The organism is Klebsiella sp. 141240, assembly GCF_050600805.1.
Lineage (GTDB): Bacteria > Pseudomonadota > Gammaproteobacteria > Enterobacterales > Enterobacteriaceae > Klebsiella > Klebsiella aerogenes.
This window is the reverse complement of sequence record NZ_JAQIRK010000007.1, coordinates 114940-172610: the sequence shown is the minus strand read 5'-3', so window position 1 is coordinate 172610 and position 57671 is coordinate 114940. Positions and strand designations below refer to the sequence as shown.

The window sequence follows — 57671 nt, the reverse complement described above, 5'->3', positions numbered from 1 at the left end:
AAGGCATAAGCCGCTTTGTTCACCGGCCCGCCCATATCGGTACACATCATGCCGCCGAGGATCGCGCCGAGCAGTACTGCGTTCGCCGTCCCCATAGTTTGCAGCCAGTGGGTAAGCCCGGCCAGGATACCCGCCACCGGTTTGCCGATCAGGTAGATCATCGCCAGACCAACAATCAGGCTGGAAATCAACGGAATGATCAGAATCGGCTTCAATGCTTCCATACTCTGCGGCAGTTTCAGCTTAGTGCTGATTAACTTAGCCACGTAACCGGCAAGAAAACCGGCGATGATACCGCCGATAAAACCGGAGCCGCCGCTGACGGCCAGCATACCGCCGATAAGACCAGGCGTCAGACCCGGACGGTCAGCGATGGAGAAAGCGATAAAGCCCGCCAGTACCGGCACCATCAGCGCAAAGGCTGAACCGCCACCGATTTGCATCAACGCCGCCGCCATGGTGTCTTTCACTTCAAACGCTTTAATACCGAACGCGAACGACAGCGCGATACACAGGCCGCCCGCTACCACCATCGGCAGCATGTAGGAGACGCCGGTCAGCAGGTGACGATAGGCGCCAGCCGACTCTTTTTTACCTTCACCGGACGCCTGCGGTTTGCCGGATGGCTGGTACGGTTTTGCTTCCGCAACGGCTTTATCCAGTTCCTGCGCGGTTTTCTTCAGCGCCAGTCCGGTAGTGGTGCGATACATCGGTTTACCAGCGAACTTCGCCAGATCGACTTCGATATCGGCGGCGACGATCACCAGATCCGCCTGCTCCACCTCTTCCGGAGTAATGGTATTACCGGCCCCCACTGAGCCACGGGTTTCCACTTTCACCCACCAGCCGCGTTTTTTGGCCTCGGTTTCAATGGCTTCGGCCGCCATAAAGGTATGGGCAACGCCGGTCGGACAAGCGGTGACGGCGACAATACGTTTCTGCCCCTGAGCCGCGGCCGGAACGGCTACCGCCGCTGGCGCAACGTACGGCTTAGCGTGGTCTTTCGCTTCGCCGAGGAACAATTCCGGATGAGCGACTGCACGGTTAATATCGCCCAGATAGACGTTTTTACCGTTCAGCGCGCTATCTGCCGGCAGCGCGGTCCCCAGCACGATGGCCAGTTCGGCATCGTTCGGGTTATCAATCAGCTCAAGGTGCGCTTTCTGCGCCGCGGCGCTGAGCAGGGTCTTCGCCATGTAGGCGCGAGCCTGTCCAAGCCCGGCATCAATAATCAGCAGCGTTTTCATTATGCCTCTCCTGCTGTCAATTAAAGGGTTGTAAGTCGACGCGCGCCATCATTGCGGCCAACTGGGTACGATCGGTAATGCCAACGTTGCTCTGGCTAACGGCCAGGGCGGCGACGGCGGTAGCCAGGCGCAGGGTATGCTCGCTGGATTCACGCATCAGCAGGCCGTAAATCAGGCCGCCGACCATCGAATCACCGGCGCCTACGGTGCTGACAACCTCGACTGAAGGCGGTTTGGCAATCCATTCGCCGGAGGCGTTAACCCACAGCGCGCCCTCTTCGCCCAGCGAAATCACCACGTGGGCAATACCTTGCTCGCGCAGCGCATGGGCGGCGTCGATGACATCTTTCATCTCCGGCAGCTTGCGGCCAGCCCAGATTTCCAGCTCGCGGCGGTTTGGTTTTACCAGCCACGGCGCGGCTTTCAGTCCGGCGACCAGCGCTTCTCGGCTACTATCGAAAATAATGCACGGGCACTGGCTGCGCAGGCGCGTCATCCAATCGGTAAAAGCTTCCGGACTCACGCCGGACGGCAGGCTGCCGCTGACGCAAACCATATCGAACTGCCCCAGCCAGCTCAGAGAATCATTAACGAAACGCTCCCAATCCGCCGGAGTCACTTCAAAACCGGAGAAGTTGAAATCGGTCACTTCGCCGTCTTTTTCCGTCAGCTTGACGTTGATACGGGTACGCCCCTGCACCACCTGGAAGCGGTTGGCGATGCCCAGCTCGCTGAACAGCTGCTGGAAGCCATCCTGGTTATCTTTACCGAGGAAGCCGCCGACGGTGACGTCGATGCCGAGATCTTTCAGCACCTTCGCCACGTTGATACCTTTACCTGCCGCATGCAGGCCGGTGGTACGTACCAGGTTCACTTCGCCACGTTCGATTTCCGGGGTGAAGCCCACCAGGTCGTACGCCGGATTTAAAGTAATTGTTGCTACACGTCTGCTCATTTATGCGCCCTCCCCAAGGCCTGCGGCGATCGCTTCGCCAATCGCATCCAGCGCTTGTTGCGCATCTTCACCCTGCGCGGTAAAACGCAGACGGTGACCTTTTTTCACGCCCAGCGCCACGACCTTCATCAGGCTGCGGCCATTGGCCGGCTTGCCGGAACCGTCGAGGTTGGTGACGGTAATGTCGCTGGAGAATTGTTTAATCGTATTAACCAGCATCGTGCCCGGACGCGCGTGCAGCCCGTGCTCGTTGCGTACTACAAATTCAGCATTCAGCACGTCTTCAGCAATGGCGTCGTCGCTGGTCAGCAGCGCCAGCAGCGTGGCGGCGTCGGCTTTCAGCAGATGCTCCGCTTTTTTATCAATGAGCAGATTGCTCAGGCGATTAAGCACCGCGGTCGGCTGCTCATCGGCCATCGCGACGGTGATCAGCAGCGCTACCGGCTGCCCATCAGCGGTAAAGGCATTGGCAGCGCGACTCACGGCAACGGCGCTGCGCAGGTTGCCTTGCGCACAATCGTTCAACCAGATCCCCTGGCCCAGATTGAGCGGCGCATCGTTAATGGTACGGCTGACGAAGTCGGCGTTTACCGCCCCCGCCTCTTTCAGCCGAGCGGCGTTCAGCGCCTGCAGCGTCAGCAGATCGTTGGCGACCACGTCCAGGCTCAACGTTTCGTTGTCGAGCTTCAGCGCTTCGCTTTGCTTTTCACCCATCAGCAGAGCCCGCAGATCTTCTGCGGTGGTGACGGTTCTCAGCTGTTCAGCCACCGAGTCGTCGCTCAGGACGTGCGTCAACTGACGCAGCAGACCGAGATGCTCGTCGGAGCTGGCGGCAATACCGATCGCCACATAAGCGGTTTGTCCTTCTCCCCAGGTCACGCCCTGCGGGAACTGATACACCTGGACACCGGTTTTCAGAACCTGGTCGCGGGTATCGGTGGTGCCGTGCGGGATGGCGATGCCGTTGCCGAGGAAAGTGGAGGTCTGCTGCTCGCGGGCAAGCATACCGTTAACGTAGCCGTCAGCCACATTACCCGCGCTAACCAGCGCGCCAGCAATCTGACGTATTGCCTCTTCTTTATTCGCGGCCTGCTGGCCGGGATGGATATCCTGTACAGATAACTGGAACATAGTTCTCCTCTCCGCTGAATTGAATCGTTTCAGCTAACATGAGAAAAAATACGCCACCCGATGACTGGATAATACTCTGATGACGCTGAAACGTTTCAATGAGTCTGTACCTTTCTTGCACACTGCGCAAGTAAACTCCGAAGACTGATAACAGAATTTAGAGATACCGCACATTTTTGCTGAAGTTAATGGTGAAGTACTCCGCGAGCTTCAGCTTTTTGCTGAACGACATAATTTGAAACGCCTTTTTAATTTTTCGTGCCATACCACTATTTATTTTATGGGTGTCGGCGTAAACTTCGCCTCTCCTGAAACCAACGATATTCCAGCATGCAAAACAGTAGCGCCGCCCTTCCCCGCCGCGGGTTTGACCTGACATCCTCAGCCTTTTTAATTGTCGCCTTCCTGACCGGGATCGCTGGCGCTTTACAAACCCCGACCCTGAGCCTGTTTCTGACCAACGAGGTGCACGTGCGCCCGGCAATGGTCGGCTTCTTTTTTACCGGCAGCGCGGTCATCGGCATTCTGGTAAGCCAGTTTCTTGCCGGGCGTTCGGATCGTAAAGGCGATCGCAAGCAGCTGATTGTCGCCTGCTGCCTGCTGGGGGTGCTGGCCTGCGTGCTGTTCGCCTGGAACCGCAACTACTTTATTCTGCTGTTCGTCGGCGTCTTTCTCAGTAGTTTTGGCTCTACCGCCAACCCGCAAATGTTCGCCCTCGCCCGCGAACACGCGGACAAAACCGGGCGCGAGGCGGTGATGTTCAGCTCCATTCTGCGCGCGCAGGTATCGCTGGCGTGGGTGATCGGCCCGCCGCTGGCCTACGCGCTGGCAATGGGTTTTGGTTTTACCGTGATGTATCTCAGCGCCGCCGTGGCGTTCATCGTCTGTGCGCTGATGGTCTGGTTCTTCCTGCCCAGCATGCGTAAAGAGAGCAAAACCGCCGGTGCTCATCTTGAAGCGCCGCGCACCAACCGCCGCGACGCGCTGCTGCTGTTCAGCATCTGTACGTTAATGTGGGGCACCAACAGCCTCTATATCATTAATATGCCGCTGTTTATCATTAATGAATTGCATCTGCCGGAGAAACTGGCCGGGCTGATGATGGGGACCGCCGCCGGGCTGGAAATCCCCACCATGCTGATTGCCGGTTATTACGCGAAACGCTTTGGTAAGCGCTTGCTGATGCGCATTGCCGCGCTTGCCGGGCTGTTGTTTTATGTCGGTATGCTGACTGTCCATACTCCAGCCCTGCTGCTGGGGATGCAGGCGCTGAACGCGATTTACATCGGGATCCTGGCCGGCATCGGTATGCTCTATTTTCAGGATCTGATGCCGGGTCAGGCGGGCGCGGCGACCACGCTGTATACCAATACCACGCGCGTCGGCTGGATCATCGCCGGCTCGCTGGCGGGCGTCGTCGCGGAAATCTGGAGCTATCACGCGGTGTTCTGGATTGCGCTAATGATGGGAATTATCGCCCAGGTCTGCCTGTGGCGTATTAAAGACGTTTAGGGCGCGGTCAGCGCTTCGAGATGAATGAGATAAGCCATCGCCTGCTGACGCGTGCTGCCGCACATTTCCGCGGCCGGCTGTAAACCTGCACAGACTTTAGGGCGCAGCGGCGAGGCAAAAATCTTGCAGCGCAGATGTTCATCCAGCTGCACGCATGGGGTGTTGGCCGGCTTGCCGTCAGGCATTCCGGGAATGGGGCTTGAGATGGACGGCGCGGTGCAACAGGCTCCGCAGTCCGGGCGACATTCCATACCTGACTCCTTAATGAGTGGGAGGCGGACAGTAGCAAAATATCGGCTATCAGGAAAGCTGAAGCTGGCGATACGGCTTTTTCAGCAGCGCCGCTCGAAGATTTGCCGAGAGATAGCAAAAGTCGCGAATTCCGCTTGCCTGAAAGGCCCGGCGCGAGTAGTTTTACGCGATATTTTTGACCCTTTAAGTGACAGGATTACTGCAATGCCAAGAGCGAATGAAATTAAAAAAGGTATGGTGCTGAATTACAACGGCAAACTGCTGATTGTTAAAAATATTGATATTCAGTCGCCAAGCGCCCGTGGCGCAGCAACGCTGTACAAAATGCGTTTTTCCGACGTGCGTACCGGCCTGAAAGTAGAAGAGCGTTTTAAGGGCGACGACATCGTCGATACCGTGACCCTGACCCGTCGTTTCGTTGACTTCTCCTACGTCGATGGCAACGAATACGTGTTCATGGATAAAGAAGACTATACCCCGTATACCTTCACCAAAGAGCAGATCGAAGAAGAGCTGCAGTTTATCCCTGAAGGCGGCATGCCGGATATGCAGGTTCTGACCTGGGATGGCCAGCTGTTGGCGCTGGAACTGCCGCAGACCGTTGACCTGGAAATCGTAGAAACCGCGCCGGGCATTAAAGGCGCCTCCGCCAGCTCGCGCACCAAACCGGCCACCATGAGCACCGGGCTGGTGATTCAGGTTCCGGAATACCTGACCAGCGGCGAGAAAATCCGCATTCATATCGAAGAGTGCCGCTATATGGGCCGCGCGGACTAACCTACCGCCTCTGACGGTTGCCCGGCCCAGCGTCGCGCAGGCCGGACTCTTCCCGGATAGCGGCGCTGCGCGCCTTACCCGGGCTACCCGCTGCCAATATCTGGCACAAAAAAGGACAACCACCGGTTGTCCTTTTTCTTTACCCTACACCCCGATTACAGCAGCTCAGGGTATTTGGTCATCTTCAGCGCCAGCTCAACGCCTCGCACTTCCGCCATGCCTTTCAGGCGGCCAATCGCCGAATAACCGGGATTAGTTTTCTTACGCAGATCGTCAAGCATCTGATGGCCGTGATCCGGACGGAACGGAATCGGGCGCAGATCGCCGGCTTTCTTACGACGCAGCTCTTCGCTGAGGATCGCATTGACCACCGCCACCATATTGACGTCGCCATTCAGATGCGCCGCCTCGTGGAAGGTTTTAGGATTCTCTTCACGGCAGGTAGAACGCAAATGGGTAAAGTGGATACGATCGCCGAAGGTTTCCACCATCTTCACCAGATCGTTATCGGCGCGCACGCCGTAGGATCCGGTACACATGGTAAAGCCGTTATAAATGCTGTCTACCGTCTCTTTCAACCACTGCATATCTTCGATAGTCGACACGATACGCGGCAGGCCGAGGATCGGACGCGGCGGATCGTCCGGGTGAACCGCCAGACGCACGCCGACTTCTTCGCACACCGGCACAATCGCCCGCAGGAAGTAAGCCATGTTCTCACGCAGCTGCGCTTTATCGATGTGGTCATACTCCGCCAGACGAGCGCGGAACTGATCGAGGGTATAGCCCTCTTCCGCTCCCGGCAGGCCGGCGATGATATTGCGGGTCAGCTTGTCGATATCCGCCTCGCTCATCGCCTTAAAGTAAACTTCAGCCTGCTGCTGTTCTTCAGCGCTGTAGTCAGCTTCGGCGCCCGGACGTTTAAGGATGTGCAGTTCAAAAGCGGCGAAAGCAATCTGGTCAAAACGCAGCGCTTTGGAGCCATCGGCCAGCTGATATTCCAGATCGGTACGCGTCCAGTCCAGAATCGGCATGAAGTTATAGCACACGGTATCAATACCGCAGGCCGCCAGATTGCGGATGCTCTGCTGGTAGTTGGCAATCCACGTCTCATATTGCCCGCTGTGGGTTTTGATATCTTCATGAACCGGGATACTTTCAACCACCGACCAGCTCAGGCCTTTTTCCGCCAGCAGCGCTAAACGCTGCTGAATCTCTTCAACCGGCCAGACCTGACCATTAGGAATGTGATGCAACGCGGTCACGACGCCCGTGGCGCCCGCCTGGCGCACATCATCAAGCGATACCGGATCGTTCGGTCCATACCAACGCCAGGTTTGCTCCATCGCAATGCCCTCTTTAAGTTGTTATACCAATAATGTGAAACCTTATGGCGACTACCATACATGCTTCTGCTGAATGGTCAATTTCGCCCGTATCATTGATTGATCCAGCTCACACTAAGCGGATAAATTCGGCTTACCAATTTAAATTGCTGTCATATAACTTTACACTACCTCATGTTAATCATTGGTTAATCAGGTGTATAAAAATGACAACTATCGCTACCGCCGCGCTACCCGCAAGCGTACAACTTCCGCAGTACGATCGCCGCCAATTGCGCTCGCGTATCGTACATTTGGGTTTTGGCGCGTTTCACCGCGCGCATCAGGCGCTGCTGACCGACCGGGTACTTAACGCCAGCGGCGGCGACTGGGGAATTTGTGAAATCAGCCTGTTCAGCGGCGATAAGCTGATGAGCCAACTGCGTGCGCAAGACCACCTGTTTACGGTGCTGGAAAAAGGCGCTGAGGGGAACCAGCCGATCGTGGTTGGCGCAGTACATGAATGCCTGAATGCCAAACTTGATTCTCTGGCAGCGATTATCGAAAAATTTTGCGAACCGCAGGTGGCTATCGTTTCGCTGACGATCACCGAGAAAGGTTATTGCATCGATCCGGCGACCGGTAAACTGGATCCAACCCAGCCGCGCATCGTTAACGATCTGGAAAACCCGACGCTGCCGCAGTCGGCTCCCGGTATTTTAGTTGAAGCGCTCAATCGCCGCCGCGAACGCGGACTCGCCCCTTTTACCGTTCTCTCCTGCGACAATATTCCCGACAATGGTCACGTCGTGAAAAACGCCGTCCTCGGTATGGCGGAGAAACGAAGCCAGGAGTTGGCAAACTGGATTGCTGAACATGTCAGCTTCCCCGGCACCATGGTTGACCGCATCGTCCCGGCCGCCACCGAAGAATCTTTGGCGGAGATTGCCTCCGTGCTGGGCGTTGAAGATCCCTGCGCCATCAGCTGCGAACCGTTTATTCAATGGGTTGTGGAAGACAATTTTGTCGCTGGACGCCCGGCCTGGGAAACGGCGGGGGTACAGATGACCCACGACGTCCTGCCGTGGGAACAAATGAAACTACGGATGCTCAACGGTAGCCACTCCTTCCTCGCCTGGCTGGGCTACCTGGCGGGGCACGCGCACGTTAGCGACTGCATGCAGGATGATGTTTTCCGCCATGCCGCCCGCCGCTTGATGCTGGATGAACAAGCGCCAACGCTATCGATTACCGGCGTGGATTTAGTCGCCTATGCCGACAGCCTGATAACGCGCTTCGCCAATCCGGCGTTAAAGCATCGTACCTGGCAAATCGCCATGGACGGCAGCCAAAAGCTGCCGCAGAGGATGCTCGATAGTATTCGCGTTCATCTGGCAAACGGCAGCCGCTGGCCGCTGCTGGCGCTGGGCGTGGCTGGCTGGATGCGTTATGTAAGCGGCGTCGACGACGCCGGGCAGGCCATTGACGTGCGCGACCCGCTGGTCGACAAAATCAAACAGTTGGTCGCTACCAGCCAGCCGGACGAGCGCGTCAGCGCCCTGCTTAACCTGCAGGAGATATTTGGTCAGGACCTGCCGGGCAACCCACTGTTTGTCGAGGAAATCACTTCAGCCTGGTATCAACTGGCTAAATCGGGTGCCCGCGAAGCCGTGGCTACCGCGCTGCGTAATTAACAATTTCTGCTGTTTAGCGGACAGAATGCTTTTCTGTCCGCAGTAACCCTTCTCTTTTCCCCTTTTTTTCGTCAGGATAGTCGCAACTGTTACAACATTACATTTCTATGCTGGAGAAATTGTGACCAAAACTAACCTGATCACGGGCTTTCTCGGCAGCGGCAAAACGACCTCGATTCTTCATTTACTGGCCCACAAGCCTGCAAATGAAAAATGGGCCGTGCTGGTCAACGAGTTCGGCGAAGTCGGCATCGACGGCGCCCTGCTGGCGGAAAGCGGCGCGTTGCTAAAAGAGATCCCCGGCGGCTGCATGTGCTGTGTCAACGGTCTGCCGATGCAGGTTGGGCTCAATACGCTGCTGCGTCAGGGAAAGCCGGATCGTCTGCTGATTGAGCCAACCGGACTGGGCCATCCGAAGCAAATTCTCGATATCCTCACCGCTGCCGTCTATGAACCCTGGATCGATCTGCGCGCGACGCTGTGCATCCTGGATCCGCGCCAGCTGCTGGAAGAGAAGATCGTCGCTAATGAAAATTTCCGCGATCAACTGGCCGCCGCCGATGTGATCGTGGCTAATAAAAGCGACCGTGCGACGCCGGAAAGCGATGCCGCTTTTGCCAACTGGTGGCAACAGTACGCCGGCGAGCGCCTGCAGGTGACCGCCACCCAGGGCAATATCGATCGCGCGCTGCTGGATCTGCCGCGCCGCAACACCGCGCCGCTGCCGGCAAGCCCGGACCACGTGCACAGTCACGGACAAAAGCAGGGTTTGGCGGCGTTAAATCTACCGGCGCATCAACGCTGGCGTCGCAGTGTTAACAGCGGCCAGGGATACCATGCCTGCGGCTGGATTTTTGATGCTGATACCCAATTTGACACCGTTGGGTTGCTGGAATGGGCGCGCCTGGCGCCGGTTGGCCGGGTGAAAGGCGTGATGCGTATCGCTGAAGGATTGGTGCGAATCAACCTCCAGGGACTCGATCTGCACATCGAAACCCAAAACGCGCCGCCGCCGGATAGCCGCATCGAACTGATTTCCGAGTCAGAAGTTGACTGGAATGCCCTGCAGTCCTCGCTGTTGAAGCTTCGTTTAAGTTAATGCGGCTATTTTTGGCCGCTGTTTAAAAAAATCGCATTCGTTATGACTAAAAACCGTATACCCCTAATCTTGCTGCTGAACGCCGCGGGCGTGGCCTTATTTTGTTCCTGGTATCTACCGGCAAACCACGGTTTCTGGTTCCCGCTTGACTCGGCTATTTTTCACTTCTTTAACCAGGGCGTGAGCACCAACCACGCGTATGCCTGGCTGTTAGCCATCATCAACAATCGCGCTTTCGACGCCTGCTCGCTGCTGGCGATGGGCTGTCTGATGCTCAATTTTTGGATCAAAGCGCAGAGCGCTGAACGCCGCCGCATTATCCTTATGGGGCTGGTGATGTTGCTCGCGGCGGTGATTATCAATCAACTTGCCCAGCATTTGATGCCGGTACAGCGCGCCAGCCCTTCGTTGTTCTTTACGGATATTACGAAAGTCAGCGACGTGGTCTCACTGCCAACCAAAGACGCTTCAAAAGATAGCTTTCCGGGCGACCACGGCATGATGTTGCTCATTTTCGCCTCGTTTATGTGGCGATATTTCGGCCGCCGGGCATTTATCATTGCACTGGTTATTTTTGTGGTTTTTGCTTTCCCGCGAGTGATGATCGGCGCCCATTGGTTCACCGATATTGCCGTAGGTTCGCTCAGCGCGGTGCTGATAGGCGCGCCGTGGGTATTAATGACCTCGCTTTCCGATAAGTTGATCGCCTGGTTTGACCGTTCGCTTCCGGGTGGAATAGCAAAAAAATAAGATCATTTTTACATTTTATTAATATTATCCATAAGGGGTCGTTCTGACCCCTTTTTTTATATTTGCTGATGATTTATTCGCGACATCATCTTCCTGTCACATTAATCATCATTGAAATGAAGATATTGCATATTTTTCAGCCAAAAAAGGCGCTATTTTCCCCTTTGCCGATGATTCACTTTTTGTCGCAAAAATACTTATAAGAAATCGCGCAAAACCGCTCGCCATCCCACGTTTGATAGGGTAATCTCTTTCTCGTTTTGCCTTCCCAAGCAACACAATTCATCATCTGAATAAAAATGTGCGGTACTCCACATTTTTAGGCTTAAGGAATTGTCTCATTGCTTTCTGGAATCTAGGCTCTACCACGTTTGGCATTTTTTATAACGACATTGTCGTTAAGGACAACAAGGGAAAATAAACATAATGGTCAAATCTCAGCCGATTTTGAGATATATCTTGCGGGTCGTCCCCGCGATTGCAGTTGCGGTTCTGCTTTCCGCGTGTAGTTCAACAAGTACCGCCAAGAATATGCATTCTGAGACGCATGCTGTGGGTAGTGGAGATTTATCATCACTGCAAGCCTCTCAGGATGAATTTGAAAAAATGGTCAGCAACCTGGACGTGAAGTCCCGCTTGATGGACCAGTATGCTAGCTGGAAAGGCGTGCGTTACCGCCTTGGCGGCAGCACCCGGAAAGGGATCGATTGCTCGGCGTTCGTGCAGCGTACTTTCCGTGAACAATTTGGTCTGGAACTGCCACGCTCAACTTCCGAGCAGCAGGATTCCGGCAAATCGATTTCGCGCACTCAACTGCGTACCGGTGATTTAGTGCTGTTCCGTGCTGGCTCTACGGGCCGTCATGTTGGTATCTACATCGGCAACAACCAGTTTGTACATGCCTCTACCAGCAGCGGCGTCACCATCTCAAGCCTGGATGAGCCATACTGGAAAAAGCGCTATAACGAAGCGCGTCGCGTTCTGAGTCGTTCCTGATCCTTCTTCTTACCGTCGGTTATCCCTTGGCTGACGGTGAGAAATGAAAAAACACTGCCCCGGCAGTGTTTTTTTTGCTTTTCCGCCGATGAACTCCGCAAAATAAGCTATGTCTTTACAAGCTATGCCTTTTAAAGGAAATGGAACCATACTCTTCTGGCACCCCATTGGCATGATTCAATAATACGGACAGATTCTGGCCTATGCTAACCCGCTACTTTTCACCCCGACGTAAAATCTGGCTTACCAGTATTTGCATTGGCGTTGCCGTCGCGCTACTGGCCGGCAGCATCCAGTTTATGGTTATCTACCACAACCGCTCTGAACGTTTCGATCAGATAATCAATAACGTCAGTCACTACCTTAATAGTTATTTCGCCGATTTAAGCGAAACCATCGATGGCCTGCAGCCTCTGCTCGATCAGCCCTGCGAGCATGTTGACTCCGGACTGGCCGCCAGCGCCGCCTTTAGTCCGAACGTACGCGCCTTCCTGCTGGTGAAAAACGGTAAAGCGTTCTGTTCATCCGCCACCGGCGCAATGAACACACCGTTTAAACAATTGATACCGCAGCTTGATACAAATAAAGCCCTGGATATGGCCATCCTCCAGGGCACACCGATGATGCCGGACACCGCCGCGTTGGCAATGTGGGTGCAACGTCCCGGCGATCGAGACAGCGGCATTTTTGTATCCATCAATGCTAATCTGACGCCTTATATCCTCTATACCGCACGGCAGAATGACTTCAACGGTATTGCACTGGCCATCGGCCATACTGCAATTTCTACCTTCAGCAGCAAAATTATCGACCCGCTATCATTGCCCAATGAGCCGATACGCCAGATTCAGGTTCCGGGGCTACCGCTAAAAGTGTATCTCTTTTCCAACAGCTGGCTTGGCGAGAATACCCAGTTCGCCCTGCTGCTTGGCGTGGTATGCGGTATGCTCGCAGGCTTACTCAGCTACTACATTTTGACGATCAAATCCGATCCGCGGAAATCAATCCAGCTGGGGATCAAAAACAACCAGTTCTACGTGGTCTACCAGCCGGTGGTAAAAGCCGACACCCTGCAAATTAGCGGCGTTGAAGTGCTGATGCGTTGGCGGCATCCGGTGGTTGGCGAGATCCCGCCAGACGTCTTTATTAATCTGGCGGAAACGCAGCAAATGATCGTGCCGCTTACTCATCACCTGTTAATGTTGATCGCCCGCGACGCGCCGACTCTGCAGAGTATTTTGCCGCGCGGTACCAAGCTTGGCCTGAATATCTCGCCCACCCACCTGCATGCCGCCGATTTTCAGCAAGATATGCAACGTTTTGCCGCCGCGTTACCCGCAAACTACTTCGACGTCGTGCTGGAAATAACCGAACGCTCGATGATCGATAAAAACCAGTCGATGGCCATTTTTGAGTGGCTGCATCAGCAGGGCTTCGAAATTGCTATTGATGATTTTGGTACCGGCCACAGCGCGCTGATTTATCTGGAGCGCTATAACTTTGATTATCTGAAGATCGATCGTGGTTTTGTACAGGCGATCGGTACCGAAACCGTCACCTCTCCCGTCCTGGATGCGGTCTTAACGCTAAGCCGCCGCCTGCAGCTGAAAACCGTGGCTGAAGGCGTAGAAACGCCGGAGCAGGCGGAATGGCTGCGCGCTCACGGCGTGAAATATCTACAAGGTTACTGCTTCAGCCGCCCGCTGCCGCTGGAGAAACTGGTTGCCGCCCATGATGAGCCGGCAAATTATTTCACAAGCCGCTGAGGGTCGCTTATGATGCGAAACTACCGGGGTTAATGGTCAGAGGATGATATTCCAACTATGTTTGCGCGCATCGGCCTGCTGCTGCTGGCTTTATTTAGCCTTAGTAGCCAGGCGCAAACCATTAAAGAGAGCGAGGCGTTCGCTATTATCGGCGAGCCAAAGTATGCCGTTGACTTTCATCACTTCGATTACGTCAACCCGGACGCGCCCAAAGGCGGCAGTATCACGCTTGCCGCCATTGGCACCTTTGACAATTTCAACCGCTACGCCCTGCGCGGTAATCCCGGCGTACGTACCGATGCGCTGTATGACACTCTGTTTACCACCTCAGACGATGAACCGGGCAGCTACTACCCGCTGATTGCCGATCGCGCGCGCTTTACTGATGATTTCTCGTGGATGGAAATTACCCTCAACCCGCGAGCCCGCTTTCATGACGGTAGCCCGATTACCGCCAGCGACGTTGCTTTCACCTTCCACAAATTTATGACCGAAGGGGTGCCGCAGTTTCGTCTTATCTATAAAGGAACGACCGTCAAAGCCATCGCCCCACTGACGGTGCGCATTGAACTGGCCAAGCCGGGCAAAGAAAATATGCTCAGCCTGCTGTCGCTGCCGGTAATGCCCGCGTCATTCTGGCGCCATCATAAACTGAGCGATCCCCTTTCAACACCGCCGCTCGCCAGTGGCCCCTATCGCATCAGCAGTTGGCGGATGGGGCAATATATTGTCTATTCGCGAGTCGAGAACTACTGGGCCGCCGACCTGCCGGTGAACCGCGGACGCTGGAACTTCGACACGATTCGCTATGACTACTATCTCGACGATAACGTCGCTTTCGAAGCCTTCAAAGCCGGAGCGGTAGATATGCGCGAGGAGAGTTCGACAAAAAACTGGGCGACGCGCTATATCGGGCGCAACTTTAGCAACGGTTATATAGTGAAAGACGATCGCACGACTACCTCGGCAAAGGATACCCGCTGGCTGGCTTTTAATACTCAGCGCCCGGTCTTTGCCGACCGCCAGGTGCGTGAAGCCATCACCCTTGCATTTGATTTCGAATGGATGAATAAGGCGCTGTTTTACGGCGCCTACAGTCGGCCAAACAGTTACTTTCAGAATACAGAATATGCCGCTCGTGATTACCCGAAGGCCGATGAACTCACTTTGCTGGCGCCGTTGAAAAAAGATTTGCCGCCAGAGGTCTTTACCCGGATTTATCAGCCGCCCGTTTCCAACGGCGATGGTTTCGATCGCGCCAATTTACTTAAAGCAGATGCCCTGTTGAACCAGGCGGGATGGGTGCTAAAAAATCGTCAGCGCGTTAATGCCAAAACCGGCAAACCGCTGCGTTTTGAGCTGCTGCTCGCCTCCGGCGGCAACGTCAGTTGGGTATTACCGTTCCAGCATAATTTGCAGCGTTTAGGCGTGACGATGGATATCCGTCAGGTGGATAACTCCCAGGCCAACAGCCGACTGCGGAGCCGCGATTACGACATGATGCCCTCACTGTGGCGCGCCACCGCCTGGCCAGATACGGGTTTACAGGTTTCGTGGGCCTCGGACTATATTAACTCCAGCTATAACGCGCCGGGAGTGCAGAACCCGGCGGTCGACGCGTTGATTGCGCAGATCGTGCGCTGGCAGGGCAACAAACAGAAGCTTCTGCCGCTGGGCCGCGCGCTCGACCGGGTGCTGACCTGGAACTATTACATGCTGCCGATGTGGTATATGGCGCAGGACAGGACGGCCTACTGGAATAAGTTCTCCTTCCCGCAAACTCGCCCAACCTACTCCTCCGGTTTTGATGGCTGGTGGTACGATGTTAACAAAGCCGCCAGGCTTCCCGCGGACCGACGTTAAGGATTTAAGATGGGCGCCTACCTGCTCCGCCGACTATTACTGGTGATCCCGACGCTCTGGGCCATCATCACCATCAATTTTTTTATCGTGCAGATTGCGCCAGGCGGTCCGGTCGATCAGGCGATCGCCGCCGTGGAGTTCGGCGACCGCAGCGGGTTGCCCGGCGCAGGAGATAGCGGTATGGGCGCCAGCCATGCGCGTACCGGCGTCGGCAATATCAGTGAAGGCCATTATCGCGGCGGACGTGGGCTCGATCCGGAAGTGATTGCCGAAATCACCCACCGCTACGGCTTCGATAAACCGATTCACGAACGCTACTTTAAGATGCTCGGCGACTATCTGCGTTTTGATTTTGGCGATAGCCTGTTTCGCAGCGCCTCGGTGCTGCAGTTAATTAAAGACAGCCTGCCGGTATCTATTACCCTCGGCCTGTGGAGCACGCTGATTATCTACCTGGTGTCGATACCGCTGGGGATCCGTAAAGCCGTCAGTAACGGCAGCCATTTCGACGTCTGGAGCAGCACATTTATCATCATCGGTTACGCCATCCCGGCATTTCTGTTCGCGATATTACTGATCGTGATCTTCGCCGGCGGCAGCTATTTCGATCTTTTTCCGCTGCGCGGCCTGGTCTCCGCTAATTTTGATAGCCTGCCGTGGTATCAGAAGATCGCCGACTATCTCTGGCATATCACCTTACCGGTGCTGGCGACGGTGATCGGCGGTTTCGCCGCCCTGACGATGCTGACTAAAAACAGTTTCCTTGATGAGATCCGCAAGCAGTATGTGGTGACGGCCCGCGCTAAAGGCGTCGGGGAAAAACAGATCCTGTGGAAACACGTTTTCCGCAACGCCATGCTGCTGGTGATTGCCGGTTTTCCCGCCACTTTTATCAGCATGTTCTTTACCGGTTCGCTGCTGATTGAGGTGATGTTCTCGCTCAATGGTCTTGGGCTGCTCGGCTACGAAGCCACCGTGTCGCGTGATTACCCGGTGATGTTCGGCACTCTGTATATCTTCACGTTAATCGGCCTGTTATTAAACATTGTCAGCGACATCAGCTATACGCTGGTCGATCCGCGTATCGATTTCGAGGGCCGCTAATGTCATTTCTCTCCCCCGTTAATCAGGCTCGCTGGGCGCGTTTTCGCCACAATCGCCGCGGCTACTGGTCGCTATGGATCTTCCTGGCGCTGTTTATTTGTAGCCTGTGCGCCGAGCTTATCGCCAACGATAAGCCACTGCTGGTGCAGTATCGCGGCAGTTTGTACGTACCGGCGCTGAAAACCTATAGCGAAACAACCTTCGGCGGTGATTTTGCCACCGCCGCCGACTATCAGGATCCCTGGCTGCAAAAACGGCTGGCGGAAAACGGCTGGGTGCTGTGGGCTCCGGTACGTTTCGGCGCCACCAGCATCAATTTCGCCACCGACAGCCCCTTCCCTTCGCCGCCGTCCCGGCACAACTGGCTGGGTACCGACGCTAACGGCGGCGATGTATTCGCGCGGATCCTCTATGGCGCGCGGATCTCATTATTATTCGGCCTGCTGCTGACGCTCTTTTCCAGCGTGCTTGGCGTACTTGCCGGGGCGCTACAGGGCTATTACGGCGGGAAGCTCGACCTGTGGGGGCAGCGTTTTATCGAAGTATGGTCCGGAATGCCGACGCTATTTTTAATTATTCTGCTCTCAAGCGTGGTGCAACCTGATTTCTGGTGGCTGCTGGCGATCACCGTTTTATTTGGCTGGATGACGCTGGTCGGGGTGGTTCGCGCCGAATTCCTGCGCACTCGTAACTACGATTATATTCGCGCCGCACAGGCGCTGGGGGTCAGCGATCGCCATATTATCCTGCGCCATATGCTGCCGAATGCGATGGTCGCCACCCTCACCTTCCTGCCGTTTATTTTGTGCAGTTCGATAACCACTCTGACCTCGCTCGATTTTCTCGGCTTTGGCCTGCCGCTAGGTTCGCCGTCGCTGGGCGAACTGCTACTGCAGGGGAAAAATAACCTGCAGGCACCGTGGCTGGGGATGGCGGCATTTTTGTCGGTGGCGGTGCTGCTGACGCTGCTGATTTTCATTGGCGAAGCGGTCCGCGACGCCTTCGATCCGAGTAAGGCGGTATAACATGAGCCAGCCGTTATTAGACATTGACGACCTCTCTATCGCCTTCCGCCAGCAGGGAGCAAGCCAGACGGTCGTCAGCAACCTGACGCTGCGGATTGCAGCAGGTGAAACGCTGGCGTTGGTCGGCGAATCAGGCTCCGGCAAGAGCGTCTCCGCGCTGTCGGTGCTGCGCCTCCTGCCCTCGCCGCCGGTCAGCTATCCCAGCGGCGATATTCGCTTTCACGGTCAATCATTGCTGCACGCCGATGAACGAACCCTGCGCGGGATCCGCGGCAACCGCATCGCGATGATTTTCCAGGAGCCGATGGTGTCGCTCAATCCGCTGCATAATCTGGAGAAACAGCTGTACGAGGTGCTCTCGCTGCACCGCGGCATGCGCAAAGAGGCGGCGCGCGGCGAAATCCTCGACTGTCTGGATCGGGTTGGCATCCGTAACGCTTCACGGCGGCTTGCCGACTATCCGCACCAGCTTTCCGGCGGCGAACGCCAACGGGTAATGATCGCCATGGCGCTGCTGACGCGCCCGGAGCTGCTCATTGCCGATGAACCGACCACCGCGCTGGACGTCTCGGTACAGGCGCAGATTCTGCAACTGCTGCGCGAACTGAAGCATGAGCTCAACATGGGGATGTTGTTCATCACCCACAATCTGAGTATTGTCCGCCAGCTTGCCGACCGGGTGGCGGTGATGCAAAACGGCCGCTGCGTCGAACAAAACGGCTGCCGGGAGCTGTTTCAGGCGCCCGCGCATCCGTATACCCGCCGCCTGTTGGATAGCGAACCGACCGGCAAACCGGTGCCGCTGCCCGCCGACGCGCCCATCCTACTACAGGCCCGCGATCTCAATGTCGCCTTCCCTATCCGCAAAGGGATCCTGCGCCGGGTGGTCGATCACAATCGGGTGGTCAACCACCTGACTTTTACCTTGCGGGCCGGAGAAACGCTGGGGCTGGTGGGAGAGTCGGGTTCCGGAAAAAGCACCACCGGCCTGGCGCTGCTGCGGCTGATTAACTCCAGCGGAGAAATGCAGTTTGCCGGCGAGTCGATCCAGGGGCGAAATCGCCGCCAAATGCTGCCGCTGCGCCGACGCATTCAGGTCGTCTTTCAGGATCCGAATTCCTCGCTCAACCCGCGCCTGAGCGCCCTGCAGATTATCGAGGAAGGATTACGCGTTCACCAGCCGACGCTGACGCCCGCGGAACGTGAACACGCGGTAATTCAGGTGATGCAAGAAGTGGGACTCGACCCCGCGACGCGACAGCGCTATCCGGCGGAATTCTCTGGCGGCCAGCGCCAGCGTATTGCCATTGCCCGGGCGCTGATCGTCAAACCGCAGCTGATTGTGTTAGATGAACCGACTTCATCGCTGGATAAAACCGTGCAGGCGCAGATCCTGGCGCTGCTGAAGACGCTACAGCAAAAGCATCAGCTGGCCTATCTGTTTATCAGCCATGATTTACGTGTTGTGCGGACGCTCTGTCATCAGGTGATAGTGCTGCGGCAGGGAGAAGTCGTCGAGCAGGGTGAATGCGAGCGCGTATTTACGGCACCGCGTCAGGAGTACACCCGCCAGCTGCTGGCGTTAAGCTGACGGTCAGAAGGGGTTGTTGCCAGAAAAAGGTTCGGCAATGGCCACGCCGAAATTTTTCAGACGACAGGTAGCGGCAAACTCATCCTGCATATTAACGAACAGGCACGGCTCGCCTTCACACTCGAGAATGGAACAATCCACTTCGATGTCGCTCAGCGCCTGGCTCAGCGTGCGCATCACCGGCCACGCTTTCTCGCCGTCCGGGCTGAGCAATTTTAATGCCACCAGGCTATTTTCGCCCTCAGCGCCGTTTTGCGGAATCGGTTCAACTCTTGAACCCGCAAAACCGGCCAGCCAGCGATAGCTCTGCGGCAGTCGGTGTACGATAGAGAGTTGCTGTGTATTCACTTGGTTTCCCCGGAAGCAAAAGGCTTCACAATAAATTTACATCAATATTAACACATTGTTGACAAATAGTCCTGCAACAGCTTAGAAAACGCTTACACCCGCATCGGGCCAGGGCTAACAGCTTATTATCCAGAACTTTATAGTTGCCTTGCGGAAACAGTTCGCGGCTATATGTACCCGTTTCTGTGATCCAAAACAACTTTTTTATCGCAACATTGCGACTTTTTACACTAATTGATTTTACATAAAAGAAACAAATAGCTAAACAGGGAAGCCGATTTCGGTTGATATGTATCAAAAAAGGGGCGGAAATCGCCCCTGAAAATGTGACTTAATGTGCGACTTTTCGTCGCCGGCTGGCGTACAGATAGAAGAGAATGGAGCTCGCGGCGCAAAAAGCGATAGAAATCAGCATCGGCCAGGCGGTGGTAAAGGTGGCCATCGACAGCAACGCGCCGATAATCGCGCCAATCCCAAAACGAAATGTTCCGGCCAACGACGATGCGGTTCCCGCCATATGCGGAAACTCGTCGAGGATCACCGCCATGGCGTTAGAGGAGACCATTGATACGCAGCCGACGAACGCCGCCACGCCCACCACCAGCGACCAGAAACCAACATCAAGTAGCGCGCACACCACCATCCACACCGCCATCGCCAGCTGGATCCACAGCCCGGCGCGGAACATGTTCAATGCGCCGACCCGGCGAACAAAGCGGCTGTTAATGATGGTCATGATGAACAGGAACACGATATTCAGCGCAAAATAGTAGCCAAAGTGCTGCGGCGACACGTGATTAATGTTGATGTAGACGAATGGACCCGCGCTGAGGAATGAAAACATGCCGGCGAAACTAAAGCCGCTGGCCAGCATATAGCTGAGCACCCGCTTGTGGCGGAATAAGGTGGCGAAGTTGCCAAGCGTGGTGCGAATATGAAATTTCTGCCGCCTTTCTACCGGCAGCGTCTCGCTAATAAAGAAAGCGATCATCGCCGATGCCAGCAGCGCAGCCAGCGCCAGGATCCAGAAAATCGCGTGCCAGCTGAACCACACCAGTACCGCGCCGCCGACCATCGGCGCCACCAGCGGCGCAATGGTGGTGACCAGCATGACAAACGACATCATGCGCGAGAACTCTTCTTTCGGGTAGATATCGCGCATCAGGGCGTTGATCACCACGCTGGCCGCCGCGGCCGCCAGGCCGTGGAAGAAACGCATAGTAATCAGCATCTCGATGGTCTGCGACAACGCGCAGGCCACCGCCGCCGCGGCGAATATCAGCGTCCCGCCGAGGATCACCGGTTTACGGCCAACGCTGTCGGCCATCGGCCCGTATAGCAACTGCCCCAGCGCAAAGCCCAGAATATAGGTACTGAGCGTCATTTGCGCGCTGCCGTCCGGCACGTTGAACTGCGACGAGATGACCGGCAGCGCCGGCAGATACATATCAATCGACAGCGGCATTAACATGGCCAACAGACCAAGAATAAACACAATCCCCAATGAAGAATTCTGCTTTGTCGTCACGTTTTACTCCGTGCTTGTGGGGCGCCAACGCTGGCGATTTCGTCCGCCGTCAGCGGACGGTATTCACCGGGCTCCAGCGACGCATCGAGGGTAATGTCGCCGATACGCTCGCGATGTAATCCCACGACGTGGTTACCCACCGCCGCGAACATGCGTTTTACCTGGTGGTAGCGGCCTTCGCTGATGGTCAGGCGCACTTCTGTCGGAGTGATGACTTCGAGGACAGCAGGTTTGGTGAGATCTTTTTCATTATGCAGCTGCACGCCTTTGGCAAACTGCTCGGCGACGCCCTCTTCCAGCGGGTTTTCCAGCTCCACCAGATAGGTTTTTTCGCAGTGATGGCGCGGCGAAGTAATGCGATGTGACCACTGCCCATCATCGGTCATCAGTACCAGACCGGTGGTGTCGATATCCAGACGCCCGGCGGCGTGCAGCTTATGGGCAACCGGCTCATCGAGGAAATAGAGGACCGTTGGATGATCGGGATCGTCTGTTGAACAGACATAACCCTGCGGCTTGTTGAGCATAAAGTAACGGGGGCCGTGCTGCTGGGTCAGCGTATTGCCGTCATATTCCACCTCGTGCTCCGGCTGGAGCTTAAAAGAGGCATCTTTCACAATGTCGCCGTCCACGGTAACGCGGCTACCGCGGATTTCACGCCCGGCAATAGCACGGCTGACGCCAAGCTGCTGAGCGATAAACTTATCAAGTCGCATGAGATTTTTTTAGCCTGTAATAATGCTGGAGCGGGCAATTCGCCCGAAAAAGAAGAATTCCATTGGTTAGTATAACGGGCTCTTAACACCACTCAAGGGAAAAGATTCATGGCATACTATTTGCGAGTTAATTAACCCCCGAGAATTGATGACTTTTACACTACGCCCCTATCAAAAAGAGGCGGTCGATGCCACGCTTGCCTGGTTCCGCCGCCATCACGAACCTGCCGCCATCGTGCTGCCGACCGGTGCCGGTAAAAGTCTGGTGATCGCCGAACTGGCGCGGCTGGCGCGCGGACGCGTATTGGTTCTGGCCCATGTTAAAGAACTGGTGGCGCAGAATCACAGTAAATACTGTGCGCTTGGGCTGGAAGCGGATATTTTCGCCGCCGGTCTGCAGCGTAAAGAGAGCCAGGGAAAGGTGGTCTTCGGCAGCGTGCAGTCGGTGGCGCGTAATCTTGAGCAGTTTCAAAGCGAATTCTCCTTACTGATCGTCGATGAATGCCACCGTATCAGCGACGATGACGACAGCCAGTATCAGCAAATCATCAGCCACCTACGACAGGTGAACCCACAGCTCAGGCTGCTCGGCCTGACCGCGACCCCCTTTCGCCTGGGTAAGGGTTGGATCTATCAGTTCCACTATCACGGTATGGTACGCGGCGACCAGAAAGCGCTGTTCCGCGATTGCATCTACGAGCTGCCGCTGCGTTATATGATTAAGCACGGCTACCTGACGCCGCCTGAACGCCTCGATATGCCGGTGGTACAGTACGATTTCAGCCGCCTGCAGGCGCAGAGCAATGGCCTGTTCAGCGAAGCTGACCTTAACCACGAGCTGAAAAAACAGCAGCGCATCACGCCACATATCGTTAGCCAAATCGTTGAGTTTGCCGAAAGCCGTAAAGGCGTGATGATCTTCGCCGCGACCGTCGAGCATGCGCGGGAAATTACCGGCCTGCTGCCGCCCACGCAGGCGGCGCTGATTACCGGCGAAACGCCGGGGCCGGAGCGCGATCGCATCATCGAAGCTTTTAAAGCGCAGCAGTATCGCTATCTGGTGAATGTCGCGGTACTGACCACCGGCTTTGACGCGCCGCACGTCGATCTTATCGCGATTCTTCGGCCAACCGAGTCGGTAAGCCTTTACCAACAAATTGTTGGCCGCGGCCTACGTCTGGCGCCGGGCAAAACCGACTGTCTGATCCTCGACTATGCCGGTAATCCTCACGACCTGTACGCGCCGGAAGTCGGCACGCCAAAAGGCAAAAGCGATAATGTCCCGGTGCAGGTCTTCTGCCCGGCCTGCGGTTTCGCCAATACTTTTTGGGGGAAAACCACCGCCGACGGCACGTTGATTGAGCATTTTGGCCGCCGCTGCCAGGGCTGGTTCGAAGACGATGACGGCCACCGCGAACAGTGCGACTTCCGCTTTCGTTTTAAAAACTGCCCGCAGTGCAACGCCGAGAATGACATTGCCGCCCGCCGCTGTCGCGAGTGCGATACTGTACTGGTCGACCCGGACGACATGCTGAAGGCGGCGCTGAAGCTTAAAGACGCGCTGGTGTTGCGCTGCAGCGGCATGGCGCTTCAACATGGCAGCGACGAAAAAGGCCCGTGGCTAAAAATCACCTATTACGATGAGGACGGCGCCGATGTCAGTGAGCGCTTCCGTTTACAAACGCCCGCGCAGCGTACCGCTTTTGAGCAGTTGTTTATCCGCCCGCATACCCGTACGCCGGGCGTGCCGCTGCGCTGGATAACCCCGGCGGATATCATTGCCCAGCAGGCGCTACTGCGAAATCCAGACTTTGTCGTCGCCCGTATGAAGGGGCAATACTGGCAGGTGCGGGAAAAAGTGTTCGATTATCAGGGCCGTTTCCGTCGCGCCAATGAGCTACGTTAATCCGCCAAAAACTGAGGTTTTGATTGCCGCTGTGTCGATAGGCGGCTATAATGCCGCCCGCTTTTGCATTCGCAAAGCAGATAATCTGCCTGCTGCTGGGTCGCCTGTTGCAGGCTTTATATATAGAGAGACATCAATGTTTACTATCAACGCAGAAGTACGTAAAGAGCAGGGTAAGGGTGCGAGCCGCCGCCTGCGCGCAGCTAACAAGTTCCCGGCAATCATCTACGGTGGCGAAGCTGCTCCGGTTGCTATCGAACTGGACCACGACAAACTGTGGAACATGCAGGACAAAGCTGAGTTCTACGGCGAAGTTCTGACCCTGGTTGTCGATGGCAAAGAAGAAAAAGTTAAAGTTCAGGCTGTTCAGCGTCACGCGTTCAAGCCGAAACTGACCCACATCGACTTCGTTCGCGCTTAATCGCCGATAGCAAGTTGTATGGCAAACGCCCTGGTGTCTTCTGACCCGGGGCGTTTTGTTATCTGCGCCGCCATAGCCCTGGCGCGTCATCAACTATCTCTCCCAGCGCGCGGTGTTTATTCATTCCCGGCAACCACAGCATCACCATGGTAACGTTAAGCCCCTGATTACCAACCTCGGTGGCAATTTCAGCAACCCCCTGCCACTCGTCGGGCTGTAAATGATCGGGTAAAAACCCCCAGCCCTGCCCCTGCTCCATTGCGTGGCGCAACATGGTGATTTCATTCATATACAGCGTATGGCCGGATATCTGCAGCCGGCGGGCGATTTGATCGTCGCTGCGCCGGTGCATCACTAACTGCGGGGTGAGCGATAAATTCAGCAACGTCAGCGGCCTTGCGGCCTCAGCGAACAATCGCTGCGCGGCGTAAAAGCGTAAATCAACGGTACCCAGCGCCCGCCACTCCATTTCGCTACCCAGCGTACGATTATTCGCTTGGCAAATGGCCATATCCGCGACGCCATCGCCCAACGCCTGTTCGGCTTCGCGACGCGAGGCGCTCCAGCAGCTTAAACGGATCTGCCGCCGGGCAAGCGTATCGGCCAGCAAACAGAGGAATTCACGCGGCACGAAGGGATCGTACACCAGGCGTAACTCCTGCCAGGCCGTTTGCGGCAGCGTTTGCGCAAAAGACTCGAAAGCCTGCGCCTGACGCAACAACAAATGCGCCTGGCGAAAAAGCTGCTCGCCCTCGGCGGTTAAAGTCAGGCTACGCCCTTCACGGCTGAATAGCCGGTAGCCCAAGGCATCTTCCAGGTAATCCAGCAGATCGCGAAGCGTCGTACGGTCTTTCCCTAAACGGATCGCCGCCCGCGACAGGCTGCCGGTCTCAGCAATTGTCGCGAAGGCTTCAATCTGTGCAAAAGAATACTGCAGGGTTTTCATCCTTCTCTCCCTTTCGGGGGAAAATCCCCCACATGGTGATTTTAGCCACCGCGCGCCGATTTATATACTGCGATGCGAATCTATGGCAAACGAGGAAATGAAAATGATAAGAAAACCACTGGTCCTGGCGTTAATTTTGGCGGCGCTGCCGGCGGCGGCAATGGCGCAAAACTGCGGTGGCCTGATGCTGGATGTCTGCCCCACGCCTTACGATCAAACGCTACCCGCGGCCAAAGACATGCTCACCTGGGATCAGGCGTCACGCGTCGTTGGCTTTCGTAATGACTATCGCAACTATGCTGGCGACGTTTTCCGTCACGGCGCATCGGTCCCGCTGGAGCGCGCTAAAAAGCAGCTGACCGATGCCCGCTACACGCTCAACGGCCATACCTGGAATTTGCAGGATTACCTGAAGCGCGAAAACGTCAGCGGTATGCTGGTGCTGAAAGAGGGTAAAGTCGCCTGGAAATATCTCGCCGAAAGTAATACCGACACCACGCTGTGGACCTCGCGCTCGGTGGGCAAATCGGTCGTCTCGACGCTGGTCGGTATCGCCATCCAACAGGGTAAAATCCACTCCCTCGATGACCTGATTACCGTTTATGAACCCGAACTGAAAGGCACCGCCTGGGACGGCGTGACGCTCAAGCAGCTCATTCAACATACCAGCGGCGTGGAATGGAATGAAGATTACACCAATCCACAGTCGCACTTCGCCCGCCTGACCCAGTGTGAAGCGCAGCCCGGCGCCTATGATTGCGTGCGTAAAATTGTGTCGACGCTATCGCGCAAACACCCGGCAGGCGAGCAGTGGTCCTACTCTTCCGGCGGCGCCTGGCTGCTGGGCGATGTGCTGGAGCGCGCGACCGGTATGTCGCTGGCCGCCTGGCTTGAACAATCATTGTGGCAGCCTGCGGGCATGGCCCACGATGGCGTATGGCATGCTTACAAAAAAGGTCAACATGATGTCGGCGCCCACGGCTTTAACGCCACCCTCGAAGACTGGGGTCGCTTTGGCGAGTTTGTCGCCCGCGATGGCCGCCTGAGCAACGGTAAACAGCTGGTGCCCGCAGGCTGGTTCGATCAAGCCGCAAGCTGGACAAAAGCGCTGAACTCGGTTTCAGCAGCGCATCCGGAAGGTATCTACGGCTATCAATGGTGGAATAACGCTATTCCGGCCAATGCGCAAAACGTACAGCCAACGCCGAAGGAAGGGCTGAAAGGCTCGCTGTGGGCGCTGGGGATCTACGGCCAGGTGATTATGGTGAACCGTGCGGAACATCTGGTGATCGTGCAGTGGTCAACCTGGCCACAGGCGGAACCGTCCTTTAACGCACAGCCGCTGGAAGCGGCGCTGATGTACAGCGCCATTGCCCGCGAATTGCGCTAATCTTGCCGGCTCCTTGCCGCTTAACCGGCAAGGAGCGTATCGGCATTTAACGCCAGATGCTGCAGCAGCATAATGGTTTTCGCATCCACGATTTCACCATCGCGAATTGCCTGTAACGCCCGCGCCAGCGGCCACTCCAGCACTTCAATATCCTCTCCTTCCGCCGCCAGCCCGCCGCCATCGCCACGGCGATCGTCCGCGGAGTATTCGGCAATAAAGAAGTACAGCTTCTCGGTAACCGACCCCGGGCTCATAAACGCGGTGAATACCGGCTCAATGCGGGTAACGCGAAATCCGGTCTCCTCTTCCGCTTCGGCGATAATGCGCTCTTCCGGCGAGGCGTTATCCAGTAACCCCGCGGCGGCCTCAATCAGAAAGCCGTCGTGACCGTTAATCCACACCGGAAAACGAAACTGGCGGATGAGCACCACGCTCTGCTGGTGGCGGTTATAGAGCAGAATAACCGCGCCGTTGCCGCGGTCGTAGGCTTCCCGGCTCTGCTCCTGCCAGCGCCCATCCCGGCGCAACAGCTCGAAGGTATATTTTTTCAGCGTGTACCAGTTATCGGACAAGAGCGTTTCGCGAACGTGGCGAACGCGCGGTGCGTCTTCATGCATGATTTTCCCCTTCCAAGGTGACAGCGGGCAACATAACATGCATAATCGTGCACAAACAAGATCAATCGTGAAGAAAACAAAATGCTCGCCAGCCAGAGAAAACAGCACATCCTGCAGATCCTTGCTGCAGAAAAACAGGTGATGTCGGGGGAGTTAAGTCAGCGCTTTCAGGTCTCAGAAGACTCCATTCGTCGCGATCTGCGCGAACTGGCGGCGGAAGGTAAACTGCAACGGGTCCACGGCGGCGCGCTGCCGGTATCCGCCGCTATCGCGCCAATCGAAAGCAGAAAAAACGTGCAGATGGCTTCCAAACAGGCGATAGCCCGCCGGGCGGCGGCGCTTATCCAGCCAGGGCAGGTGGTCATCGTCGACGGCGGCACCACCACCACGGCGATGATCGCCGCGCTCCCCGCCGACCTTGCTTGTACCGTGGTGACGCACAGTCCAGGGATCGCCGTGGCGCTGGTCGAGCATCCGCGGATCGAGGTGATCCTGCTCGGCGGTACAATGTTTAAACATTCGGTAGTCACGGTCGGCGCCGAGACGCTAGCGGCGATGGCGCGGATTCATGCCGATCTGTTCTTTATGGGGGTGACCGGCGTGCACCCGCATGCGGGCTTTACCACCGGTGATTATGAAGAGGCGGGCATTAAGCGCGCGCTGGCGGCCAGAGCCGCAGAAACCGTGGTGATGGCCTCTGCCGAAAAAATTAATTCCGCCTCCTCGTTTGCCATCGGCGAGCTTAATCTTGCCAGCGCAGTGGTTATCGACAGCGTACTGGATGACAAGTTACGTCAGAAGCTTAAGCAAAGCGGCGTCGGGATTATTCAGGTAGAAGGTTAACCCGGCGGCATCATGTTCCGCCGGGATAATCAGCAGGGATTAATTACCGCCTGAGGTACGGCGCTGCAGCTGATCGCGCAGATTCGGCGGCGTGCCTTTAATGGTCAACGTATCCGTTGCCGGATCCCAGAATACGCGCTCGCCTAACAGCATCGCGTCAAAATTGATGGTCAAGCCGCCGCCGCTACCGGCAAATTTGGTCAGCTGGCGCAGCGTACTGCGGTCCGCCGGGAAGCTCTCCTCCAGCTCATAGCCCTGCTCAGCGGTAAACTCCTGGAAACTCTTTTCGCTGACGCCGGAGAGCTCTTTAGACAGCGACTCCAGCTCGATCTCTTCGCCCGCCTGCAGCTGTTCGTTACAGTAGGCGTACACCTGCTGGCGCACGTTCTGGCGCTCGGATTTATCCAGCTGCGCGTCAGCGGCGAAATCATCCACCGCCTGCAACAGACCGCGGTTCTGCGCTTTGGCATTGAGCCCTTCGCTGGCGCCGAGGAAGTCCATGAAGAAATCGGCGACTTTACGCCCCACCCGCCCTTTCAGGAAGGTCAGATAACGGGTCGATTCGGGATTGGTTTCCCACTCGGTCAGATCGATACGCGCCACGATGTCGGCATGGTTGATGTCCAGGTAATGGGTGGAACTGATATCCAGCTCTTCGTTAACGCGCATGCTGCTCAGATTATTGAGCACCGCCACCAGCAGATACTCGACCGCCAGGTACCGATACTGACAGAACAGCACAATGCCGCCTTCGGCAAACGGATACTTCGCCAGCTCATCGCGCAGGCGGCCGGTGGCCGCACGGCTGAAAGGAAGAAATTCTTCTTCACCCTGACGCTGTAAACGCAACGCTTGCGCCAGCTCGCTCTCTTCATTAAAGAGGCCATAGGCTTTGCTTTTTGCGCTGTAGACACGATGCAGTTCGGCCATCATCTCCACGACAGTGGCATTTGGTTCCAGCAGCGACTCGCGTAGCACCAGTTCCAGATTCTGTTCATCACGTTTGATCAACTGATGCAGGGCAATCTGGTCGATATCCAGACTCATGTTAAACTCTCCTTTTAGACCGGGCGGTATTCAACCACCACCGGGACGACGACGCAACCGGCAGACGCCTCTTTTATGCTTGAGACTCGCGTGGCCGGGCGCTTTTGCGCCGTGGCGAAAAAATGCGGAAAAAAAGCTGCTGCTACGGTAATATGTTGCCCTTTCACGAACAAACAGATTTTGAGTTTATGCCACAAATATCCCGCTATAGCGATGAACAGGTCGAGCAGCTGCTCAGCGAGCTAACGAACGTCCTGGAAACACACAAAGCGCCGGTTGACCTGTCACTGATGGTGCTGGGCAATATGGTGACCAACCTGATCAACAGTAGCGTCGCGCCGGCGCAGCGTCAGGCAATCGCCCGTTCTTTCGCCCAGGCGCTGCAATCGTCCATTAACGACGATCCCGCGCACTAAGGATAACGAACAACAGTATATGGTGACTCTTCGTCAGCCCTACCGAGAAAAAGTCTCCCAGATGGTCAGCTGGGGACACTGGTTCGCCCTGTTCAACATGTTGTTGGCAATGGCGCTCGGCAGCCGCTATCTTTTTGTCGCCGACTGGCCAACGACGCTTGCCGGGCGGGTATTCTCGTATGTCAGCCTCGTTGGTCATTTCAGTTTTCTGGTTTTCACCAGCTATGTACTGATTCTCTTCCCGCTGACCTTTATCGTCGGCTCGCAGCGACTTATGCGCTTCCTGTCGGTCATCTTCGCCACCGCCGGGATGACGCTGCTGCTGATCGATAGCGAAGTCTTCACTCGCTTCCACCTGCACTTAAACCCTGTCGTCTGGGAACTGGTGATTAACCCCGACCAGAACGAGATGGCTCGCGACTGGCAGCTGATGTTTATCAGCGTACCGATCATCTTCCTGCTTGAGATGCTCTTCGCCACCTGGAGCTGGCAAAAGCTGCGCAGCCTGACGCGCCGCCGCCACTACGCGCGCCCCGTCGCCTGGTTTTTCTTTATTTCGTTTATCAGCAGCCACCTGATTTATATCTGGGCGGATGCCAATTTCTATCGCCCGATCACCATGCAGCGGGCCAACTTACCGCTCTCTTATCCGATGACCGCTCGCCGCTTCCTTGAGAAGCACGGCCTGCTCGATGCGCAAGACTATCAGCGCCGTCTGGTTGAGCAAGGCGCGCCGGAAGCGGTCTCGGTGCAGTATCCGCTGAGCGATCTGCGCTATCGCGACCTCGGCACGGGCTACAACGTGCTGCTCATTACGGTGGATAACCTCAACTATTCACGCTTCGAAAAGAACATGCCGCAGCTGGCTGCTTTTGCGAAAGAAAGCGTCAACTTTAGCCAGCATATGAGCTCCGGTAATAGCACCGATAGCGGAATGTTCGGCCTGTTCTACGGCATATCGCCGGGTTATATGGATGGCGTGCTCTCGGCGCGGATCCCGGCGGCGCTGATTACCGCCCTCAACCAACAGGGCTACCAGTTGGGCCTGTTCTCATCGGACGGTTTCAGCAGCCCGCTTTATCGCCAGGCGCTGCTGTCGGACTTCTCGCTGCCGGCGGCTAAAACGCAGAGCGATGAACAAACGGCCGACCAATGGATCGGCTGGCTGGATCGCTACGCCCAGGATGAGAACCGCTGGTTCTCGTGGGTATCGCTGAACGGCACTAATATTGATAACAGCCAGCAGCAGAATTTTGCTCGCACCTACGGGCGCGCCGCGGGCGACGTCGATACGCAAATTGGCCGCGTGCTCGACGCGCTGCGTAAAGCGGGCAAACTGGATAATACGGTGGTGATTGTTACCGCCGGGCACGGTATGCCGCTGGATAGCAAACAGGGTAAATTCGACTGGTCACGCGGCAATCTGCAGGTACCGCTGGTTATCCACTGGCCGGGAACCCCAGCGCAGGAGATCTCAGCGCTCACGGATAACAAAGACGTGATGACGACGCTGATGCAGCGTCTGCTACACGTCTCAACGCCAGCGAATGAATATTCGCAGGGCGAAGACCTGTTTAGCCCGGCGCGCCGCCGCAGCTGGGTCACCGCCGCTAATAGCGATACACTGGCGATTACCACGCCAACGATGACCGTAGTGCTCGACCACAACGGCACCTATCACACCTGGAACAGCGATGGCGAGAAGGTGAAAGACCAAAAACCGCAGCTTAGCCTGCTGCTGCAGGTGCTGACGGATGAAAAACGCTTTATCGCTAACTGATTGATTAATTTTAAATCAATCAGTTGTCGGTCGCTTGCATTCGATGGGGGAACGGGTAATATTATCCTCCACGCGTCGGCACGTAGCGCAGCCTGGTAGCGCACCGTCATGGGGTGTCGGGGGTCGGAGGTTCAAATCCTCTCGTGCCGACCAAAAAATTTAACCGATAGGTTGCTACAACCATCGGTCCCCTTTAGAACCCGCACTCTCTCTGAGAGCGCGGGTTTTTTAATGCTTGTACTCCCCTTCCCGCTAAGACTGCGATTATCCTGATGGCAAATTGTTAAATTCCATCTATTATTCGACTGTATTCGTTATCATCTGGAGCGGACCCAATGAGAGTTAAAGGACTTCCCAAAGGATTTTTTATCCTTATTTTACTGATCGTTACCCTGGCCTTTTTTGACGTACTCTCCCCTTACTATTCCGCTATCCTGTGGGCCGCTATCCTGGCGGTGATATTTAATCCGATAAAAAACAACATCCGTACGCGCATCGGTGAACGCAACGGTATCGCGGCGCTACTGACCGTCGTCATTATCTGTCTTATTGTTTTCACCCCGTTGGCGATTATCATTTCGTCGCTAGCCTTCGAGCTGAACGTGGTCTACACCAAGCTACAGCATAATGACACCCAGTTTCCGACGGTGGTCGCCAACCTGTTTGCCCATCTCCCGAGCTGGGCCAGAAGTTTCCTCTCAGAGCACAATCTCGACAGCGCGGAACAGATTCAGCAGCAACTATCCGATGCCGCCCTGAAAGGCGGACAATATCTGGCCGGTAGCGCTTTCCTGATCGGTAAAGGGACGTTTGGCTTTACCGTCAGCTTCGGCATTATGTTATATCTGCTGTTCTTCTTGCTGAAAGATGGCCCTTATCTGGTGCTGTTAATCCTCGAATCTTTGCCGCTATCCAATTATGTCAAACAGCACCTGTTTGCCAAATTCGCCGCCGTCGCGCGGGCGACGGTTAAAGGTACCGTCGCCGTCGCGCTGGCACAGGGGGCGCTCGGCGGCTTTGCATTCTGGATCGTCGGTCTTGATGGCAGCATTCTGTGGGGCGCTTTAATGGCCTTTCTGTCACTCATCCCGGCGGTGGGCTCCGCCATTATCTGGGTGCCGGCGGCGATTTACCTGTTCGCCACCGGGCAATTGTGGCAAGGGGCGTTTATTGTCGGTTTCTTCGTCATTGTCATCGGCCTGGTGGATAACATTCTGCGTCCGCTACTGGTGGGGAAAGATACCAAAATGCCGGATTATCTGATCCTGATTGCCACCCTTGGCGGCATGGAAATCTATGGCATCAACGGCTTTGTCATCGGCCCGCTGATTGCCGCCTTGTTTATTGCCTGCTGGAACCTGTTATCGGGCCGTGAACACGCCGGGAACGCCGACTTACTGGACGAAGAGTTTATTGAAGAAGCCAAAAACAGCCGCGATGAATAGCTGACGCACGTTTCACTTTACTAGTGCATTTCACTATTCATATTGAAAATAATGGTAAATAACTCTTACCATTCAGGGCAATGATGTTAGTCTGTATTGGTTAGTAACGATAATAAAGGATGATCAACCGTGAAAAAAATCGCTACGCTTGCTGTTTCTCTGCTGGCCGTTGCCTGTGTTTCCACCAGCGCGTTAGCCGCTGAACAGCCGCTGGAGAAAATCGCCCCCTATCCGAAAGCGGAAAAAGGGATGAAGCGTCAGGTGATTCAGCTGCCGCAGCAGCAGGATGAATCCGCGTTAAAAGTTGAACTGATGATTGGCCAGACGCTAGAAGTCGACTGCAACCATCATCGCTTGGGCGGTCAACTGGAAAGTAAAACGCTGGAAGGCTGGGGCTATGACTACTATGTCTTTGATAAGCTGACGTCCCCGGTTTCCACCATGATGGCCTGCCCGGACGGTAAGAAAGAGAAGAAATTTATTACCGCGGGTCTCGGCGATGAAGGCCTGCTGCGTTACAACAGCAAGCTGCCGATCGTGGTTTATACTCCAGCCAACGTTGAAGTGAAATACCGCATCTGGAAAGCTGAAGAAACTATCGGTAATGCCGTGGAGCGTTAATCGCCAGCGGTAATACAAAACGGCAGCCCGAGGGCTGCCGTTTTTGTTATAGCGCGATATCCGCCATCGGTTTTCCGCCGGTTAGCGGCTTGAGTTCGGCCTGCGGCACGTCGTCTGCCGCGGTCGTCGGCTCATAGTGTAGCCCCAGCACTTCACTGGTCCACGCCAGCGCCTGCTCAATAGCGGCCGGATTACCATCCAGACGCATGCCGTAGCTTGGCACGATCTCTTTCATCTTTGCCTGCCAGGCTGGCGTCTGTACTTTGTCTTTGAAGACTTTCTCCAACAGCTGCACCATGATCGGCGCCGCCGTCGACGCGCCAGGAGAAGCGCCCAGTAGCGCGGCTACGGTGCCTTCATCATCGCACACTACTTCGGTGCCAAGACGCAACACGCCGCCCATTTTCTTATCACGCTTGATAATCTGTACACGCTGTCCGGCCTGCCACAGGCGCCAGTCTTCTTTACGCGCTTCCGGGTAGTACTCGCACAGCGCGGCATGACGATCTTTATCTTTCTGCAATACCTGGCTAATCAGATATTTCACCAGGTCGAAGTTATCCATCCCGACGTTAAGCATTGGCAGAATATTCGAGGTATTCGTCGAGGCCAGCAGATCCCAAAGCGAACCGTTTTTCAGGAAGCGGGTCGAGAAAGTCGCGAACGGCCCGAACAGCACCACACGTTTACCGTCGATAATACGGGTGTCGATATGCGGCACCGACATCGGCGGTGCGCCAACTTCCGCCTGGCCGTAGACTTTCGCCAGGTGATGATTAACCACTTCCGGGTTCTCACACACCAGGAACTGTCCGCCAACCGGGAAGCCCGCGTACTCTTTCGCCTGCGGAATGCCGGTTTCCTGCAGCAGCGTCAGGGCAGCGCCGCCCGCGCCAATAAAGATGAATTTGGTTTTGATCGTCCGCTTCTGGTGACGATTGTTGGCATCCGCCAGCGTCACCGTCCAGCTGTTGTCCGCATTGCGCTTAAAGCGGCGAACGACGGTACCTAACTGGAGAGAGAAATTATCATGCGTCTGTAGCCCGGCGATCAGCTGGCGAGTGATCTCGCCGTAGTTAACGTCGGTGCCCATTTCGGTACGCGTTGCCGCCACTTTTTGCTGCGGATCGCGACCTTCCATCACCAGCGGCGCCCACTCCTTAATCTGCTGATGATCTTCAGAATAACGAATACCGCGGAACAGCTCGCTCTGCTGCAGCGCCGCGTAGCGCGCGCGCAGGAAGTTAACGTTGTCTTCACCCCACACAAAGCTCATGTGCGGCACGCTGTTAATAAAGGATTTCGGCTTAGTCAGGATACCGCGGGTCACCTGATGGGCCCAAAACTGACGAGAAATATGGAAGGACTCATTGATATCGACCGCTTTGTCGATATTGATCCCATTGGCGGTTTGCGGCGTGTAGTTGAGCTCCATTAGCGCCGCATGGCCGGTACCCGCATTGTTCCAGCCGTTCGAGCTTTCCTCGGCAACGCTGGTCATCTGCTCGACCATGGTAATAGACCAATCCGGCTCCAGTTCCTGCAGCCAGGTTCCCAACGTGGCGCTCATGATACCGCCGCCAATCAACAATACATCCGTCTCTTGCTCATGGCGGGTGTTGGTCCGATTTGTATTGGAACCAACCGCCTGTGAGCTGGGTACGGCCATCTTTTTCTTCATCGGATTTGAGCCTTACTTTTACTCGCTTTTTTTATTTAGCGCAGGTGAAACGATTCTCGGGATCAAAGGTACCACCTGTACTCAAAAATTTAAATATTGTTTAAATTTTAAGTTGAGTTTTGAGATCTGTTATAAAAATGTTTAATAAATGTGTACACAAAATCACTTTTTGTACTGGTATGATGGCCCTTTCCGCGCTATCATCTCCCGTTCTGTGATGGAGCGCACGTCAACTGCGGCTTGTCTCAATTCAAATTTTTTATCATCCGCGAACTTTTATGCCCTCAACTTCCCGCACACTCTCTCCGGCGTTGATAACACGTGAGACCCTTGCTGGCGTGCTGACTGCCCTGGCGTTAATTCCTGAAGTCATTTCATTTTCGGTCATTGCCGGCGTTGACCCGCAGGTCAGCCTGATTGCTTCGGTGGTGCTCTGTCTGGCGATGTCGGTTCTTGGCGGGCGCCCCGCGATGGTGACGGCGGCGGCAGGTTCTGTCGCCCTGGTGATTGGCCCGATGGTACATCAGCATGGCGTAGGGTATATTCTGCCTGCTGTCATTCTGGCTGGTATTATTCAAATTTTGTTTGGGGTCTGCGGTATGGCGCGGTTGATGCGCTTTATCCCGCCAGCGGTGATGACCGGTTTTGTTAATGCGCTCGGCATTCTTATTTTTTTCGCCCAGGTACCTCATTTCTGGAGCAGGCAGCCGCTCATCGTCGGCCTGTTCGTTCTGACGCTACTCATCGTGCTGTGGGCGCCGCGTTTTATCAAAGCCGTGCCGGCGCCGCTTATCGCTATCGTCCTCCTTACTGCTTATACCGTCACCAGCGGACAGATCCTGCCAACCGTGGGTGATGAAGGCGCTATGGGCGGCGGTCTGCCGGGCTTCAACGCGCTGGCGGTGCCGCTGGATTTAAGCACCTTGAAAATTATCTGGCCCTGCGCCCTGAGTATCGCCTTTGTCGGCCTGATGGAATCGCTGCTGACGGCAAAGCTGGTTGACGATCTCACCCATACGCCGTCAAATAAGTCGCGTGAGAGCGCAGGACTGGGGATCGCCAATATCCTCGCGGGTTGCTATGGCGGCATCGCCGGGTGCGCGATGATCGGCCAGACTATCGTTAACGTGGAAATGGGCAAGGCGCGTAGCCGCCTATCGACAATAGTGGCCGGTCTGGTACTGCTGCTTCTGGTGACGGTGCTAAGCCAGGTGATGGCCAAAATTCCAATGGCGGTGCTGGCCGGGGTCATGGTGATCGTGGCGGTGAAAACCTTCAGCTGGCAGAGCATTCGCCCAACCGCGCTGGCGGGCAATCCGTGGCCGGAAACGGTGGTCATGGCGGTAACCGTCATCGTGACGGTCACTACCAGTAATCTGGCGATCGGCGTACTGGCGGGGCTTATCGCGATGGCGCTCATCCCTCGCCGCCTGCGCGTAAAAGCGCAGCTTACATCAGAAACAGCGTCGCCAGACCAAGGAAAATAAAGAAGCCGCCGGTATCGGTAATCGCGGTGATCATCACGCTGGAGCCGACCGCCGGATCGCGCCCCAGCTTGACCATCACCATCGGGATGATAACCCCCATCATCGCCGCCATCAGCAGGTTGAGCATCATCGCCAACGTCATCACCCCGCCAAGCTGCGGGTCATCATACAGCCACCAGGTGATAGCGCCCATTATCCCGCCCCATACCAGGCCATTAATCAGCGCGACGCCCATCTCGCGCAGGATGAGGAAGGTAAAACTTCCCGGCTGGATCTGCTGCAGCGCCATCGCGCGGACGATCATGGTGATCGTCTGATTGCCGGTATTCCCGCCTATCCCGGCGACGATCGGCATCAGCGAGGCCAGAGCCACCAGCTGCGAAATCGTATGTTCAAAACCATCGATCACCCGGGAAGCGATAAACGCCGTACAGAGGTTCACCGCCAGCCACGCCCAGCGGGTTTTCACCGCTTTGCTCACCGGCGCAAAAACATCATCATCTTCGCTCAGACCGCCCATCCGGCGCAGGTCATTATCGGTCTCTTCGTACACCACATCGACGATTTCATCGATGGTCAAACGCCCCATCAGCTTGCCGTCGGCATCAATCACCGCAGCACTCAGTAAGTCATCACGTTCGAAGGTACGCGCCACTTTTTCCGCCTCTTCCTGCGGCTGGAAAGTCACCGGATCGCCTTCCATCACTTCGCCAACGCGCTTTTGCGCATCATTGAGCAGAATTGTCTGCAACTCCAGCTCGCCAAGCAGCAGTTTATTACGGGTGGTGACGAACAGTTTGTCGGTGTTTTCCGGCATTTTGCCCAGACGGCGCAGATAGCGCTGTACCGCCGCCAGAGTGGCTTCCGGGCGAACGGTAATCACTTCAAATTCCATGATCGCGCCGACGGTGTTATCGGCATAGCGCATCATCTGACGAATGCGCGCGCGTTTATCCGGCGGCAGCGTCGCCAGCAGGCGGCCGGTTAAGTCGCGCGGCAGGTGCTGCAACAGGTAAACCTGTTCATCAATATCCAGCGATTGCAGGGCAAATATCAGGTCGTGATCGCTCATCTTGTCGATGAGATCGCCCCATACGCTCTCTGACGCCTCCAGCAGCACTTCGCCGCGCTTGTCATCGGCAACCAGCCCCCACAGCGCGGTACGCGCGTCATAGGGCAGCGCTTCCAGGGCATCGGCGAGGTCCGGCGGCGGCAGATGAGACACCAGCACTTCCACTTCCGCCAGGTCATCGGCCAGCGTCCCTTCATCATAGCGCTCCGCGAGGGTGAGTTTCCCCAGCAGCGCGGAGGTGACGGCTTTATCAGTGCTCAATAGCCAAATCAGGCGGGCGCGTTCTTCATCGCGTAATCGGGCGCTTTTTTTATGCAAAACGGACATCGCTCAGGCAATCCTTGTGAGAATAGAAGTCGACCTGCATGGCCGCAGCCATAAGCATAGCGCGAGGAGGGAGAAATAATAACCGCCAGCAATTTATCTGCCGCAAAAACCAGCAATATGGCCCGATCGGGCGAGAAAGCCCGGATCGGGTAATCAGCAAAAGCGTTAGGCGGTACGCGCGACCGCGTCGCGGGTCGCCAGTTCGCGCTCAACGCCGGTGAGCTCGCTAAGCTTGCCGCTGCGCATCTCCAGCAGGCGATCGGCATGCTGGAAATAGTGGTCATCGTGGCTGATGGCAAACACGGTTTTTCCCATTTGCTGCATCAGCGGCAGTAACACCTGATAAAACTCGCGGCGGAAATGCGGATCCTGATCCGCAGCCCATTCATCGAGCAAAATGATATCGCGCTCTTCGGCCAGCGCCAGCAGCAGCGCCACGCGCTTTTTCTGCCCTTTAGACAGCTTCAGATCGAGGATTTTCCCCTCTTCCAGCTGCAGCTTGTGGTCCATCTTCAGATACGCCAGCCACTTCGCGACCAGCGCCGGATCGGCGCGTTCGCCTTTTGGCCCCAAAAGACGATCAAATAGCCAGACATCGGTAAATACCGCCGAGAATAGCTTGCGGTAATCTTCTGGTTTTTCCGCCGCCAGCGGTTGACCATCGAGCAGGATCTGCCCGGAGAACGGTTGATACAGCCCGGTCAGCAACATCGCCAGCGTCGACTTGCCGCTGCCATTGCCGCCAATCAGAAACACCAGTTCGCCGCGTTTGAGAGTCAGATTAATCGGCCCGACGGCAAAACTGTTATCAGGATAATGGAACGACACATCGCGCAGCTCCAGGGTCTGCCAGTGCGGATGCGCCTGCGGCTCGGGGAAACCGGCGCGATAAGGCGCCAGCGCGAACTGATGCAGTTTATTGAATGCCACCTGGGCGCTGAGCAAGGTCGGCAGCGCCCCCACCGCCGACAGCAGCGGCGTACGCAGAAATAGCAGCGTCAGAGAATAGGTCGCCGCCACCGCGGTATTGGCCCACCCGAGGCCATTAGCCATCCAGAACACCAGACCGATGGCGCCAAGCATCATGATATTCGACCAGTTCACCGCGCTCAGGTGGAAGGTATCGGCGCGAATGATGTGGTGGCGATAGTCGCGGGCATCCGGCAGATACAGCTGATTAAAAACATATTCGGCGCGTTCGCGGTTCAGCGTCAGCTCTTTGCGCCCTTCCAGCACCGTCTGGTAATCATGATACAGCTTATCTTCGGTCTCGCGCAGGGTCGCCATATGCTTATAGACGCGCGCCACCAGCACAAAGCCGCCCCAGATAGTGACCGCCATCCAGACCGCGGTCACCAGCATCATTTTTCCTGACAGAAACGCCAGGTAGGCGGCGGACCCGAAGGTCAGGATAATCCCCTGCACCAGCTCAGGCAGGCGCACAAAGGCGATGGTGATGTTACGCACGTCACTGGTTAAGCCCGCCAACAGCGAAGCGCTGCCGATTTTTTCGATCTTTTCGATTTGGGTGTCGAGAATGCGTTTAATAAATTCGCCGCGCAGGCGATAGACGAAGTGGTGGCCAAGCGTGGTTAACGCCAGCTGCGAGCCGAGCGTGACCGCCATCAACAGCAGCAGCAGGCCGAGAAACTCCGGCAGCACGGTGAGCGAGGTATCAACAAGGGAAATCAGACGTAGGTTAATAAAGGCGATAAGCCCGATACCCAGCGCCGCGCTGAGTAAACTCAGCGCCATGACGGCAATGAACGGCCAGCGGTACTGGCGCCAAACAAGAACAAGTAATTCCATAAGCTACGATCCGGACAAGCAAACAGCCAGCAGTTTAAACGGCTTACCGACGACAGCAAGAATAATTCTTATTTTTGTTTTTGCCGGTGACCCGCGAGACGAAACGTGAGGTTGTAACGACAGGCGCCGGTCAGCGGATGCTCCCCCGGTTTAAGCGGCTGGATGCCGTGATAGAAGAGCCGTGATTCGCCGCCCCACACCACCACATCGCCATGCTCCAGCAGCAGCCGGCGCAGCGGATCGTTACGTTTAAGCCCGCCAAATTGAAACACCGCCGGCAGACCCAGCGACACTGAAACGATAGGCGCGCGCAAATCATGCTCATCTTTATCCTGATGCAGCGACAGCTTCGCGCCCGGTTGGTAGCGGTTAATCAGACAGGCATCCGGGGAAAAATGCGCATAACCCGCCTCCTGCGCCGCCTCCGCCGCCAGTTGCTGAAAAACCAATGGCATCGGCGGCCAATGCTCGCCGGTCAACGGATCGCCCGGCGCATAGAGATAGCCGTGCATATCGGTCGTCCAGCCGAGTTGGCCACAGTTGGTCATAGCCACCGACATGGTATAACCACCGGGGGTCACCATCTGGCGGAACGGAGAAGCGCTGGCCACTCCGGCGATGGCCTGCAGCAGCGCCGGCGCGCGCTGCACGGCGAAACGGCGTAATATCATCGCCCCGGGGGCCAGCGGCTCCTGCCAGGGCGGTGTATCGGCAAACAGATCGAGCATTATTTCTCCCGTATTTTTGCTTCGCGCGCCAGCAGCAGCGCTTTGCGTTCGCTTCCCCAACGATAGCCGGAAAGCGCCCCGCCCTCACGCACCACCCGATGGCAAGGAATAACTATCGCCAGCTTATTGGCAGCGCAGGCCCCGGCAACCGCTCTGACCGCGCGCGGTTGACCAATGCTGTGAGCCACCTCGCGGTAGCTGCGGGTTTCGCCTGCCGGGATCTGGCGCAAGGCTTGCCACACCCGTTGCTGGAAAGCGGTACCGCGAATATCCAGCGGCAAATTCACCGCCTGCTGCGGATTATCCAGATGGGCAACCACCTGCGCCACGCGTTCGGTAAACGTATCATCACCCGGCTGTAATTGGGCGCCGGGAAACAAGCTCGCCAGCTGCGCATATAACGCCTTATCGTCATCGCCCAGCAACACGGCGCATACGCCACGTTCGCTGAACGCCACCAGGCACCGGCCAGAGGCGCTATCGCTGCAAACCCAGCTAATCGCCACATCTTCGCCGCCGCGTTTAAACTGGCGGGCGGTCATGCCCAGCGTCTCGTTTGCCTGGCGATAATAGCTGGCCGAATCAGGGAAGCCGGCGGCTAATGCCGCGCTGGTGACATTCTCGCCGTGGCTTAATGCTTCGCGTAGGCGCCGCGCGCGCCAGGCCTGCTGCCAGGCCTTGGGCGTGAGCCCGGTGACGGATTTAAAAATACGATGGAAGTGAAACGGGCTGACCGCCAGCTGCTGCGCCAGCGCCTCAAGGGTGATTGGCGCCTCTTGTTCCAGCAGACGACAGGCGGCGGCCACCTTCTCGACCCTCTGTTGGTCGGGGTCGAGATTATCCGGCCGACACCGTTTACAGGGGCGATATCCGGCGGCCTTTGCGGCTTCGACATCAGCATAAAAGCGGACATTCTCCCGTAGCGCCCGCCGTGAACGGCACGAGGGACGGCAGCAAACGCCGGTGGTCAACACGGCGAAGACAAACTGCCCGTCGGCGCTGGCGTCACGTTCGCAGACCGCCTGCCAGCGGCGGTCATCGTTAGTCATATCGGCAATCATCGGTTTCATAGCGGGCTCCTGCTGTAAGTGTATCCCTACTTTGCGCCTTGCTCCGCTCTAAAAAACTGCGCTTCTTGCTTTTTAATTCTGCTCGCCGACCAGGAAGGTGCGGAACTGCGGCGACATCCAGGTCTTAAAGCCGTCGCCCTCTTTCACAATCATATAGACCGCCAGCCCCTGCTCGTGTGCCATCTGTTGCGCTTTTTCCGGCCCTAATACCATCAGCCCGGTATCCCAGCCGTCGGCTTCCAGCGCGGTCGGCGCAATCACCGTCACCGAAACCAGCTTATGGTTGATGGGGTGCCCGGTTTGCGGATCGATAACGTGAGAAATACGTTTGCCGTCCAGCTCGTAGTAGTTGCGATAGCTGCCGGAGGTGCTGATGCCGTGGCCGTTGATATCGACTATCGCCTGGACGGCGTTTTCGCGGTCGGTCGGTTTTTGAATTGCCACTCGCCAGGGTTTATCGTCGCCGTTCATCCCACGGCTGACCAATGCGCCACCAACCGACACCAGATAACGGGCAATTCCTTCCTGCTCCATCAGCCGCGCCAGATGATCCGCCGCGTAGCCCTCGCCGACGGTGGAAAGATCGACAAATAAATCCGCAATATCTTTTTGCAGATACTGTTGGTCGGCGCGGTTAATCACCGTCAGATGCTGCAGCCCGGTACGCGCTTTTGCCGCCGCGATTTGCTGCTCCGTCGGCGTTTTTACCGGCTGCTTATCCGGGCCAAATCCCCATAGATTGACCAGCGGCCCGACGGTAACATCCATCGCTCCGGCGGTTTTTGCGCCAATACGCAGCGACAGAGTGACGATATCCGCCATCGCTTCGTTCACCGGCCACGGTTCGGTAGTGGCGGCATGATTGAAGCGCATCAGCGCGGAGTCGTTTTTCCAGGTCGAAAGCAGCAGATCGTCGCCATCGAGCTGCGTCTGAACTTTATGACGTAAATCTTCGGCTTTCGTCGGATCCAGCCCGACGACGCTAACGCGCCAATAGGTCCCCATCGTTTTGCCATCGAGCACGGTGGCGGCGGATTTTGGCGTGGCCGGGGATGTCGCGGAATCACAGCCGGTAAGCAGAACGCAAAGGCCGAAAAAGGCGGCGCGGAAAAAGGTGGTATCCATGAAAACGGGCTCCTGTTACAAAGGCAGCCAGAGTATACCAGCGAGGTTAAACCGGGCATAAAAAAAGGCGCCCGCAGGCGCCTTTTTCAACACTTCAGGTTGCTTAGAACTGGTAAACCAGGCCCAGAGCCACAACGTTGTCAGTAGAGATGCTTGCATCTTTAGTGAACTGGTTGTCGTCCAGCAGGTTGATTTTGTAATCAACGTAGGTGGACATGTTTTTGTTGAAGTAGTAGGTCGCACCCAGGTCAACATATTTCAGGATGTCCTGGTCGCCGTAACGGCCCATGTCTTTACCTTTAGACTGCAGGTAAGCCACGGACGGACGCAGACCGAAGTCGAACTGGTACTGAGCAACCACTTCGAAGTTCTGCGCTTTGTTAGCAAAACCGATGTTACCGGTGCGGGTTGCGTTGTAGGTCTGGGTGTACTGAGTCGCCAGGTAGATGTTGTTAGCGTCGTATTTCAGACCACCGGTGTAAGTTTCAGCGTGATCGCCTTCACCCAGTACGCGACGGGAAAAACCGTTGGAGTCAAGATAACGAGTGCTAGCACTGTTCTGCTCATCGGTACGTTTAGAGCTGGAGTACGCGAAACCAGCGCTGATGCCGTCCCAGATGTCATAAGTCACGGAGGTGCCGAAGCCTTCGCCGTTCTGTTTCTGGAAGCCGCGACCATTGTTGGTCTGATCTTCGCCGCTTACGCTGCCGTTTTTACCCTGGTACTGCAGAGCAAAGTTCAGGCCGTCAACCAGACCGAAGAAGTCAGAGTTACGGTAGGTAGCAACGCCGTTAGCACGGGACTGCAGGAAGTTGTCGGAACCGTAGGTGTCGCCGCCGAATTCCGGCAGAACGTCGGTCCAGGAAGTTACGTCGTAAACAACGCCGTAGTTACGACCGTAGTCGAAAGAACCCGCGTCGCCGAATTTCAGACCAGCGAATGCCAGACGAGTCCACGCCTGATCGCTGGAGCTTTCGGTGTTGTTCGCCTGAACGTTGTATTCCCACTGGCCGTAACCGGTCAGCTGGTCGTTGATCTGGGTTTCGCCTTTCACGCCGATACGCATGTAGGTCTGGTCGCCGTCTACGCTCTTGTCGTCAGAGAAGTAGTGCAGACCATCAATTTTACCGTACAGGTCTAATTTGTTGCCGTCTTTGTTATAAATTTCAGCCGCATTTGCTGCGCCCGCTACCAGCAGTGCTGGTACCAGGAGGGACAGTACTTTAACTTTCATGTTATTAACCCTCTGTTTGTTATATGCCTTTTATTATTGCCACTGCTTACTGATTACCCTTCTAATCAGTCGGCTGTATTCATTGTGCTGCAAAATGCAGAATAATCCAACAAGAATATGATACGAAAACTTCTAAGGTGTTTCAAAATGCGCACAAGATGTTTCAATTTGTAAATTCAAAGGAACTTTTCAGGCACGATAATGGTCGTCAAAATAAGCATCAAAAATCAAAAAAATAATATTTATCTTTAAAATCAAATCATTGAAAGCGGGTAAATGTATAGCACTGAATGGTAAAACAAAATCTTCTCCGAGGACTAAAATAATCCTCGCTATCATCATTAACTTTATTTATTACCGTCATTCAGTTCTGAATGTCTGTTTACCCCTATTTCAACCGGATGCCTCGCATCCGGTTTTTTTTACCCTTCTTTACGTATCTTTAATTAGGCTGTGCTAACGCAGAAAAAAATAACGACTATTAATCAATCAATTCCGAATGAAAGTCAGCCTATTTCGCCAATTTCTTGTTTTTTCGTGCTATTTATCTGCAACAAATGCCGGTTAATTGTACAAGATCAATTCCACTGTACATATTCGTCGTCGCTATGGTTTTGAGACAAATCTCAGCATTAAAAGATCCCTCAGCGTCAATCTGTTGTATGGATTTCCCGTTTTAGCCTTTATACTTCCAGCCAGTATTCGTTGTGCTGCCCGTCACTATGGCGCAACATCTTGTTTACAAACACTACTGAGCAGCTCTGCTACGCGATGACCCAAAAAAAATTCTCCCTGATCCCAGGCAACATCACCCGCTTCTTCATTTTGATGGTTATCGTCTTGCTCGCGACGATGGGCGTGATGATCCAAAGCTCGGTCAATACGTGGCTAAAAGACAGAAGTTACCAGGTGGTTGATATCAGCCACGCATTGCATAAACGCATCGATACCTGGCGTTACGCCACCTGGCAGATTTACGACAATATCGCCGCCACCAGCTCCAGTACCTCAAGCGATGGGCTACAGGAAACCCGACTGAAGCAGGACGTCTACTATCTGGAAAAGCCTCGACGCAAAACCGAAGCGCTGATTTTCGGATCTCATGACAGTTCGACGCTTGAGATGACGCAGAAGATTTCTAACTATCTCGATATTCTATGGGGCGCAGAAACCATCCCCTGGTCGATGTACTACCTCAACGGGCTGGATAACAGCCTGATTCTGGTCTCTACCCTGCCGCTGAAAGATCTGTCTTCGAGTTTTAAAGAATCGACGATAAGCAGCGTCGTGGAATCCCGCCGCGCCGAAATGCTGCTGCAGGCAAATACGCTGGATGAGCGTGAAACCTTTTCTTCGCTGCGCCATTTGACCTGGCAAAATGGCCACTACTTCACTCTGCGTACCACCTTTAACCAACCGGGGCACCTGGCAACGGTGGTGGCTTTCGATTTACCGATTAACGACCTCATCCCGCCAAGCATGTCGCTGGACAGCTTCCGTCTGGAGGCAGATCCGGCGCAGAATGCCGCCAACAGCCCTGATAAAGAAGCCGTTGATAACGTTAGCGTCAGCTTCAATGGCCTACGAATTGAGATAACCACCGCCATTAATACCACCGGCATGCGGCTGGTGTGGGTCGTGCCGTTCAGCACTTTGCTGATGGAATCGCTGCAGAATATTTTACTGCCGCTGCTGCTCACCATTGGTCTGCTGGCATTAACCCTGTTTGGCTTTACTACTTTCCGCAACTATAGCGGTCGCCGTAGCCCCGGCAGCGTTAGCGCGGCACCCACCGCCGCCAACAGCGAACTTCGCGCTCAGCGCGCAATTAATGAAGAGATTGTCTCTTTGCTGCCGCTGGGGCTGTTGGTGCACGATCAGGAAGCCAATCGCACTATTATCAGCAACCCGATCGCCGATCATCTGTTGCCTCATCTGAACCTGCAGAACATCACCAACATGGCCGATCAGCATCAAGGGGTCATTCAGGCGACGATCAATAATGAACTTTATGAAATCCGCCAGTACCGAAGCCAGGTAGCTCCTCGTACGCAGATCCTGATTATTCGCGATCAGGATAGAGAAGTACTGGTGAATAAAAAGCTTAAGCAAGCCCAGCGGCTGTATGAAAAAAATCAGCAGGGGCGCATCGCTTTTATGCAAAATATTGGCGCCGCACTCAAAGACCCCGCGCAGACTCTGGCGCAGGAAGCGGCGGCAATTGGCATTCATGAAAGCCGAAAACTGGCGCAGCATGCCGATGAACTGGTTCATCTTATCGATGAGATTCAGTTGGCGAACTTACTGGAAAGCGACGCCTGGAAAACCACTCCCGGTTTGTTCTCTATCCAGGGCTTAATAGATGAAGTGGTTCCTGAAGTTCTGCCGATGATCAAACGCAAAGGACTTCAGCTGTTAATCAATAACGCGCTGCCTGCTAACGAACAGCGCTATGGCGACCGCGATGCGCTGCGTCGTACGCTGTTACTGCTGATCCAATACGCCATTACCACGACGCAAATAGGAAAAATTACGCTTGAGGTGAGCAAAGATGAATCGGCCGACGATCGTCTGACCTTCCGTATCCTTGATACCGGCAACGGCGTGAGCGCTAATGAAATCGATAATATGCACTTCCCGTTCCTTAACGAGACGCAAGCCGACCAGTACGGCAAGGCTAATGCCCTCACCTTCTGGTTATGCGACCGTTTAACCCGCAAGCTTGGCGGGCAGCTTAATATTAAGGCGCGGGAATCGCTCGGCACCCGCTACTCGCTACACCTTAAAATGGCGGCAAGCGAGGAAGAGAGCGACTCCGGCGAACACCTGCTGGACGATGTGGTCGTGATGATTGACATTACCGCCAATGAAGTACGCCGCATCGTGACGCGCCAGTTAGAGAGCTGGGGCGCAAGTTGCATCACCCCGGACGAAAGACTCGCAAGTCAAGAGTACGATCTCTTTTTAACTGATAATCCGTCTAATCTTACTGCTTCAGGCTTGCTTTTAAGCGATGATGAGGTTGGGATACGCAAAATTGGCCCAGGTCAGTTGAGCGTCAATTTTAATATCAGCACTGCCATGCAGGAAGCTATCCTGCAGCTGATTGAGCAACAGCTGGCGCAAGAAGAGATTCAGCCCTCCGCAACTGGAAATGAAGGAAATGCTGAACTCCACGCCAGCGGTTATTACGCGCTGTTTGCCGACACTGTTCCGGATGATGTTCAGAGATTGTATACTGAATTCACCATCAGCGATTTCGCTGCGCTGGCGCAGACCGCTCACCGCCTCAAAGGGGCGTTTGCGATGCTTAATCTGATACCCGGCAAGCAGTTATGTGAAGCGCTTGAGCATCTGATTCATGAAAGAGATGCCCAAGGTATAGAAAAATACATCAGCGACATTGACGGTTACGTCAAGAGCTTGCTGTAGCAAGGTAGCCTAATACATGAACAATATGAACGTAATTATTGCCGATGACCATCCGATCGTACTGTTCGGCATTCGCAAGTCACTTGAGCAGATCGAGTGGGTGAATGTTGTTGGCGAATTTGAAGATTCCACAGCTCTGATTAACAATCTTCCTAAGCTTGACGCGCACGTCCTGATTACCGACTTGTCGATGCCTGGCGACAAATATGGCGATGGGATCACTCTGATCAAATACATCAAACGCCATTTCCCTGAGCTGTCGATTATCGTTCTGACCATGAACAACAACCCGGCTATTCTCAGCGCAGTGCTGGATCTCGACATTGAAGGGATCGTACTGAAACAGGGTGCCCCGACCGACCTGCCGAAAGCGCTGGCCGCGCTGCAGAAAGGCAAAAAGTTTACTCCGGAAAGCGTCTCCCGCCTGCTGGAAAAAATCAGCGCCGGCGGTTATGGCGACAAACGCCTGTCGCCAAAAGAGAGTGAAGTTTTGCGTTTGTTCGCTGAAGGCTTCCTGGTCACCGAGATCGCCAAAAAGCTGAACCGCAGCATCAAGACCATCAGTAGCCAGAAGAAATCGGCAATGATGAAGCTGGGCGTCGAAAATGATATCGCGCTGCTGAACTATCTCTCTTCCGTCTCTCTCACCTCAACGGATAAAGAGTAATTCACTTTTCCCGGATGGCGGCAAGCCGCCGTTTCCGGGCCATTCTGAAGCTTTATGTCCCCACCCCGGAAAGCATCGCGCTCCGGGGAGATCTCAACGCCATGGAGTGCGACTTCAGCTTGTTGTTCTGGCCTTACGTACCTGTGCGGCATAGGTGGCCAGCGTGTGCTTGAGGATATCCAGCGTCACCGGTTTTGACAGACAACTATCCATTCCCGACTCCAGGCAGCGCTGCTTTTCTTCCGCCAGTGCGTTAGCCGTCACGCCAATGACCGGCAGAGTCATCTCCAGTTGCCGGATCCGCTGCGTCAGACGGTAGCCATCCATATTCGGCATGTTCACATCGCTGAGAACAATATCAATATGTTGTTTACTGAGGACGTTAAGCGCATCGACGCCATCATTGGCCGTCACGCATTGATAACCCAGTGAGCCAAGCTGGTCAGCCAACAGGCGGCGGTTAATCGGGTGATCGTCGACCACCAGAATCATCATGTCGTCATTGCTGACCGTTGGCGCGTCGTGGGCCGATAGCGCCGGACCATTCTCTTCCGCCGCCAGCGCCAGATGCAGCAGGCGTCCCAGCAACGGCAGGAGCTCATGCGGCGTGGTTACGCTATGCAACCACTCCTCAGGCGCGCGCTCAACGGGGATGCCGATATGGCGACGGCAGAAGATCACCGCAGCGCTTCCCGACCAACGCTCGCTGAGTTCATCATCGGTTAATAAAATATCGTCAGCGGCCGGTGTCTGGCCAGCAAATTGCCGTACCGTCAGGCCATGATATTGCAGCAGCGATTCGATAAACAGCGCCAGTGACGTGTTATGAATCGCCAGCCAGCAGGTGCTGTTGCTGTGCCGATCGGCCAACAGCGCCGGCATCTGCTGCATGCCATATAGCGGAATGCGGATGGTGAAACGGCTGCCCATGCCGGGTTCAGTTTCCACGGCAATGTCGCCATCCATCATGCTGATGAGTTTTTCACAGATAGCCAGCCCCAAGCCGGTGCCCTGGAAATTACGCTGTACCCCGGTACCGACCTGGAAGAACGGGTCGAACAGGCGCACAACTTCTTTCGCCGGGATCCCCTCTCCGGTGTCACGTACGCTAATTTGCAGATAGTCGCCGGCGCGCTGGACGTGTAACACGATACAACCGGTATCGGTAAATTTAATGGCGTTACTCAGCAGGTTGGAGATGACCTGCTGCAGGCGCATCGGGTCGCCTATCATCGTTTGCGGAACATCCGGCTCGATGAAGCAGTACAGCCCAAGCTGCTTGCGCACCACCAGCGGTAGATAGTTCGCCGAAATATGATTCATAACCTCGCGCGGCGAAAACTCTCGTGGCTCGATTTTGAGCTGCTCAGACTCAATCTTCGAGAAGTCGAGAATATCGCTGATAATCTTCAATAGCAGGCTGGAGGAGTTATTCATCGCCGTCACCAGCCGATCGACCCCTTTCGGCAACGCTTTGGTCTGCAGCAGATCGAGGTTGCCAATAATGCCGTACAGCGGCGTACGCAGCTCGTGGCTGACGGTGGCGAGGAACATCGATTTCGACTGGCTGGCCTGCTCCGCCGCCTGGGCCATCTCCTGCAGCGACTCTTCCATTTTCACACGGGCGGAAACATCCACCAGCACACATATCGCTACGTTTTCATTACGATAGCGCGAGTGCACAAAGCTAATCTGCAGGTTGGTGTTGTTGCTGGTTAACACGTCGACGAAATTGACCTGCTGGCCGCAGATAATCTGCGTGAGCCGCTGGCGGTCTTCGTGAGTCAGCATATTCAGATAGTTATGCGCCAGTTCGTTACTCAGTATGTTAGTGCCGTCCTGAGTACGCAGAATACAGATCCCAACCGGCGCGGAGGCGACGATTTTACGGTTGAACTGCTCATGCTCTTCCAGACGCTGGGCGTCGTTTTCCGCCGGAATAAATATCCGCCGTTCATACATGCGCGCCAGCGCGAACAGGATCGCGCCGGTCAGGATATTCAATACGATAGCGTTGAGGATCAGCATCCTGATACGCTCCAGCACCTGATCGACGGAAACCGAATAGACAATACTCAGCGATGACGGCAGCAGGCTCTTTTTCAGCACCAGTTCGCGGAAACCAGAGCTATAGCCAAACCACATCCGCTCCTGCATCCAGCGGGTTTCCGGTTTAATGCTGTTATCCGGCCCGGCAAGAGAAATGAGCTGCTGGCCGTTATCATCGAGAATCGTCACGCTCATCGGCAGGCTGCCTGGCGTAAAGAAGCTCTCCATGCGGATAGTCTGCTCAACGCCGAGCATCGCCTGCAGGCGGTTGGCCATATAAATAGGCGTCAGCGCATAGAAATAGCCGACGCCCGGACGCACGCCCTGGCTAATCCAGAACAGGTTATTGCCGCGCTCGTTTTGCGGCGCATCGCGATATTGTTCGATACGCTGATGCAGCACCTTCAGCGCCTGATCGCGCTCCAGCGGCATATCGCGCAGGCCAAAATTAGCCATGCAGAGGTTGTCGCTGCCAATTAAAAAAATACGGTTCAGGTCGTAGGCGGCGGAGAAATTATCGCGCCAGTAGCGCATGAACCACGCCAGCGATTGCAGCGAATTACGCCAGGCGCCGCTCATTGCGCTGCAGTCGGAATCCGGATACAGCGGTTCAAAATTTGGGATAGTGATATTACCGCTGTTGGCAAGCGCCGCGCTGCCCTCGCTCCCGGTCGCCGCGCGGTTGCCTGCGACGTACTTCAGCTCTTTAATGACATCCGCAGTCCGCTGGATATAGCGCTGCGCCTGGTCGGCGTTAAGATTCAGCTCCTGACGAATTTCCGATTCCCGTTCATGCAGCGCGTTAACGATATAAAACACGGAGACAAAAGCAATCAGCATCCATAGCAGAACCGCCAGCGCTCTGAACAGATAACGAGAAACCTTTAAGGTCGTATGAAACGAGGCAAGATATTTCAATGGGGTAATGCTCGGTCGTCAGGGGCTCAACAGAATGGGGTTAAAGTAGCGGTAAATGGGCTTTGCCGCAATGTTAATGCAAAAAGGGCCGGGATAATACCCGGCCCTTTCAGAACATTTACCTGCGACGATTACTCTTCGTCTTCGGCGATGTCGTCGTCAGCATCGTTTTCCGGCGCGATATCATCATCGCCCTCCGCTACGCTACCGTCGATGGCATCCAGTTCTTCGTCGTCAACCGGTTCAGCCACGCGCTGCAGGCCAACAACGTTTTCATCTTCCGCGGTACGGATCAGAATCACGCCCTGAGTATTACGACCCACGATGCTCACTTCAGAAACGCGAGTACGCACCAGGGTGCCCGCATCGGTGATCATCATGATCTGGTCGCAATCATCGACCTGCACGGCGCCGACCACTGAACCGTTACGTTCGGTGACCTTAATAGAGATAACGCCCTGCGTCGCACGTGACTTGGTCGGATACTCTGCTGCCGCAGTACGCTTGCCGTAACCGTTTTGCGTCACGGTCAGGATAGCGCCTTCGCCGCGAGGAATAATCAGCGACACCACGCTATCTTCGCCCGCCAGCTTGATGCCGCGTACGCCGGTTGCGGTACGACCCATCGCGCGAACGGCGTCTTCTTTAAAGCGCACCACTTTACCGGCGGCGGAGAACAGCATCACTTCGTCCTGACCAGAAGTCAGATCGACGCCGATCAGTTCGTCCCCTTCGTTCAGATTGACGGCGATGATACCGGCAGAACGCGGACGGCTGAACTCGGTCAATGCCGTTTTCTTCACGGTACCGCTGGCGGTCGCCATAAAGACGTTAACGCCCTCTTCGTACTCGCGAACCGGCAGGATTGCGGTGATACGCTCGTCGGCTTCCAGCGGCAGCAGGTTGACGATCGGCCGACCACGCGCGCCGCGGCTGGCTTCCGGCAACTGATACACTTTCATCCAGTACAGACGACCACGGCTGGAGAAGCAGAGGATCGTGTCATGGGTGTTGGCCACCAGCAGGCGGTCGATAAAGTCTTCTTCTTTAATACGCGCTGCCGATTTGCCTTTACCGCCACGACGCTGCGCTTCGTAGTCGGTTAACGGCTGATACTTCACATAACCCTGGTGCGACAGGGTCACGACAACATCTTCCTGGTTAATCAGGTCTTCGATATTGATATCAGCGCTGTTGGCGGTGATTTCAGTACGACGCTCATCGCCAAACTGTTCTTTGACCAGCTCCAGCTCTTCGCGAATAACTTCCATCAGACGATCGGCGCTACCCAGAATGTGCAGCAGCTCGGCAATCTGATCGAGCAGCTCTTTGTACTCGTCGAGCAGTTTTTCATGCTCCAGACCGGTCAGTTTCTGCAGACGCAGATCCAGAATCGCCTGGGCCTGCTGTTCGGTCAGATAGTACTGGCCGTCACGCACGCCGAACTCTGGCTCCAGCCACTCCGGACGTGCGGCGTTATCGCCGGCGCGCTCCAGCATCGCGGAGACATTGCCCAGATCCCATGAACGCGCGATTAAACCCGCTTTTGCTTCCGCCGGCGTCGGCGCACGGCGAATCAGCTCAATGATCGGATCGATGTTAGCCAGCGCAATCGCCAGCGCTTCAAGGATATGCGCACGGTCGCGCGCTTTACGCAGTTCGAAAATAGTACGACGAGTGACAACTTCGCGGCGGTGACGAACAAACGCCGCAATGATGTCTTTCAGGTTCATGATCTTCGGCTGACCGTGGTGCAGCGCAACCATGTTGATACCGAAAGAAACCTGCAGTTGGGTCTGGGAGTAGAGGTTGTTAAGAACCACTTCACCCACCGCGTCGCGTTTCACTTCGATAACGATACGCATACCGTCTTTGTCAGATTCGTCGCGCAGGGCGCTGATGCCTTCAACGCGTTTTTCTTTCACCAGCTCGGCGATTTTCTCGATCAGGCGCGCTTTGTTCACCTGATACGGAATTTCGTGCACGATGATGGTTTCACGACCGGTTTTCGCGTCAGCTTCGACTTCCGCGCGCGCGCGAATGTAAACTTTACCGCGACCGGTACGATAGGCCTCTTCAATACCGCGACGGCCGTTAATGATAGCGGCGGTCGGGAAGTCCGGGCCCGGAATGTGTTCCATCAGCCCTTCAATGCTGATGTCTTCGTTATCAACGTACGCCAGGCAGCCGTTGATCACTTCCGTCAGGTTATGCGGCGGAATGTTGGTCGCCATACCTACGGCGATACCGGAAGAACCGTTCACCAGCAGGTTAGGGATTTTTGTCGGCATGACGTCAGGGATTTTCTCCGTGCCGTCATAGTTGTCGACGAAATCAACCGTCTCTTTTTCGAGATCGGCCATCAGCTCATGAGCGATCTTCGACATACGGATTTCCGTATAACGCATCGCTGCGGCGGAGTCGCCATCGACAGAACCAAAGTTACCCTGGCCATCGACCAGCATATAACGCAAGGAGAACGGCTGCGCCATACGTACGATGGTGTCATAAACGGCGGTATCACCATGCGGGTGGTATTTACCGATTACGTCGCCAACGACACGGGCTGATTTTTTATAGGCTTTGTTCCAGTCATTGCCCAATACGTTCATGGCGTATAGTACGCGACGGTGTACCGGCTTCAGGCCATCTCGGACATCCGGCAGCGCACGGCCAACAATGACCGACATCGCATAATCCAGATACGAGCTTTTCAGCTCTTCCTCAATGTTGACCGGTGTAATTTCTCTCGCAAGGTCGCTCATCTAACCGCTATCCCTCTACTGTGTCCCGGATTCAAAGGTCGCAAATTATAACACAGCCGTCGTAATAGAGGTAAAGCAATACGGTTTATTCGTGGCAGTCTGCTGATATACTCGCAGGTCAGAACAGAAAAGGAGTAAAAGCGCCCATGAATGCCGAAAAACCGTCGGTGGCCCCCAACGTTGATCACAATGAAATCGCCAAATTTGAAGCCGTCGCCTCGCGCTGGTGGGATTTAGAAGGCGAGTTCAAACCGCTGCATCGCATCAACCCGTTGCGCCTAGGCTATATTGCCGAACGCTCCGGCGGCCTGTTCGGCAAAAAAGTGCTTGATGTCGGCTGCGGGGGCGGCATCCTCGCCGAAAGCATGGCGCGCGAAGGTGCGACGGTCACCGGTCTGGATATGGGCTTCGAGCCGCTGCAGGTCGCAAAACTGCACGCGCTGGAGAGCGGCGTTCAGGTGGAGTATGTGCAGGAGACCGTCGAAGAGCACGCGGCGAAGCACGCCCAACAGTACGACGTCGTCACCTGTATGGAGATGCTCGAGCACGTCCCTGACCCACAGTCGGTGGTGCACGCCTGCGCGCGGCTGGTGAAGCCCGGCGGGCAGGTCTTCTTCTCGACCATTAACCGCAACGGCAAAGCCTGGCTGATGGCCGTGGTCGGCGCGGAATACGTGATGAAAATGGTGCCAAAAGGTACGCATGACGTGAAGAAGTTTATCAAGCCGGCGGAGCTCATCGGCTGGATCGATCAGACTTCTCTGAAAGAGCAGCACATCACCGGCCTGCATTACAATCCGCTCACCAATACCTTCAAGCTGGCGCCGGGCGTTGATGTTAACTATATGTTGCATACAACGGCGAAAAAAGCATAACGTCATACGTTTTTATGATGATGATTGCGCGGCATCAAGCTGCGCAATTTTCCCTTCCGACGAAGAAATCAGCACTCGATCAAATTTTGATTTTTTTTTCTGTTTTATTGACTTCTTCTCCAGGCCTTATACGGCGTGGACTTAGCGATTATTACGCCTGCGCAACCTCAAATTAGCGTCAAAATCAACCCTTGTACTCAAAAGAATCCTTACTAAAATAACTCACCATATAGCGTTCTTTTTATCGACAACCCCCTACATATAGTATTTATCCACAGAGTTAGTCACAACGACTTGCTGTGGATAAATGGGGGGATATTTTTTCTCACGGACAGGTAAAAACCACATGAATCAGAGTCTGCTGGTGACAAAGCGCGACGGTAGCACCGAGCGTATCAATCTCGACAAAATCCATCGCGTACTAGATTGGGCGGCAGAAGGACTGAATAACGTTTCGATTTCTCAGGTAGAACTGCGTTCACATATTCAGTTCTATGACGGCATCAAAACCGCCGACATCCACGAGACTATTATTAAGGCCGCAGCGGACCTGATCTCCCGCGATGCGCCGGACTACCAGTACCTCGCCGCGCGACTGGCGATTTTCCACCTGCGCAAGAAAGCGTTTGGCCAGTTTGAACCGCCAGCGCTGTACACCCATGTGGTAAACATGGTCGAAAAAGGTAAATACGATCATCATCTGCTGGAAGACTACACGGAAGAAGAGTTCCAGCAGATGGACGGTTTTATCGACCACTGGCGCGATATGAACTTCTCCTATGCCGCCGTTAAGCAGCTGGAAGGTAAATACCTGGTGCAGAACCGCGTCAGCGGCGAAATCTATGAAAGCGCCCAGTTCCTCTATATTCTGGTCGCGGCTTGCCTGTTCTCTAACTATCCGCGTGAGACCCGTCTGGACTACATCAAGCGTTTCTATGACGCGGTGTCCACCTTTAAAATTTCGCTGCCGACGCCGATCATGTCCGGCGTGCGTACCCCAACTCGTCAGTTCAGCTCCTGCGTGCTGATTGAGTGCGGCGATAGCCTGGATTCGATCAACGCCACCTCCAGCGCGATTGTGAAATACGTTTCCCAGCGCGCCGGTATCGGTATCAACGCCGGCCGCATTCGCGCGCTGGGTAGCCCGATCCGCGGCGGCGAAGCCTTCCACACCGGCTGCATCCCGTTCTATAAGCACTTCCAGACCGCGGTGAAATCCTGCTCGCAGGGCGGCGTTCGCGGCGGCGCGGCCACCCTCTTCTATCCGATGTGGCATCTGGAAGTCGAAAGCCTGCTGGTGTTGAAAAACAACCGCGGCACCGACGCCAACCGCGTTCGCCACATGGACTACGGCGTGCAGATCAACAAGCTGATGTACACCCGCCTGCTGAAGGGCGAGGACATCACCCTGTTCAGCCCGTCCGACGTTCCTGGCCTGTACGATGCGTTCTTCGCCGATCAGGACGAGTTCGAACGTCTGTACACTAAATACGAAAAAGACGACAGTATCCGCAAACAGCGTATTAAAGCCGTTGAGCTGTTCTCGTTGATGATGCAGGAACGCGCGTCTACCGGCCGTATCTATATCCAGAACGTTGACCACTGCAACACCCACAGCCCGTTCGACCCGGTTGTCGCGCCGGTGCGCCAGTCTAACCTGTGCCTGGAAATCGCCCTGCCGACCAAACCGCTGGACGATGTGAACGACGAAAATGGCGAAATCGCGCTGTGCACGCTGTCGGCGTTCAACCTTGGCGCCATCGATAGCCTCGACGAGCTGGAAGACCTGGCGGTACTGGCGGTGCGCGCGCTGGATGCCCTGCTGGATTATCAGGATTACCCAATCCCGGCGGCCAAACGCGGCGCGATGGGTCGTCGTACGCTGGGCATCGGCGTTATCAACTTCGCTTACTATCTGGCGAAACATGGCAAGCGCTACTCCGACGGCAGCGCCAACAATCTGACGCACAAAACGTTCGAAGCTATTCAGTACTATCTGCTGAAGGCCTCCAACGAACTGGCTATCGAACAAGGCGCCTGCCCGTGGTTCAATGAAACCACCTACGCGCAGGGTATTCTGCCGATCGATACTTATAAGAAAGACCTGGATGCGATCGTGAGCGAATCTCTGCATTTCGACTGGGAGCAGCTGCGCGAATCCATTAAAACTCACGGCCTGCGTAACTCCACGCTCTCCGCGCTGATGCCGTCTGAGACCTCTTCGCAGATCTCCAACGCCACCAACGGCATCGAACCGCCGCGCGGCCACGTGAGCATCAAAGCGTCGAAAGATGGGATTTTGCGCCAGGTCGTTCCGGATTACGAAAATCTGCAGAACGCCTACGAACTGTTGTGGGAAATGCCGAATAACGACGGCTATCTGCAGCTGGTCGGCATCATGCAGAAGTTCATCGATCAGTCGATTTCCGCCAACACCAACTACGACCCGACGCGTTTCCCGTCCGGAAAAGTGCCGATGCAACAGTTGCTGAAAGACCTGCTTAACGCCTATAAATTCGGCGTGAAAACGCTGTACTATCACAACACCCGTGATGGCGCGGAAGACGCCCAGGATGACCTGGCGCCGTCAATTCAGGACGACGGCTGCGAAAGCGGCGCATGTAAGATCTAAGGTATTTTTGCCGGGTGGCGCGATGCTTACCCGGCCTACGGTTTTGTAGGCCCGGCAAACGCAGTGTTGCCGGGCGATACAATCTCAACAGGACCCACTCATGGCATACACCACTTTTTCACAGACGAAAAACAATCAACTGCTTGAGCCGATGTTTTTTGGCCAGCCGGTTAACGTGGCCCGCTACGATCAGCAAAAATATGACATCTTTGAAAAACTGATTGAAAAGCAGCTCTCCTTCTTCTGGCGCCCGGAAGAAGTCGACGTTTCGCGCGATCGCATCGACTATCAGGCGCTGCCGGAACATGAAAAGCATATTTTTATCAGCAACCTGAAATATCAGACGCTGCTCGACTCCATCCAGGGCCGTAGCCCGAACGTCGCGCTGCTGCCGCTGATTTCCATCCCCGAACTGGAAACCTGGGTGGAAACCTGGGCCTTTTCCGAGACGATCCACTCGCGCTCCTACACCCACATTATTCGCAACATCGTCAACGACCCGGCGACGGTGTTCGACGATATCGTGACCAATGAGCAGATCCAGAAACGCGCGGAAGGCATCTCTCACTATTACGATTCGCTGATCGAAATGACCAGCTACTGGCATCTGCTGGGCGAAGGCACCCACACCGTCAACGGCAAAACCGTGACCGTGAATCTGCGCGAGCTGAAAAAGAAACTGTATCTGT

General features: G+C 55.4%; 45 protein-coding genes and 1 tRNA gene (2 of these 46 only partly in view). 26 read left to right on the top strand and 20 right to left on the bottom strand.

Going from position 1 to position 57671, the window contains the following annotated elements; translation table 11 throughout:
• The 3 genes in view from fruA to fruB are tightly spaced (at most 16 nt apart) and all read right to left on the bottom strand, a layout consistent with a single transcriptional unit that may run on beyond the window.
• Positions 1 to 1247, bottom strand: the 5' portion of a protein-coding gene (gene fruA, locus PGQ95_RS14905; protein WP_430918542.1) for a PTS fructose transporter subunit IIBC. 448 nt of this gene lie to the left of the window's left edge; the window shows 1247 of its 1695 coding nt (coding positions 1-1247); its start codon is at positions 1245 to 1247; the stop codon falls past the left edge of the window.
• 16 nt (positions 1248 to 1263) lie between these two features.
• Positions 1264 to 2202 (bottom strand): 1-phosphofructokinase, encoded by a 939-nt coding sequence (fruK, locus tag PGQ95_RS14900; RefSeq protein ID WP_015365695.1) that lies wholly within the window; start codon positions 2200 to 2202, stop codon positions 1264 to 1266.
• A complete protein-coding gene (gene fruB / locus PGQ95_RS14895) occupies positions 2203 to 3333 on the bottom strand; it encodes a fused PTS fructose transporter subunit IIA/HPr protein (protein WP_087860153.1) in 1131 nt (376 codons plus the stop codon). It lies immediately after the preceding gene.
• A 330-nt stretch (positions 3334 to 3663) separates the two neighbouring features.
• Between fruB and setB the strand changes: the two genes are divergently transcribed.
• Complete coding sequence (gene setB, locus PGQ95_RS14890; RefSeq protein WP_087860152.1) at positions 3664 to 4845, top strand: sugar efflux transporter SetB; 1182 nt, start codon at positions 3664 to 3666, stop codon at positions 4843 to 4845.
• Here setB and PGQ95_RS14885 read toward each other — a convergent pair.
• Entirely contained in the window at positions 4842 to 5096 is a 255-nt protein-coding gene (locus tag PGQ95_RS14885) for a YkgJ family cysteine cluster protein (protein ID WP_015365691.1), read from the bottom strand. The genes setB and PGQ95_RS14885 overlap by 4 nt on opposite strands.
• A gap of 205 nt (positions 5097 to 5301) precedes the next feature.
• Here PGQ95_RS14885 and yeiP point away from each other — a divergent pair, with 205 nt between their 5' ends.
• Complete coding sequence (gene yeiP / locus PGQ95_RS14880) at positions 5302 to 5874, top strand: elongation factor P-like protein YeiP (RefSeq protein WP_015365690.1); 573 nt, start codon at positions 5302 to 5304, stop codon at positions 5872 to 5874.
• 155 nt (positions 5875 to 6029) lie between these two features.
• Here yeiP and uxuA read toward each other — a convergent pair whose 3' ends face one another.
• Entirely contained in the window at positions 6030 to 7220 is a 1191-nt protein-coding gene (gene uxuA / locus PGQ95_RS14875) for a mannonate dehydratase (RefSeq protein ID WP_087860151.1), read from the bottom strand.
• A gap of 206 nt (positions 7221 to 7426) precedes the next feature.
• On the opposite strand from uxuA, the gene PGQ95_RS14870 reads away from it, so the two are divergent.
• The 9 genes from PGQ95_RS14870 (at position 7427) to yejF (ending at position 19087) form a co-directional block, all read left to right on the top strand.
• Positions 7427 to 8893, top strand: a complete 1467-nt coding sequence (locus PGQ95_RS14870) for a mannitol dehydrogenase family protein (protein ID WP_430918539.1) — start codon at positions 7427 to 7429, stop codon at positions 8891 to 8893.
• 121 nt (positions 8894 to 9014) lie between these two features.
• Positions 9015 to 9992, top strand: coding sequence for a CobW family GTP-binding protein (locus PGQ95_RS14865; protein ID WP_430918537.1), 978 nt, complete (start codon positions 9015 to 9017; stop codon positions 9990 to 9992).
• A 42-nt stretch (positions 9993 to 10034) separates the two neighbouring features.
• On the top strand, positions 10035 to 10742 hold the full coding sequence (locus PGQ95_RS14860; protein ID WP_087860148.1) for a phosphatase PAP2 family protein: 708 nt from the start codon (positions 10035 to 10037) through the stop codon (positions 10740 to 10742).
• Between the two features lie 426 nt (positions 10743 to 11168).
• Positions 11169 to 11738, top strand: a complete 570-nt coding sequence (gene mepS / locus PGQ95_RS14855) for a bifunctional murein DD-endopeptidase/murein LD-carboxypeptidase (RefSeq protein ID WP_047043201.1) — start codon at positions 11169 to 11171, stop codon at positions 11736 to 11738.
• A gap of 203 nt (positions 11739 to 11941) precedes the next feature.
• Positions 11942 to 13504, top strand: a complete 1563-nt coding sequence (locus PGQ95_RS14850) for a cyclic di-GMP phosphodiesterase (RefSeq protein WP_430918535.1) — start codon at positions 11942 to 11944, stop codon at positions 13502 to 13504.
• 57 nt (positions 13505 to 13561) lie between these two features.
• Positions 13562 to 15367, top strand: coding sequence for an extracellular solute-binding protein (locus PGQ95_RS14845; RefSeq protein ID WP_430918533.1), 1806 nt, complete (start codon positions 13562 to 13564; stop codon positions 15365 to 15367).
• 9 nt (positions 15368 to 15376) lie between these two features.
• Entirely contained in the window at positions 15377 to 16471 is a 1095-nt protein-coding gene (locus PGQ95_RS14840; protein WP_020078276.1) for a microcin C ABC transporter permease YejB, read from the top strand.
• The gene (locus PGQ95_RS14835; protein ID WP_047043209.1) at positions 16471 to 17496 is read left to right on the top strand and encodes a microcin C ABC transporter permease; all 1026 of its coding nucleotides are present in this window, start codon (positions 16471 to 16473) and stop codon (positions 17494 to 17496) included. Before PGQ95_RS14840 ends, PGQ95_RS14835 begins: the two co-directional genes overlap by 1 nt.
• A gap of 1 nt (position 17497) precedes the next feature.
• Complete coding sequence (gene yejF, locus PGQ95_RS14830; protein WP_113374350.1) at positions 17498 to 19087, top strand: microcin C ABC transporter ATP-binding protein YejF; 1590 nt, start codon at positions 17498 to 17500, stop codon at positions 19085 to 19087.
• Between the two features lie 3 nt (positions 19088 to 19090).
• Here yejF and PGQ95_RS14825 read toward each other — a convergent pair whose 3' ends face one another.
• The 3 genes from PGQ95_RS14825 to rsuA all read right to left on the bottom strand — a co-directional run bounded on the left by PGQ95_RS14825 (position 19091) and on the right by rsuA (position 21679).
• Entirely contained in the window at positions 19091 to 19435 is a 345-nt protein-coding gene (locus tag PGQ95_RS14825) for a YejG family protein (RefSeq protein ID WP_015365678.1), read from the bottom strand.
• Positions 19436 to 19766: 331 nt separating this feature from the next.
• Positions 19767 to 20963, bottom strand: a complete 1197-nt coding sequence (locus tag PGQ95_RS14820; protein ID WP_087860143.1) for a Bcr/CflA family multidrug efflux MFS transporter — start codon at positions 20961 to 20963, stop codon at positions 19767 to 19769.
• Positions 20960 to 21679: a 16S rRNA pseudouridine(516) synthase RsuA gene (rsuA, locus tag PGQ95_RS14815; protein ID WP_047043216.1), complete on the bottom strand. Its 720-nt coding sequence runs from the start codon at positions 21677 to 21679 to the stop codon at positions 20960 to 20962. Before rsuA ends, PGQ95_RS14820 begins: the two co-directional genes overlap by 4 nt.
• 148 nt (positions 21680 to 21827) lie before the next feature.
• Here rsuA and PGQ95_RS14810 point away from each other — a divergent pair, with 148 nt between their 5' ends.
• Both PGQ95_RS14810 and rplY read left to right on the top strand, forming a co-directional pair.
• Positions 21828 to 23585: a DEAD/DEAH box helicase gene (locus PGQ95_RS14810; RefSeq protein WP_430918530.1), complete on the top strand. Its 1758-nt coding sequence runs from the start codon at positions 21828 to 21830 to the stop codon at positions 23583 to 23585.
• A 136-nt stretch (positions 23586 to 23721) separates the two neighbouring features.
• Positions 23722 to 24006 carry a 50S ribosomal protein L25 gene (rplY, locus tag PGQ95_RS14805; RefSeq protein WP_015365674.1) on the top strand — a complete coding sequence of 95 codons (285 nt, stop codon included), beginning with the start codon at positions 23722 to 23724 and terminating at the stop codon, positions 24004 to 24006.
• A 58-nt stretch (positions 24007 to 24064) separates the two neighbouring features.
• Here the strand turns inward: rplY and PGQ95_RS14800 are convergent, their stop codons facing one another.
• A complete protein-coding gene (locus PGQ95_RS14800) occupies positions 24065 to 24952 on the bottom strand; it encodes a LysR family transcriptional regulator (protein ID WP_087860141.1) in 888 nt (295 codons plus the stop codon).
• A 103-nt stretch (positions 24953 to 25055) separates the two neighbouring features.
• Here PGQ95_RS14800 and PGQ95_RS14795 point away from each other — a divergent pair, with 103 nt between their 5' ends.
• Positions 25056 to 26342 carry a serine hydrolase domain-containing protein gene (locus PGQ95_RS14795; protein ID WP_430918528.1) on the top strand — a complete coding sequence of 429 codons (1287 nt, stop codon included), beginning with the start codon at positions 25056 to 25058 and terminating at the stop codon, positions 26340 to 26342.
• Positions 26343 to 26362: 20 nt separating this feature from the next.
• Here PGQ95_RS14795 and PGQ95_RS14790 read toward each other — a convergent pair whose 3' ends face one another.
• The gene (locus tag PGQ95_RS14790) at positions 26363 to 26959 is read right to left on the bottom strand and encodes an NUDIX domain-containing protein (RefSeq protein ID WP_042893832.1); all 597 of its coding nucleotides are present in this window, start codon (positions 26957 to 26959) and stop codon (positions 26363 to 26365) included.
• Between the two features lie 81 nt (positions 26960 to 27040).
• Between PGQ95_RS14790 and PGQ95_RS14785 the strand changes: the two genes are divergently transcribed.
• Positions 27041 to 27802 (top strand): DeoR/GlpR family DNA-binding transcription regulator, encoded by a 762-nt coding sequence (locus tag PGQ95_RS14785; RefSeq protein WP_430918526.1) that lies wholly within the window; start codon positions 27041 to 27043, stop codon positions 27800 to 27802.
• Positions 27803 to 27841: 39 nt separating this feature from the next.
• Here the strand turns inward: PGQ95_RS14785 and yejK are convergent, their stop codons facing one another.
• Positions 27842 to 28849: a nucleoid-associated protein YejK gene (gene yejK, locus PGQ95_RS14780; RefSeq protein ID WP_015365669.1), complete on the bottom strand. Its 1008-nt coding sequence runs from the start codon at positions 28847 to 28849 to the stop codon at positions 27842 to 27844.
• A gap of 188 nt (positions 28850 to 29037) precedes the next feature.
• Here yejK and PGQ95_RS14775 point away from each other — a divergent pair, with 188 nt between their 5' ends.
• From PGQ95_RS14775 to eco, 5 genes are all read left to right on the top strand, one after another.
• Positions 29038 to 29265 (top strand): YejL family protein, encoded by a 228-nt coding sequence (locus PGQ95_RS14775; RefSeq protein ID WP_045377048.1) that lies wholly within the window; start codon positions 29038 to 29040, stop codon positions 29263 to 29265.
• Between the two features lie 19 nt (positions 29266 to 29284).
• A complete protein-coding gene (gene yejM, locus PGQ95_RS14770; protein ID WP_087860137.1) occupies positions 29285 to 31045 on the top strand; it encodes an LPS biosynthesis-modulating metalloenzyme YejM in 1761 nt (586 codons plus the stop codon).
• Positions 31046 to 31121: 76 nt separating this feature from the next.
• Positions 31122 to 31198, top strand: a tRNA-Pro gene (locus PGQ95_RS14765).
• Between the two features lie 182 nt (positions 31199 to 31380).
• The gene (locus PGQ95_RS14760; RefSeq protein ID WP_045391382.1) at positions 31381 to 32490 is read left to right on the top strand and encodes an AI-2E family transporter; all 1110 of its coding nucleotides are present in this window, start codon (positions 31381 to 31383) and stop codon (positions 32488 to 32490) included.
• A gap of 129 nt (positions 32491 to 32619) precedes the next feature.
• Positions 32620 to 33111 (top strand): serine protease inhibitor ecotin, encoded by a 492-nt coding sequence (gene eco / locus PGQ95_RS14755; RefSeq protein WP_087860136.1) that lies wholly within the window; start codon positions 32620 to 32622, stop codon positions 33109 to 33111.
• Positions 33112 to 33157: 46 nt separating this feature from the next.
• Here the strand turns inward: eco and mqo are convergent, their stop codons facing one another.
• The gene (gene mqo / locus PGQ95_RS14750) at positions 33158 to 34792 is read right to left on the bottom strand and encodes a malate dehydrogenase (quinone) (protein WP_047043232.1); all 1635 of its coding nucleotides are present in this window, start codon (positions 34790 to 34792) and stop codon (positions 33158 to 33160) included.
• A gap of 278 nt (positions 34793 to 35070) precedes the next feature.
• On the opposite strand from mqo, the gene PGQ95_RS14745 reads away from it, so the two are divergent.
• Complete coding sequence (locus tag PGQ95_RS14745; protein WP_213316957.1) at positions 35071 to 36279, top strand: SulP family inorganic anion transporter; 1209 nt, start codon at positions 35071 to 35073, stop codon at positions 36277 to 36279.
• On the opposite strand, the gene mgtE is transcribed toward PGQ95_RS14745, so the two are convergent.
• From mgtE to PGQ95_RS14715, 6 genes are all read right to left on the bottom strand, one after another.
• On the bottom strand, positions 36242 to 37678 hold the full coding sequence (gene mgtE / locus PGQ95_RS14740) for a magnesium transporter (protein ID WP_015706137.1): 1437 nt from the start codon (positions 37676 to 37678) through the stop codon (positions 36242 to 36244). The two genes, PGQ95_RS14745 and mgtE, sit on opposite strands and share 38 nt — an antisense overlap.
• 165 nt (positions 37679 to 37843) lie before the next feature.
• Complete coding sequence (locus tag PGQ95_RS14735; protein WP_087860134.1) at positions 37844 to 39487, bottom strand: multidrug ABC transporter permease/ATP-binding protein; 1644 nt, start codon at positions 39485 to 39487, stop codon at positions 37844 to 37846.
• Positions 39488 to 39555: 68 nt separating this feature from the next.
• On the bottom strand, positions 39556 to 40215 hold the full coding sequence (gene alkB / locus PGQ95_RS14730) for a DNA oxidative demethylase AlkB (RefSeq protein WP_087860133.1): 660 nt from the start codon (positions 40213 to 40215) through the stop codon (positions 39556 to 39558).
• Positions 40215 to 41285 carry a bifunctional DNA-binding transcriptional regulator/O6-methylguanine-DNA methyltransferase Ada gene (ada, locus tag PGQ95_RS14725; protein ID WP_271031717.1) on the bottom strand — a complete coding sequence of 357 codons (1071 nt, stop codon included), beginning with the start codon at positions 41283 to 41285 and terminating at the stop codon, positions 40215 to 40217. The genes alkB and ada overlap by 1 nt, the downstream gene beginning before the upstream one ends.
• 72 nt (positions 41286 to 41357) lie before the next feature.
• Positions 41358 to 42410: an FAD:protein FMN transferase ApbE gene (gene apbE / locus PGQ95_RS14720; RefSeq protein WP_430918523.1), complete on the bottom strand. Its 1053-nt coding sequence runs from the start codon at positions 42408 to 42410 to the stop codon at positions 41358 to 41360.
• 103 nt (positions 42411 to 42513) lie between these two features.
• The gene (locus tag PGQ95_RS14715; protein ID WP_087860130.1) at positions 42514 to 43644 is read right to left on the bottom strand and encodes a porin OmpC; all 1131 of its coding nucleotides are present in this window, start codon (positions 43642 to 43644) and stop codon (positions 42514 to 42516) included.
• A 771-nt stretch (positions 43645 to 44415) separates the two neighbouring features.
• On the opposite strand from PGQ95_RS14715, the gene rcsD reads away from it, so the two are divergent.
• The gene (rcsD, locus tag PGQ95_RS14710; protein WP_430918521.1) at positions 44416 to 47076 is read left to right on the top strand and encodes a phosphotransferase RcsD; all 2661 of its coding nucleotides are present in this window, start codon (positions 44416 to 44418) and stop codon (positions 47074 to 47076) included.
• Positions 47077 to 47092: 16 nt separating this feature from the next.
• Positions 47093 to 47743 carry a response regulator transcription factor RcsB gene (rcsB, locus tag PGQ95_RS14705; protein ID WP_015365624.1) on the top strand — a complete coding sequence of 217 codons (651 nt, stop codon included), beginning with the start codon at positions 47093 to 47095 and terminating at the stop codon, positions 47741 to 47743.
• A gap of 114 nt (positions 47744 to 47857) precedes the next feature.
• On the opposite strand, the gene rcsC is transcribed toward rcsB, so the two are convergent.
• Together rcsC and gyrA are read right to left on the bottom strand one after the other, a co-directional pair.
• Positions 47858 to 50710, bottom strand: coding sequence for a two-component system sensor histidine kinase RcsC (rcsC, locus tag PGQ95_RS14700; RefSeq protein WP_430918519.1), 2853 nt, complete (start codon positions 50708 to 50710; stop codon positions 47858 to 47860).
• A gap of 131 nt (positions 50711 to 50841) precedes the next feature.
• The gene (gene gyrA, locus PGQ95_RS14695) at positions 50842 to 53475 is read right to left on the bottom strand and encodes a DNA topoisomerase (ATP-hydrolyzing) subunit A (protein WP_430918517.1); all 2634 of its coding nucleotides are present in this window, start codon (positions 53473 to 53475) and stop codon (positions 50842 to 50844) included.
• A gap of 146 nt (positions 53476 to 53621) precedes the next feature.
• Between gyrA and ubiG the strand changes: the two genes are divergently transcribed.
• The 3 genes from ubiG to nrdB form a co-directional block, all read left to right on the top strand.
• The gene (gene ubiG, locus PGQ95_RS14690) at positions 53622 to 54350 is read left to right on the top strand and encodes a bifunctional 2-polyprenyl-6-hydroxyphenol methylase/3-demethylubiquinol 3-O-methyltransferase UbiG (protein ID WP_045391407.1); all 729 of its coding nucleotides are present in this window, start codon (positions 53622 to 53624) and stop codon (positions 54348 to 54350) included.
• 346 nt (positions 54351 to 54696) lie between these two features.
• Positions 54697 to 56982 carry a class 1a ribonucleoside-diphosphate reductase subunit alpha gene (gene nrdA, locus PGQ95_RS14685; RefSeq protein WP_015365619.1) on the top strand — a complete coding sequence of 762 codons (2286 nt, stop codon included), beginning with the start codon at positions 54697 to 54699 and terminating at the stop codon, positions 56980 to 56982.
• A 100-nt stretch (positions 56983 to 57082) separates the two neighbouring features.
• Positions 57083 to 57671 carry the 5' portion of a class Ia ribonucleoside-diphosphate reductase subunit beta gene (gene nrdB / locus PGQ95_RS14680; protein ID WP_015365618.1) on the top strand. Its footprint extends 542 nt past the window's final position, so the window shows 589 of its 1131 coding nt (coding positions 1-589); its start codon is at positions 57083 to 57085; its stop codon lies off the right edge, out of view.

Excerpts from the sequence above, each read along its gene's own strand:
- fruK (WP_015365695.1), bottom strand. The coding sequence starts at position 2,202 with ATGAGCAGACGTGTAGCAACAATTACTTTAAATCCGGCGTACGACCTG.
- fruB (WP_087860153.1), bottom strand. The coding sequence starts at position 3,333 with ATGTTCCAGTTATCTGTACAGGATATCCATCCCGGCCAGCAGGCCGCG.
- setB (WP_087860152.1), top strand. The coding sequence starts at position 3,664 with ATGCAAAACAGTAGCGCCGCCCTTCCCCGCCGCGGGTTTGACCTGACA.
- PGQ95_RS14885 (WP_015365691.1), bottom strand. The coding sequence starts at position 5,096 with ATGGAATGTCGCCCGGACTGCGGAGCCTGTTGCACCGCGCCGTCCATC.
- yeiP (WP_015365690.1), top strand. The coding sequence starts at position 5,302 with ATGCCAAGAGCGAATGAAATTAAAAAAGGTATGGTGCTGAATTACAAC.
- uxuA (WP_087860151.1), bottom strand. The coding sequence starts at position 7,220 with ATGGAGCAAACCTGGCGTTGGTATGGACCGAACGATCCGGTATCGCTT.
- PGQ95_RS14870 (WP_430918539.1), top strand. The coding sequence starts at position 7,427 with ATGACAACTATCGCTACCGCCGCGCTACCCGCAAGCGTACAACTTCCG.
- PGQ95_RS14860 (WP_087860148.1), top strand. The coding sequence starts at position 10,035 with ATGACTAAAAACCGTATACCCCTAATCTTGCTGCTGAACGCCGCGGGC.
- mepS (WP_047043201.1), top strand. The coding sequence starts at position 11,169 with ATGGTCAAATCTCAGCCGATTTTGAGATATATCTTGCGGGTCGTCCCC.
- PGQ95_RS14850 (WP_430918535.1), top strand. The coding sequence starts at position 11,942 with ATGCTAACCCGCTACTTTTCACCCCGACGTAAAATCTGGCTTACCAGT.
- PGQ95_RS14845 (WP_430918533.1), top strand. The coding sequence starts at position 13,562 with ATGTTTGCGCGCATCGGCCTGCTGCTGCTGGCTTTATTTAGCCTTAGT.
- PGQ95_RS14840 (WP_020078276.1), top strand. The coding sequence starts at position 15,377 with ATGGGCGCCTACCTGCTCCGCCGACTATTACTGGTGATCCCGACGCTC.
- PGQ95_RS14835 (WP_047043209.1), top strand. The coding sequence starts at position 16,471 with ATGTCATTTCTCTCCCCCGTTAATCAGGCTCGCTGGGCGCGTTTTCGC.
- yejF (WP_113374350.1), top strand. The coding sequence starts at position 17,498 with ATGAGCCAGCCGTTATTAGACATTGACGACCTCTCTATCGCCTTCCGC.
- rsuA (WP_047043216.1), bottom strand. The coding sequence starts at position 21,679 with ATGCGACTTGATAAGTTTATCGCTCAGCAGCTTGGCGTCAGCCGTGCT.
- PGQ95_RS14810 (WP_430918530.1), top strand. The coding sequence starts at position 21,828 with ATGACTTTTACACTACGCCCCTATCAAAAAGAGGCGGTCGATGCCACG.
- rplY (WP_015365674.1), top strand. The coding sequence starts at position 23,722 with ATGTTTACTATCAACGCAGAAGTACGTAAAGAGCAGGGTAAGGGTGCG.
- PGQ95_RS14800 (WP_087860141.1), bottom strand. The coding sequence starts at position 24,952 with ATGAAAACCCTGCAGTATTCTTTTGCACAGATTGAAGCCTTCGCGACA.
- PGQ95_RS14795 (WP_430918528.1), top strand. The coding sequence starts at position 25,056 with ATGATAAGAAAACCACTGGTCCTGGCGTTAATTTTGGCGGCGCTGCCG.
- PGQ95_RS14790 (WP_042893832.1), bottom strand. The coding sequence starts at position 26,959 with ATGCATGAAGACGCACCGCGCGTTCGCCACGTTCGCGAAACGCTCTTG.
- PGQ95_RS14785 (WP_430918526.1), top strand. The coding sequence starts at position 27,041 with ATGCTCGCCAGCCAGAGAAAACAGCACATCCTGCAGATCCTTGCTGCA.
- yejK (WP_015365669.1), bottom strand. The coding sequence starts at position 28,849 with ATGAGTCTGGATATCGACCAGATTGCCCTGCATCAGTTGATCAAACGT.
- PGQ95_RS14775 (WP_045377048.1), top strand. The coding sequence starts at position 29,038 with ATGCCACAAATATCCCGCTATAGCGATGAACAGGTCGAGCAGCTGCTC.
- yejM (WP_087860137.1), top strand. The coding sequence starts at position 29,285 with ATGGTGACTCTTCGTCAGCCCTACCGAGAAAAAGTCTCCCAGATGGTC.
- PGQ95_RS14760 (WP_045391382.1), top strand. The coding sequence starts at position 31,381 with ATGAGAGTTAAAGGACTTCCCAAAGGATTTTTTATCCTTATTTTACTG.
- mqo (WP_047043232.1), bottom strand. The coding sequence starts at position 34,792 with ATGAAGAAAAAGATGGCCGTACCCAGCTCACAGGCGGTTGGTTCCAAT.
- PGQ95_RS14745 (WP_213316957.1), top strand. The coding sequence starts at position 35,071 with ATGCCCTCAACTTCCCGCACACTCTCTCCGGCGTTGATAACACGTGAG.
- mgtE (WP_015706137.1), bottom strand. The coding sequence starts at position 37,678 with ATGTCCGTTTTGCATAAAAAAAGCGCCCGATTACGCGATGAAGAACGC.
- PGQ95_RS14735 (WP_087860134.1), bottom strand. The coding sequence starts at position 39,487 with ATGGAATTACTTGTTCTTGTTTGGCGCCAGTACCGCTGGCCGTTCATT.
- alkB (WP_087860133.1), bottom strand. The coding sequence starts at position 40,215 with ATGCTCGATCTGTTTGCCGATACACCGCCCTGGCAGGAGCCGCTGGCC.
- ada (WP_271031717.1), bottom strand. The coding sequence starts at position 41,285 with ATGAAACCGATGATTGCCGATATGACTAACGATGACCGCCGCTGGCAG.
- apbE (WP_430918523.1), bottom strand. The coding sequence starts at position 42,410 with ATGGATACCACCTTTTTCCGCGCCGCCTTTTTCGGCCTTTGCGTTCTG.
- PGQ95_RS14715 (WP_087860130.1), bottom strand. The coding sequence starts at position 43,644 with ATGAAAGTTAAAGTACTGTCCCTCCTGGTACCAGCACTGCTGGTAGCG.
- rcsD (WP_430918521.1), top strand. The coding sequence starts at position 44,416 with ATGACCCAAAAAAAATTCTCCCTGATCCCAGGCAACATCACCCGCTTC.
- rcsB (WP_015365624.1), top strand. The coding sequence starts at position 47,093 with ATGAACAATATGAACGTAATTATTGCCGATGACCATCCGATCGTACTG.
- gyrA (WP_430918517.1), bottom strand. The coding sequence starts at position 53,475 with ATGAGCGACCTTGCGAGAGAAATTACACCGGTCAACATTGAGGAAGAG.
- ubiG (WP_045391407.1), top strand. The coding sequence starts at position 53,622 with ATGAATGCCGAAAAACCGTCGGTGGCCCCCAACGTTGATCACAATGAA.
- nrdA (WP_015365619.1), top strand. The coding sequence starts at position 54,697 with ATGAATCAGAGTCTGCTGGTGACAAAGCGCGACGGTAGCACCGAGCGT.